We start from the raw sequence: 42,516 nt of genomic DNA on the forward strand, positions 1-42,516 counted from the left end.
CAGTTGGGGCGACTCCAGCACTTCGGTGAGCGTGTGGACCTCACCGACGAGGTGACCCAGCGTCTGGCAGAGTTCGACCAGCTCGCGCTTCTCCCGTCCGCGGATCAGCTCGCTCAGTACGCGCAGATGGCGGTCACGGTCGGCGTCGTCGATGGGGGCCATTGCGCGCGGGGGGAGGCTGCCGGGCCCGAACACGATGCTCCACAGTTCGTCCCACGCCCGTATCGCCGATGACGCGGCCGCCACGTGACCGTCCGAGGTGGGCAGGACGACCCAGGGCTGACCGGCCGTGTTCGCCCGCCGGGGCCGCTTGCGGCCGGTGTAGGAGTAGGCGACGGTGTCGTAGAGCTGGCTGGTCACGGCCACCTCGAACGCGCGTACGTCGACGACCTGGCCGCGCCCTCCCGCCTCGGCGGCCATCACCGCCGCCACCACGCCGAGGGCGGCGACCTGGCCGGTCAGGTAGGAGATGTAGTCGCCGCCGGCGGCGAGCGGCGGCCGTCCGGCTTCGCCCTGCACGGCCATCCAGCCCGACAGCGCCATGTGGACGAGATCGTCGGCGAGCCAGGACGCGTAGGGGCCCTCCGGCCCGAAGTCGGTGACGCTCGCGAGGACCGTTCCCGGATGGCGGCCCTCGAAGGACTCGCGGTCCAGGCCGAGCCTGTTCCGCTCGGATTCGGGCCGGCACTCCACGACGACGTCCGCCGCGTCGATCAGGTCGTGCAGCAGCCGGACCCCGGCCGCCGAGCCGAGGTCGAGGGTGATCCCTCGCTTTCCGGCGTTGACGTGGAGGTAGGTGACCCCCGCGTCCTCGCCCGCCGTGCCGATGGGGACGGAGGGCAGGCAGGCGCGCGTCCAGTCGGGCGTCGCGCGCTGTTCCAGCTTGACGACGTCCGCGCCGTATCCCGCGAGCAGCCGGGCGCAGTACGGCCCGGCCAGGCCGGCGCTCAGATCCAGGACGCGCAACCCCGCCAGTGGGCCGCGCCGGCCCGTGGTGGCGTCGTCTCCCGCCATGTCGATGTCTTCCAATCGTCCGCGGTCACGGCTCAGGTGTGCAGGGTGACGGTCTCGTCGAAGGTCGCCCGCTCGGTGCGGAAGCCGTTGGCCGGATGACCCGGGTCGGCGTAACCCATGGAGATCGCGCAGACGAGGTGCCGATCCGGCGGCACCGGCAGCACCGCCCGGATCGCCTTCGGGCGGAGCACCACCGCCGCCTGCGCGATCGTCGCCACCCCGTGGCTCTGCGCGGCGTTCTGCACGTTCGCGACGAAGCCGCCGCAGTCGATGTAGCCGTAGGGTCCCAGCGACGCGGGACTGCTGACGATGGCCACGTGGGGCGCCCCGAAGAACCGGTAGTTCTCCAGCATCTGCTCGCGGCGCCTGGCCCTGTCCTCGCGGGAGATGCCCAGGCTCGCGTACAGGGCGAATCCGGCGGCTCGCCGGCGCGCCAGGTATTCCCCCTGGTACTCCGGCGGGGGCGGGATGTCGCTTCCGCCCGGTGAGCCGGACGTCACGTCGGCCAGCAGGGCCCTGGAGAGCTCGCCGAGCTTCGCGCCGGACACGAGATCGACCTTCCAGGACTGGGCGTTGCACCATGAGGCGGTCCGCTGCGCGGTCTCGAAGATCTGGCGGATCACGCCCTCGGGCACGGGTTCGCCGAGAAAGGCCCGGCAACTGTAGCGCTCACGCACGAGCGCGTCGAAGGCCGCGGCCGTCATGGCCGGCTTCTTGTCCGTGGCAGTCACGGGATAGTTATATGCATGCATGCAACTTTTCTGCAAGGGCGCGCGTTCTCCGGGCGCTATCGTCCTCAGCGTGAACGAGGCCGTGAACGAGGCATGGAACGGACGGGAGCATCCTGTCGTCGCGCTCCTCCTGTTCCTGGAGGCGCGCGGCCGCAGCCGGGCGCAGATCGACCGGATGCAGGCCGCCATGGGACTTCCGGTGACCCCGCTGGACAACCTCACCCTGGTCGCGGTGTCGGCCGCCGCCCCCATGACCGTGGGCGACGTGGCCTCCCGGCTCTCGGTGGACCTGCCCCGGGCGAGCCGCCAGATCGCGCGGCTGCACCGCATGGGGCTCGTCGTACGCGAGCCCGACCCGCGCGACCGGCGGTCCATCCGCATCCGGCCCACTCCCGAGGGCGAGGCGGCCCGCACCCGCTGGCGCGGCGTATGGCTGTCCGACTACGTCAAGGCCGTCGGCGACTGGCCCGCGGACGACATCGCCTCGTTCGGGGCACATCTGCAAGCGCTCCAGGCGTCGCTGATGAGGCAGCCGGGCTTCACTTCGCCGATCTTCGACGCCCCGGCCGCCACTCCCTCGCCGGCGGCGGATCCCCGCAGCCCCATCGACCGCTTCCAGGACGTCGTCGCCGGCTTCGTGCAGTGGGCCGCCACCACGGTCACCAGCCCGCACTACATCCGCACGATCCTGGCCCGCGCCGAATCGCCCGTGCCGCGACTGGCCACCACGGTTCTGCGCGAGATCGCCGCCCGCGGTCCGATCGACATCACCGACCTGGCCCACGCGCTGAACCTGGACGGGTCGGTGGCCAGCCGGCAGTGCACCGAGCTCGCCACGCATCGCCTGGTCCAACGCCATCAGCACCCGCAGGACGGCCGGCGGTCGGTGCTCACCGCCACGTTCGCCGGGGAGCGGCTGCTCAGCGCGATCGATCTCGCCCAGTCGGAGCCGGTCCACGCCGCGCTGAGGACCTGGGACGCCGAGACTCTGAACGAGTGCCTGACCTATGTCGCCCGCTTCCTGAAGAACCTCACGAGATAGTTGTCTGCTAGCAGATAACTAATTATGCTCCCCCCACCACCAGTGGAGGAGGAGCGGCCCCATGGGTTTTGTCGAATTCGAGCGTGACGGCGAGGTGGGCGTGATCGTACTGAACCGCCCGGAGCGGATGAACGCCCTCGGCAGCGCCATGCTCGGCGAGCTGAGAGCGGCCTACCGCGAGCTGGAGGGCGACCCCGGGCTCAAGGCCGGGATCGTGACCGGAAGAGGACGGGCGTTCTGCGCCGGGCGCGACATCAAAGAGGGCGCCGCCGGCGACACCGGCCTCCGCGACCAGGCCACGACCCTCAACACCGACCTCTTCATGAACTGCAACGTGGCCAAACCGCTCGTCGCCGCGGTCAACGGCTACGCCGGCGGGGCCGGCTTCTACCTGGCGACACGGGCGGTGGACTTCGTGGTGGCGGCCCGCTCGGCGTCCTTCCAGATCGCCGAGGTGCCCCGCGGCATCCTGCACGGCTGGCAGACCGGCTACTGGGCGAACCTGCCGCGGGCGGCCGCGCGCGAGCTGGCCTTCGGGTTCCGGATCAGCGGCCGGCGCGCCTACGACATGGGATTGGCGAACGCGTACGCGGAGGACGACGAGCAACTGATGCCGTCGGCCCTGGCGGCGGCCCGCCACATCGGCGCGATGCCGCAGTCGGTCATCCTGACCAACCGGGAGCTGCTGAAGCGGCTCGAAAACGAGCTTCCGCCGGACGTCGCCGCCGACGGCCGCGCGGCCTACCTGTCACTTCTGGAACGCGCGGGCGCGGGCGACCGTGAGTTCCTGGAGCGCCGCGGCACCTCCGCACCGGCCTGACCCATCCCCCCGAGACCGGGGGCTCGGGGACGGCTCCGCCTTCCCGGGCACGACCACCGCCGCGCGGGTCTGTTCTGATCAGAAATCAAAAGATATCGTGACTGTCACCACGGTCCGCCCTCCCGCGGACCACGAGGAGGAGCGATGAACAGGCTCGAACCTGCCGGCCTTCGTGCCGGCGAGCACACGGGTGAGTGATCGAATGGGCACGCGCTCCCAGGACGACATGCCCGTGGCGGAGATGCCCCGCACCCTCGACGAGATGGCGGATCTGCGCGCCCGTGGCCCGGTCGCCAGGGTGCGGTTCGCGGTGGGCGGCGAGGCGTGGGTCGTGCTGTCGCACCAGCACGCGAGGGAACTGCTGGCCGACGCCCGTCTCGGCCGGGCGCCGCTGGTGCGGCAGGACGTACCCCATCGGGCGGCCTTCCCCAAGTTTCTGAAGAACACCCTCATGTTCACCGATCAGCCGCAGCACGCCCGTCTGCGGCGCCTGGTGGCGAAGTGGTTCACGGCACGCCGGGTCGAGTCGTACCGCGACAGGACGACCGCCGTCGCCCATCGATTGATCGACGACCTGGAAGGCGCCGGAGCGCCGGCGGACCTCATCGCGGGCTTCGCCGCCCCGCTGCCGCTGGACGTCCTGACCAACCTGCTCGGCGTCCCGATGGAGCACAAGCACCGGTTCGAGGAATGGGTCCGGGTGCTGCTGTCGATCGACGCTCGAACGGCGCAGCAGGCGGACGCGGCCATGGACGAGATGGCGGCCTATCTGACCGAGGCCATCGGCCGCAAGCGGGCGCACCCCGAGGAAGACCTGCTCAGCGGGCTGGCATCGGTGCGCGACAAGGACGACTCGCTGACCGGCGAGGAGATCCTCTGGATCGCCATGCTCGTGCTCACCGGCGGGTTCGACAACACCGCCAACGCGATCGGCACGGGCGTGTACGCCCTGCTCCGTCACGCGGAGCAGCGAGCGGTGTTCCAGTCGGACCCCGACCGGTTCGTCACCACGTTGACGGAGGAGGTGCTCCGGCACGGCCGCCAGTCGGTGGGCGAAGGGCATCAGGTCGCCGGTGTCCCTTTCCTGGCACTGGAGCCGATCGAGTTCGCCGGAATCCGGATCGAACCCGGCGAGTTCGTCGTCGTACACCGCACCTCGGCGAACCATGACGAGACGGTCTTCGATGAGCCCGGCCGGTTCGACGTGACCCGATCGCCCAATCCTCACCTGGGGTTCAGCCACGGTGCGCATCACTGCCTGGGAGCGCCCCTGGCCCGGATGGAGCTTCAGGTGGCGTTCACCACGCTGTTCGCGCGGCTGCCGGACCTGGCGCCGGCCGGCGAGCCGCGTTTCCTGCGCGAGATGCTGAGCGCCCCGATGGCCGAGCTGCCGGTGCGGTGGTAGCGCGCACCTTCAGCATGATCAATATCTGAAAGCATGGGAGTCACGCAATGAGTGAGCCGGCCGCCGACGACCGTCCCATCCCCCACCGGCCCCGCGGCCTGCCGCCGTCCGCGTTCCGGCTCGACGGCCGCAGGGCGGTCGTCACCGGAGGCTCCAAGAACATCGGACTGGAGATCGCGGCCGCCTTCCTCCAGGCGGGCGCGGAGGTGCTGATCGCCGGCCGGAAACCGGAGCAACTGGAGTCGGCGCTCGCCGGTCTCGGCGCCCTGGTGCCCGGTGGCCGGGTCGAGGCCGTGCGGGCCGACATCGGCGCCTCCGACGGAGCCGACGCCATCGCGGACGCCGCCGAGGGCCTCTTCGGCGGCGTCGACATCCTCGTCAACAACGCTCACCTCGTCGGCGCCACCCCGGGCGTGCCCGTCTTCGACATCCCGGAGAAGACCTGGTACGAGGTCTTCGAGACCAACCTGTTCGGCCCGATCCGCCTGATCAACCGGTTGATGAAGCCCGTGGTCGAGGAGGGTCGCACCGCGTCGGTCATCAACGTGCTCTCCGGCGCCGCGTTCAAGGCGACGCCTGGCCGCCCGGCGTACTCGGCGAGCAAAGCGGCGCTGTGGATGCTGACCCGCTGCCTGGCCGAGCAGGCCGGCCCCGCCATCAGGGTCAACGCCGTCTGCCCCGGCGTGGTCACCGAGTACGGCGAGCCTCGGTTCGAGCTCGGCCGCAAGTTCCTCAAGGACGGCATGATCCCGCTCGGCCGCCTCGGGTTGCCCGAGGAGGTGTCGGCCGCGGCCCTCTACCTCGCGTCGGACGCGGCGAGCTACACCACCGGGAGCGTGATCCACTGCAACGGCGGGCGTCCCTGGTAGGCGCCGGCGCGTGCCGGTCGCCGGCCGTGCCCGCCCAGGCGCGGCCGGCCCGGTCCCGGATCCCGGCCCGGTCATCCCCGGGTCATCGGCCCAGCCTCACATTGATCTGCTTGATCTGGGTGAGGCCCTCCAGCATGCCCTCCAGGGACGCCTCCCGGCCCATGCCGCTGTCCTTGTAGCCGCCGAAGGACTGCCCGGCCACCTGGCCGCCGCCCTGGTTGACCTGCACCCAGCCCGCCTGGAGGCGGTGCGCCACGGACAGCACCTGCGACATCTGGTCCCCGAAGACGAAGGCGGCCAGCCCGTAGTGCGTGTCGTTGGCCATGGCGACCACGTCCTCGACGTCGGTCCAGGGGATGGCCGCGAGCACCGGGCCGAAGATCTCCTCGCGGGCGATCCGCCAGCCGTTGTCCACGCCCGCGATGAGGGCGGGGCGCAGGTAGTAGCCGCCGCTCAGCTCCGGCTCGGACGGCGGGCCGGGCTCGCCGTGCACGAACCGCGCCCCCGGCTCGTCCGCGGCGGAGCGCAGATAGCCGCAGACGCGGTCGAACTGGGCCTGGTTGATCAGGGACCCGATGTCGCTCGCCAGGGAGAGCGGGTCACCCACGCGAAGCGCGGCCAGGCGTGCGGCGACCCGCTCCAACAGCTCGTCGTGGATCTCGCGGTGCGCGAACAGGCGCGACCCGGCGGTGCAGCTCTGCCCCTGCCGGGTGATGCGCATCGCCAGGATGATCTGGTCGGCCAGCTCGTCGGTCACCTCCTGCGGGAAGACCACGGTGGGGCTCTTGCCGCCGAGTTCGAGCGAGCAGCGCACCAGGCGCTCGGCCGCGGTCGCCGCCACGCCCCTGCCCACCGCCGTGGAGCCGGTGAACGTCACCTTGTCCACGCCCGGGTGCGCGGCCAGCGGGGCGCCGCATTCGGCGCCGTAGCCGGTGACGACGTTGAGGGTCCCGGGCGGCAGGTGCGGCTGGACCAGCTCGGCCATCATCAGCACCGCCAGCGGGGCGTCCTCGGCGGCCTTGACCACGACCGTGTTGCCCGCAGCGAGCGCCGCGGGGATCTTCAGCCCGGCGATGAGCAGCGGGCTGTTCCACGGCATGATCGCGCCGACGACGCCGAGCGGTTCGCGCCGGGTGTACTGCAACTGGCCGTCGCCGGCGGGCAGCACGGTTCCCTTCGCCTCGCCGGCGACCCCGGCGAAGTAGCGGAACAGCGACACCAGGGAGGCGACCTCCACGCTCGCCTGCGTACGCAGGGCGTTGCCGGTCTCCAGCGCCATGACCCGGGCCAGATCGGCCGCCCTGGCCTCGATCGCGTCCGCGGCCTCCAGCAGGGCCCGCTGCCGTACCGTGAAGTGGTGCGAGGACCAGTCCGGGAAGGCCGACCTCGCCGCGGCGACGGCCGTCGCCACGTCCTCGGCGCGGCCCCGGGGCACCCGCGCGATCATCGCGCCCCGATGCGAGGGGGCGAGCACGTCCAGCCACTCCCCCGCCTCGGCCGCGGCCTCCCGGCCGCCGATCCACATTCCCCGGCTCGCCGGACCGGGCGCGAGCGCGGCGACGGCGGCGTCGGCGGAGTCGAACACGAGCGCGCGCCAGGCGTCCGAACGGACGGTGCCAGTAGCCACGGTGCTGATCTCCTTACTCGGCCGCTTCGGGCCGGGGGCGGGTCCAGGCCGGTTCGCGGCGCTCGGCGAAGGCCCGGGGCCCCTCCGCCGCGTCGTCGCTGCCCCGGAGCACGAAGTTGAACATCTCGGCGAAGCGCCACTGCTGCTGGACGCTCAGTTCGCGTCCCTCGCGCACGATGCGCTTGATGAACTGCACGGCCAGCGGTGAGCCGCGCAGGATCTGCGCGGCGACCTCGCCGGTCAGCCGCGTCAGAGACTCCGCGTCGTCGGCGAGCGCCTGCACCAGCCCGATCTGGTAGGCGCGGTCGGCGCTCATCCGCCCGCCGGTCAGGTGCAGCCACAGCGCCTCGCCCAGCGGGATCGACCGGGACAGGTGGGCCAGTCCGGCGCCGCCGAGCATGCCGCGATGCGGCTCGGGAAGCCCGAAGCTGGAGCCGCGGGTGGCGATCCGCAGGTCGCACAGCAACGCCAGCTCCAGCCCTCCGCCCAGGCAGTATCCGTCGATGGCGGCCACGACCGGAGTGGCGCAGCGTTCCAGGGCGTCGAATCCGGGCAGCTCGCCCTGACGGGTGACGTCGGGGTAGGCGTGCGGGACCGGTCTCCGCCCGCGCGCCGAGGGGTCGCGCAGGTCGAAGCCGGAGGAGAAGGCCCGCCCGCCTTCCCCGACGAGCACGATCACGCCGACGTCGTCGTCGGCGTCCAGTTCGCGGAGCGTACGGTCCAGCTCCGCCAGCAGCGCCAGGCTCAGCGCGTTGTGGACTTCGGGGCGGCGCAGGACCACCCGCGCGCACCCCGCCTCGCGCTCCACGTCGAGGCCGCCGCTCATCGGATGCCGCCGTACGTCACCCGCTCCGCCTCGCGCGCGGCCTCCACCAGCCGTCCCGCCACGTCCTCGATGCGGCCGCCGGCCTGGGGCGAGGACATGCCCGACACCGACAGTGACATGACCACCGAACCGTCGGGCGCGAAGATCGGCGCGCTGAGGTTGCGCGCGTCGATGCCCCGTGTGCCGAGTGTGCCGGCGGCCGGGTGGAACCTTCCCAGCCCGATCTCGTCGAGACGGTCGTTGGCCTCGATCATCCGGCTGATCGCGTGCTCGGGAGGGTCCGGCCGTACGGAGATCGCCCAGCCGCGTTCGCGGGTGGCGTCCAGAATGTCCTCCAGCCGCTTGCGCTGGTCCGGTTCCAGCGCCGGGCCGGCGTTGGCGAGCCACTCCTCGCGTTGCTCCCGGGTGCCCCAGGCGGCGATGGGCACGGCGAGCGGCGGGCGGAAGGGCACCCGGTCGCCGGCGCGCACCGCTGCCCGGTCGCTGAAGGGGGACCACGTGCTCGCGACGAGCACGGGCCGCCCGCCCACGATGCCGGTCGCGCTGGCCTCGACGCCCAGTTCGGCCGAGAGCATCTGCATCTGGTCGCGTACCGCGTTGACCAGGCGCAGCATTCCGGAGTTCTGCACCGACTCGGCCACCAGTGGCCCGGGGCTGAACCGTCCGTAGCCGCCGCGGAAGAACACCAGGGGCAGCGACGGGCTGCCGAGCTGGAGGTCCACCACATCGCCCAGGACGATGAAGTGGTCCCCCGCCTCCACGACCGAGCGGATGCGGCAGTCGATCCAGGCCAGTACGCCCTCCAGGACCGGTGAGCCGGTCGGGCCCGGCCGCCAGCCCAGCCCGGCGAACTTGTCCTCGACCTTGGCCGACAGGGCGCGGCACACATGCTCCTGGTCATAGGCCAGCACGTTGACGCAGAACGCGCCGGTCGCCCGGACCTTCGGCCAGCTTGTGGACGACTTCGCCGGGAGGAAGCCCACGATCGGCGGGTCCATCGAGACCGAGGTGAACGACCCGACCGTCAGGCCGAAGGGGGTGCCGTCGGCCCCTCGCGCGGTGACGGCGCTCACCCCGGTCGGATACTGCCCCAGCACCTGCCGGTAGTGGTTCTTCATGCCAGCCATTGGCTCCCTGCCTCGTCGTCGGTGGTCTCGTCACTTCAGAACAGGCCGGTCAGGGCGCCGCCATCGACGTACAGGTTCGCGCCCGTGATGTACTCGCCCTCGTCGCTGATCAGGAAGGAGACCACCTTCGCGACGTCCTCCCCGGTCGGCAGGCGGCCGCGCAGCACCTTGCGCGGCACCTTGGTGCGCACCTCGGTGGAGGCGTTGTTGCGCATCGTGGTGGCCATCATCCCAGGGCCGACGTTGTTGACCCTGATGTCGTACGGCGCGAGGTCGGCCGCCATGCCCATCACCATCTGGCGCAGCCCGCCCTTGCTCGCCCCATAGGGGACGTGGTTGAGCACGCCGCGCTCGGCGTTGGTCGAGGTGATCGTGACGATGCTGCCGCCGGTCCCCTGCTCGGCCATGACCCGGGCGCCCGCCTGGGCGAGCATGAAGGCGCCCTTGAGGTTGACGTCGTGGATGCGGTCCCAGTGCTCCTCGGTGACCTCCAGCATGGGCGCGGACGCGCTGACCCCGGTGGAGTTGATCAGCGAGTCGAGCCCGCCCAGCCACTCCACGGACTCCGCGAGCGCCGCCTTGATCGAATCGGCGCGGGTGACGTCGAGGTGTACCGGGCGCGCCTCGAACCCGTCGGCGGCGATCTGCTTGGCCACGTCGCGGGCGTACTCCAGCGCGACGTCGGCGACCACCACCCGGGCGCCCTGCGCCGCCAGCGCGGCGGACAGGGCCGAGCCCACCGAGCCCCCGCCCCCCGCCACGATGACCCGCTGTCCCGCCAACCGGCCGGTGCGGTCCTCGGTCATTTGCCCATCCTCCCTGTCGTTCTCCCGTGCTCGCGGCCGAGCCGGGTGATGCGTGAAACGCCGCGCTAGATGAGCGCGACGGCGTTGCCCGTCGAACCGGCTCCGCCCGGCAGGTTGAGCGGCACGGCGACGAAGAGGAAGTCGTTGTGCCCGGCCTCGCCCAGCCTGCGGTGGAGCGTCTCGAAGTCGAACAGCTCGCCGAACGGCATGCCGAGCAGCGCCAGGAGCCTGCGATGCAGGCTGCCGGCCGCGCGGCTGCCGGGCGAGCACTCGACGCCCGGGTTGTCGGCGGCCACGGCGGCCACTCCCCAGTCCCACAGCAGCTCCGCGACCTCGGCGGAGCCGGACAGGCCGGGCCAGGTGGCGCGCCGGGCCACCCGCTCGCGCTCCGCGGCGTCCGCTTCCAGGTAGTGCGCCATCCAGCCGGTGCGCACGCACAGCAGGTCTCCCGGAGCCGGTTCGACGCCGCTCGCCGCCACGGCCGCCCGCAGCTCCTCCGCCTCGACGGGGGCCACCGGCTCGTCCGGCGCGGCGTCGAGCGCGGGCCGGATGCGCGCCGAGACGTCCACGAGCACGCCGCGGGTGATGATTCCCCGCTCCGCCCAGTGGTGGACGCTGATCGTGTCCAGGTCGCGGCCGGGCTCGACGTCGACACCGCCGAAGAAGCCGTGGCCGGGCACGTGCAGGTGCCGGAACCCGTCCCACTGGGTGGACCGCTGCGGGAACAGGCCGTCCACCTTCTCGTCCACGAAGTTCCGCTTGCTGGGCGGGAAGACGGTGTGGGTGTACGCCCCGCGCCCGAACAGCGGCGGGTCGGGCAGCGTCAGCGGCAACGTCACGTTGACGACCTCCGAGGCGCGCACGGCGGCCAGCCCTCTGGCCCGCGCCTGGGGTGTGATGTCGTTCAGGCAGCCCAGGGGATCGCCCTTGCCCCAGAACTCCCAGGCATGCCGGTAGTCGGATCCCTCGTCCAGGAGCGGCAGGTCCCGATAGGCGGGACGGGCCGACACGGCTTCACTCACGTTTCGCAACCTTCCCTTGACGCGTCGCCCGACGGGACGAGCCCGGTGCCCGTCCATCGTGTCAAGATTTTCGATATAATGTCAATTATCAAAAATGTGCCCCGCTAAGACGCGATCTGGATGAACAACCCCGTGGCACGGGCCACCACCTCGCCCTCGACCGAGATGGTCGACCACATGGACGTCTTCCGCCCCTCGATGCGGTCGTGGCCCGCTCGGACCTCCAACGGGGCGCCGAGCGGCGTGGCTTTCAGATAGCCGATGTTCAAGGTCGCGGTGAAGCTCGACCGTCCGATCTCGAACAGGTAGGCGCCCATGGCGTGATCGAGCAGTGTCGCGACCACTCCGCCGTGCACGCGTCCCGGAGGCCCGGCGAAGGCCGGCCCCACCTCGACCGTGCCGACGACCTCGTCATCGACCCGCGAGAAGACGATCGGCGGCGCTTGGGGATTGAATCTCGCCCACAGGGCGCCGGCGGTGGACGCGCCCGCGCCCCCGGCCGGCAGGGCCGGGCGGTCCCCCGGCCTGACGCCGTGGAACCACGGGCCGTCTCCCGCGTGGGACTCGATGCGATCGGCGATGCCGCGCAGCTCCGCGGCGAACCGGGCGCTGTCGCGCACGGGCGGGACGCGCACCGCCAGGTCGACAAGCCGGCGCACCTGTGCCACGAACTGGGACTGCGCCTGCATCTCGGCCCCGCTCACGTACACGCTCCTTCACCGGCGATCTCTGCGTGGGAAACGCTCACCGCAGCGACATGTTCTCGGTGTAGTAGACCGAGCCGCCCCGGTAGTCCTCGGCGAACCGCAGTCTGGACGAGGAGATCATCCGGGTCGGGTACGGGCTGTACCAGACCGCCATGGCCTGCTCGTTGAGGATCGACTGCACTTTCCGCCATCCCTTGTTCCGCTCGTCCGCGGTGAGCGCGTCGCGCCCCTGATCGAGGGCGGCGTCGAGCGCGGCGTTGGACTGCTTCAGCAGGTTGCGGCCTTTCGCGGCGAAGTAGTTGTAGCCGCGCGGATAGAAGGACGCGAAGGCCGACACGGCGCTCCACCCGAACTCGAAGTCGCCCTTCGCCTGAGCCGTGGCCATCTCGGCCGCGGGCAGGCCGCGGATCGTGACGTCGATGCCGATCTGCCGCAAGGTCGCCTGGATGTACTCGGCGTCCTTGACCTTGGTGTCATTGATGGTCAGGGTGAGCCGGGGCTTGCCGCCGTCCGCCACGTACTCCGCCACCAGCCGCTTGGCCTCGGCGATGTCCTGAGCCGGCGCGTCGCCCTTGAGACAGGCCGGCGACTCCTTCGTCCACGGCAGGCAGTCGACGTCGCCGTCCCACGGGCTGTTCGCGCCGAAGATCACGGAGTTGGCGGTCTTGGGGTCGAACGCGAGCTGGATCGCCCGGCGGAGCCGGACGTCCCTGCCCGCTTCGGTGGACTGGTTGAGGAAGACGAACTGCCCGCCCGAGCCTTCGTGGACGACGAACCGGCCGTCCGCGGCGAGAGGGCGGTAGTTGTCGGGATCGGCCTGCGTGAGCTGGACGGCGTCGCTCCGCAAGGCGTCGGCGCGCGTCTGCCCATCGGGGATGATCTTGAACTCGATGCCGTCCAGGTGCGGCAGTCCGCGCTGCCAGTACTGCGGGTTCTTCACCAGGGTGAGGTGATCGTCCTTCACCCATTCCTTGAACATGAAGGGGCCCGCCCCGACCGGCTTGTCGCGAAAACCCTCCGGGTCGGCCTTGATCGCGGCCGGCGAGCCGATGAACCCGACGGACGACTCGGCGGTGAAGACGTTGGGGAACGATCCGGAGGGGTGCGCGAGGGTGAAGCGGATCGTGAGATCGTCGACGACCTCGACCTCCTCCACGCTCGACAGCAGGGCCTTGCCGGGTGAGAGGCTGCCGGGGGCGCGGTGCCGCTCGACGTTGTAGGCGACCGCCTCGGCGTCCAGGGGCGTGCCGTCGGTGAACCTCACGCCGGGCCGGAGCTTCATCGTCCAGACCTTGGCGTCGCCGGAGGTCATGGACTCGGCGAGCTGCGGCTTGACCTCGCCTGACGCGTCGAGCCGCAGCAAGGAGTCGAAGACGGGCAGCCCTCGTTCCATTCCCGTGGCCGGGGTGGTGAGAAGCACGGGGTCGAGTCCCGGCATCTCGGTCACCGAGCCGATGTGCAGCACTCCCCCCGAGCCGGAGGTCCCGTCAGGGGCGGGTGCGGATCCGCAACCGCTCAGTACGGCGAATGTCAGCATCACGGCCGCCGACTCGCGCAGTCGCACTCGTCTTGCCATCACACACTCTCCGATGCAGTGCCGGAAGTGACGGCAAGTTTGACATATGATCAAAGATATTACAACGTGGATGCGATCGGAGCCGCGCTACGAAAGGCGCGGCGCAGGGACGACTTCAAAGGAGACCTGTGCACACTGACGCGCCCGACCATGATGCCGTCGATCGATTCTGGACGGGCTTACGCACCCGCGACCTCGGCCTGATCCGTTCCGCGCTCGCCGACGACGTCGAACGCATCGGTCTGTGGTACGGAGGTCCGGACACCGTGATCGGCCGAGACCTCTACCTGTCGATGTTCGAGCGGGTCTTCCGCGACTACGCGCACTGGAGCATCGAACCCAGCACGGTCATCAGATCGGCCGACGGCCGTACCGCGGTCGCCCACTGCCGGGAGGAGCTCCGGCGTACCGCGGACGCCGAGCTGACGGAGCTTCACGAGCTCATCGAGACGACGCTCGACGACAGCGGCCTCATCCGCCGCGTCGACATCTTCTTCAAGATCGCGCCCGGCTACGCTCGCGTGATCGCGGACCGCTACCCGTCTTGACGCCGCAGCGCAGGCCGTTACTACGAGGCCCGCCGTTACTGCGAGCCGAGGAGGGTGCAGCCGAGCAGGCTCGCCCCCTGGGTGAAGTGCTCTTCGACCAGACGGCGGGCCCGCTCGCTGTCGCGGGCCTCGATGGCCTCGATGATGGCCGGATGGTCCTGGAGGGCGCCCTCGACCACGCCGGGAACGGACTCGAACAGATCCTGACGTACGAACCGGTTGGCGAGGCGCAGGAACCACCTGACCCGGTCGCCCGGCGGCAGCTTGTTGATCTGCCGGTGGAACTCGGTGTTCAGTCTGCCCAGTTCCGCGGACCGCTCCCTGCTGGGCGGTTCCTCGGAGAGGGCCGCGAAGCGTTCGTGGATGTCGCGCAGCCGGGCGATGTCCTCCTCGGTGGCCACCTTCGCCGCCCGCGCGGCCAGGATCCCGGCCAGGTGGGCCTGGATCTCGAAGATGTCGTCGATGTCCTGCTGCTCCGGCGGGGAGGCACGGAAGCCCCGCCGGGGCTCGGCGACGACAAGCCCTTCATTGGCCAGGGCGATGAGCGCCTCGCGCACCGGCATGATGCTGACGCCCAGCTCCTCCGCCAGCTCCTCCAGGCCGAGCTTCGCGCCATGCGGGTAGGCACCGCTGAGAATCGCCTGACGGAGGGTCTCGATGACCTCATCCGACAGCTTCGGGCGAGCCGGCATGCGCCTCAGCTTCGCCGACCCCGTACCGGCCATGTGTCCGTCCAATCCGCCTGCGCCGCTCGATATTCGATCCCTGATCGAATTTACCCGACCACGATAGCCGCGGTTCACCGATGCGGTCATCACACCCGTGCGCTCTCCGGTCATCGTCCCTCCGACCGGGGGTCAGCCGAGGGAGCGGTATGTCTCGCTCATCCGCTCCATCGTCGCGACGTACTCCTCGATGATCTCCAGCAGCACATCGCCGGCGGAGCGGACCTTGTTCATGCGGCTGACCACCTGGCCGACCGGCCCGCCGACCAGCTCGTACTTCCCGGCCCGGCGGGCCCGGTCGGTGTACTCGGAGTAGAGAATCTGCTGGAGCGGCATCGGCAGGTTGCCCGGACTCTCCGGGCCGTCCCACGCCTCGGTCCAGGCCGTGCGGATCTGCCGGTTGGGCTTACCGGTCTGGGAGCGCGAGCGCACCGTGTCGGTCGACTTCATGGTCAGCATGTGCTGGACGACCCGCGGATCGGTGGAGGACTCCCTGGTGGTGAGCCAGATCGAGCCGGTCCACACCCCCTGGGCGCCCAACGCCATGGCCGCCGCCATCTGACGCCCGCTGCCGATGCCGCCCGCCGCCAGCACCGGGACGTCGCCGACCACGTCGACGACGTCGGGCACCAGGACCATGCTGCCGATCTCGCCGGTGTGGGCCGCGGCCTCGTAGGACTGGCAGATGTACACGTCCACCCCGTCGCCGAGGCTCTTCAGCGCGTGCTCGGGCTTGCCCACCATGGCGCCCACCCGGGCGCCCTCGGCGTGGGCGCGGTCGATGACCTCCTTCGGCGGGGCTCCCAGCGCACTGACCAGGAAGGTGTTGCGGTGAGTGAACACCGCCTCCAACTGCGCCTTGCCGTAGGCGGCGGTCAGGCCCGGCGCACCGTGGCCATGCCCGAAACGGTACGGCTCGGAGCCGTCCGAGCGCGGCACGCCGTGCTTTTCCATCAGCCTCTCGGCGAACTCGCGATGCCCCGGCGGGATCAGGGCGGTGAGATCCTCGATGACGGAAGCGGAGTCTCCCAGGCCCTGCTCCCTGTCCACGGTCTTGGCGGGCATGACCACGTCCACCCCGAAGGGCGCGCCCCCGCAATGCTCCTCCAGCCAGGTCAGCTCGATGTCGATCTCCTCGGGGGACATCGCGACGACGCCGAGGACGCCCATCCCGCCACCTCGTGACACCGCCGCGACGACATCCCGGCAGTGGCTGAACGCGAACACGGGATACTCGATGCCGAAATCGCGGCAGAGCTGGTTCATGCTGTTCCTTTCTACGGATGTCATGGATCAGGGCCCGGTCATGATGGAGGCGACGAAGCCGCCGTCCGCCACGAGGTTGTGCCCGTTGATCAACCGCGCCTCCGGGGAGAGCAGGAAGGACATCACCGAGGCGATCTCCCGCGGCTCCGCCGGCCCGCCCACCTCGCGAACGCGCTCGATGGACCGGGGGGTCATCGCCCCCTGGAACGCCGGGAGAAGCCGGGTGCGGACGAGGCCGGGGCAGACGGAGTTCATCCGGACGCCCCGCGCGAGACCCGTCGCCGCCCCGTGGAAGGTGAACATCCACACCGCCTCTTTCGAGAACCGATACGCGCCGATGCCCCGGGCGCGACCGGAGGCGTACCAGGCGGCTCCCTCGTCGAAGTCCTCGGTGCGCAGCAGGTCGGTGTGCAGGCCGATGTTCTCGTGGAAGCGGTGCCCCGCGATCGAGGCGATGTTCAGGACGCTGCCGCCGTCCGCCACCCGCGGGCGCAGCAGATCGGTCAGATGGCGCAGGCCCAGGAAGTTGACGGCGAAGACCTGCTCGTCGGGAAGGTCGCCTTCGGGCACACCGGCGCAGTTCACCAGGGCGTCGAGCCCGCCGATCCGCCCGGCCGCCGCCTCGATGCTCTCCTTGGACGACATGTCGGTGCGGTGGAACGTGTCGACCGTGATCCCGGGCTCGGCGATGTCGAGCGCAGTGATCCGGGCTCCCAGGGCACGCGCCTGCTCGGCGAACGCGGCCCCGATGCCCGACGACGCTCCTGTCACGACGTAGTGCTTGCCTTCGTGCATGCGGGTCCTCCGTGATCCGGGCAGGTGCCGGCTAGAGCTGGACGGACTTGATCTCGCAGAACTCCTCCAGCCCGTAACGCCCCATCTCGCGGCCGATGCCGGACTGCTTGTATCCACCGAAGGGCGCCAGGGGGTTGTAGGCGCCGCCGTTGACGGTGATGGTGCCCGTCCTGACCCGGCGGGCGAAGTTCAGCGCGCGATCCGGGTCGGCCGACCAGACCGCCCCGGACAGGCCGTAGCGGGAGTTGTTGGCGATCCGCAGCGCCTCGTCGTCGTCGCGGAACGGGATCACCGACAGCACCGGCCCGAAGATCTCCTCCTGGGCCACCGTGGCGTCGGGATCGACGTCCGCCAGCACGGTGGGGGCGATGTAGTGGCCGCGGTCGAACCCGGCCGGCCTGGCCGGCCCTCCGGTGACCAGGCGGGCCCCCTCGGCCAGGCCGGTCTCGATGTAGCCGCGGACCCGGTCGAGCTGAACCGCCGACACCAGTGGCCCCAGCTTCGTGGCCGGGTCGAGCGGGTCGCCGGGGCGGTAGCCCTCGGCGATCCGCTTCGCCAGCTCCACCGCCTGCTCGTACCGGTCGGCGTGGACGAGCAGGCGAGACCAGGCGACGCACGCCTGACCGGTGTTGAGGAACGCGTGCGCCACGCCGACCTTGACCGCGGTCTCCAGGTCGGCGTCGTCGAGGACCACGTTGGCGGACTTTCCGCCCAGTTCCAGGGCGACCTTCTTGATGGCGGCCCCGGCGAGCCGGGCGACGCGCGAGCCCGCCCGCACCGAGCCGGTGAAGGACACCATGTCGACCTCGGGATGGGCGGCCAGCGCCTCGCCGGCCACGGGGCCGTACCCGGGCACCATGTTCACCACGCCCGGGGGGAACCCGGCCTCGTGCACGGCGTCCATCAGCAGGTAAGCCGCCAGGGGCGCGACCTCGCTGGGCTTGATCACCACGGTGCAGCCCGCCGCCAGGGCGGGAGCCAGCTTGCAGGTGATCTGGTGCAGCGGGAAATTCCACGGGGTGATCGCGGCGACGACGCCCACCGGCTCACGCAGCACCAGGGAGTTGCCGATCCTCTCCTCGGCGATGCCTGCGGCGATCATCTCGGCGTACCCGCCCACCACGGTCCGCGGCAACCTGGCCTGGCTGCGCAGGGACGCGGTCAGCGGCGTCCCGACCTCGCTGGTGACGGTCCGCGCGATGACGTCCTCCCGGCTCGCCAGCGCGTCGTGCAGGCGCCGCAGCCCGTCCGCCCGGGTCGCGAAGGACGTCGCGGACCAGGCGGGGAACGCGGCACGGGCCGCCCGCACCGCGAGGTCCACGTCCTCGGCCGTGCCCGCGGGGACGGCGCCGATCCTCTCCTCGGTCGCGGGGTTCTCCACCTCGATGACGCCGTCCCCGCGCGGGGCCGTCCACTCCCCCGCGATGTACAGGGCCTTGCGCTCCTCCATGCCTGCTTCCTCCAGATTCCGCCGCCGAACAGGTCAGCCGGCCTGCGGGCCGCCGCGCCCCGCCTCGTGCTCGGCGCGCAGGACCCTGCGCAGCACCTTGCCCAGGTCGTTGCGCGGCAGGGTCTCGCGGAACGTGACGTGCGCGGGCACCCGGCTGGAGCGCAGATGGGCCGCGACCCACTCCTTGAGCTCCTTCTCGCCGACCTGCCGGCCGGGACGCGGGACCACCGCCGCCGCCACCGCCTCCCCCCACTGCTCGTCCGGCACGGCGTACACGACGGCCTCGGCCACGCCGGGGTGCTCCATGAGGACGTCCTCGATCTCCCCGGGCGACAGGTTCTCGCCGCCGCGGACGATGACGTCGTCGAGCCGTCCCTCGACGAACACGTAGCCCGCGTCATCGATCCAGGCCGCGTCGCGCGTGCGGAACCAGCCCTCGCCGTCGAGCAGCGACGCCCGGGCGTACTCGCCGGAGACCTGCGGGCCGCGCACCCACAGCTCGCCCCGGACTCCGGCGGGCAGGTCCCGGCCGTCGGCGTCGCGCACCACCATCTCCACGGCGGGCAGTGGCCGGCCCACCGAGTGCAGACGCCTCCGGACGGCGGGATCGCCGGAGGCCAGCGCCGCGCGGTGTTCCTCCGGCCCCAGCACCGCGATGGAGGAAGTGGTCTCGGTCAGGCCGTAGCCGTTGACGAAGTCCACGTGCGGCAGCAGTTCCAGCGCGGTCCTGATCAGGCCCGCGGGCATCGGGCCGCCGCCGTAGGACAGGTGGCGCAGGCTGGGCAGGCCCCCGCCGTCGGCCTGCAGCACCTTGACGATCCGAGCCAGCATCGTCGGCACCACCATCGCGTGGGTGACGTCCTGCTCGCGCACCAGGTCCACCCAGGCGCGCTCGTCGAAGTCGGGGAGCTGGACGATGCGGCGTCCGCTGTAGAGGTTGGTCAGAACGCCGGCGATGCCGGCGATGTGGTACGGCGGGACGCTCATCAGCGCGGCCTCGTCCGGCCCCGCGGACAGGAGATCCGTGGCGTTGAGCACATACGAAGTGAGATGCCGGTGCCGCAGCACGGCGACCTTCGGGTCTCCCGTCGTGCCGCTGGTGTGCAGGAACACGGCGGCTGCCTCGGGGTCGCCGGGGGCGGCGTACGCCGGGGCGCCGCCGGATGCCGCCAGGCCGATCAGGTCCTCGACGGGCGTGGCGCGGACGCCCTCGTCCGCGCCCACCAGGTCGCAGGTGACCTTGGGTCCGACGAGGTCGGCGGGGAGCTGCCCGCGTATCTGGCGCTCCAGGCGGTCGGCGGCCAGCCGGTAGCTGAGCGGCGCGAACGGCCGTCCGGCCCGGGCGGCGGCGAACAGCGCCACCGGGAAGACCTCCGTCGCGGTGCCGGTATACAGAACCGGCCGGTCGCCGCCGCCGAGCCGCGCCGCCGCGCCGTCGGCGAGTTCCAGCAGCCGCGCGTACGTCAGGCCCTCGGCCCGGTCGCCGATGGCCACCCGGTCACCGTCGGCGGTCGCGACGATCTCAAGCAGCGTGAGGATGTTCATGCGCGCCCTAGTCCGAGGAGGGCAGCGCCTTGGCCGCCTTGACGGTCAGCTCGGACTCGCCCAGGCTCAGCCGGCCCGCTCCGCTCCTGGTGCACAGCACTTCCAGCCGGCCGCTCTCGTCGGTGTAGCGCTTGCCGATCGCGACTGTGCCGTCCGGCACCTCCCCGGCGAGGTCAGGACGATCCGGGACGGGCGCGTCGGCCGCGACCACGGCCACACCCCCGCACCTCAGGTCCACGTCACCGGCGAGCGCGCGGATGACGATGAACTCGGCTTCCGACACCGCGCTCCTGAGCCTCAGCCCTGGTCGTAGCTCCATCTCCCACCCCTTCCATGAGTACCGATGCGGCGGCACTCCGCCCGTCACGCGGTGACCCCGTCGGCCCGCAACCGGGCGATGGCCGCCTCGTCCAGGCCGAGTTCGGCGAGGATCTCGGCGGTGTGCTCACCGGGGACCGGCGCGCGATCCGGTACGGGAGCGGCGGTCCTGCCGAACCGGGGCGCCGGCGCGGGCTGGCGCACACCGTCCACGTCCACGAAGGTGCCGCGGGCCGCCAGGTGCGGATGTGACGGGGCCTCCGTCAGGCTGAGCACCGGCGCGAAGCACACGTCGGTGCCCTCCAAGGTCTCGCACCACTCGGCGCGGGTCCGCGTGGCGAACACCTCCGCGAACCGCTTTCGCAGGCTCTCCCAGCGGGTCCGGTCATGCTGGGGCGCCTCGGCGGGGTCCAGGCCCAGCGCCTCCACCAGCCGTGCGTAGAAGCGCGGCTCGATGGCGCCGACGGAGATGTACTCGCCATCGGCGGTCTCGTACACGCCGTAGAAGTGCGCGCCGGAGTCCAGCAGGTTGGTGCCGCGTTCCGTGGACCACCTGCCCTGCTGCGCAAGTGAGTAGAAGAGGCCGGTGAGCATCGCGACCCCGTCGGCCATGGCCGCGTCGATGACCTGTCCGCGGCCCGACGCGCGAGCCTCCAGCACGGCACAGACGATCCCGAAGGCGAGGAACATTCCGCCGCCGCCGTAGTCGGCCAGCAGGTTCAGCGGAGGGACCGGTGGTCCGCCCCGCGCGCCTATCGCGTGCAACGCCCCGGTGGGGGCGAGGTAGTTGATGTCGTGACCGGCCATGGCCGCGTACGGGCCCTCCTGCCCCCACCCGGTCATCCGCCCGTAGACGAGGGCGGGGTTGCGCGCCATGCACTCCCCAGGGCCGACGCCCAGCCTTTCGACCACCCCCGGACGGAAGCCCTCCAACAGGGCGTCCGCACCCTCGGCCAGGTCGAGGACGATGCCGGCCGCCCGAGGGTCCTTCAGGTCGAGCGCGATCGAGCGGCGGCTGCGGCCGAAGACGTCAGTCGCCGGGTTGTCCCGGCGAGGACCCGTGCCGGTCACCCGATCCACCCGGATGACGTCGGCCCCCATGTCCGCGAGCATCGTGGCCGCGAACGGCACCGGTCCCTGCGCGGAGAGCTCGATGACCTTCAGCCCGGCCAGCGGGCCGCCCTGTCGGAGCGTCACGGCCGCATGACTCCTGTCTTCGCGTATATGATCGGAAATAAAATATCAAAGACGCGCGATCAACGGCAATACGGGACGCATCCTGGAGACGTCACGGCTCTTCGATTCCCGTGCCCTGTCTGGCAGTCCTGCCCACCGGGACTGGCGATCAGATGCCCGCGCACGCGTCCTAGCTTCAGCAATGGCAGAAGGCGCATGCCGAACGCCGTATCCGAGGATCGGCGAAGGACGACAGGCATGATCGAGAGAGGCGTGTACGGGCCGTGGGCCGTCATCGCCGGCGGGTCGGAGGGAGTGGAGGCGTCGTTCGCGCTCCTGCTCGCCGACGCCGGAATCGACCTCGTGCTGATCGCGCGCAAGCCGGCACCGCTCGCCGAGACGGCCGCGCGGGTGCGGGCGAAGGGCGTCGAGGTCCGCACCGGGGAGCTCGACCTGACCGAGCCCGGCGCGCTCAAGGCCGTCCGCTCGGCGACCGACGACGCCGAGGTAGGTCTGTTGATCTTCAACGCGGGTGCCAACAGCTACGGCCACGAGTTACGAGCGCGTGCGGCACCAGCCGCGAGCCCCGGAGATCGGCTCCGCTCCGGGGCCCGCCACGGATTACGGGCGCCGATCAGCCTGTTACCGGCCGGTCACCCGCATCCGAGATCAACTGAAGTCCCACTTGTGGCCCCAGTAGCTGTCGGCGGTGATCTCCTCGGCGGTGTAGGAGGTCTCGTCGACCAGCATCCCGTCGCAGCCGACCTCCAGGTCCCACCCACCGGGAGTGCGGACGTAAAAGGAGATCATCTTGTCGTTGGTGTGCCGGCCCAGCGTCGAGGAGATGTGGTAGCCCCCTGTCGTCACGCGGTCCAGCGCCCTGCCGACCTCGTCCAGGGTCTCGCACTCCACCATGATGTGCACCAGCGCCGGTGACTTGAGGTCGGGCGTCGGCATGATGGCCAGGCTGTGATGGCGGGGGTTGACGCCCATGAACCGCAGCCGGACGGGGCCGTACTCGGGCGGCGCCGGAAGGCGGAAGGCGCCTCGGGGGAGGAAGCCGAGCACTTCGGCGTAGAAGCGGTAGGCGCCGTCCAGGTCGGCCACGGGCACGACGACGTGGCCGAGGCCGAGTTCGCCGGTCACGAAGCGGTTGCCGAACTTCGTCGCGATCGGGCTGTGGTCCAGCGCGGGGCCGTAGAAGATTTCCACCGGCGTACCGCCGGGGGCCTCGAAGGCGATGCCCGCCTCGACCCGGCGGGTGTCGGCGTCCTCCTGTGACAGCGGCTTGGTCGCGATGCCGGCGGCCTCGACGGCCGACTGCACGCGCCGTAGCGCCAGGTGGTCCCGCACCTCCCACCCCACGCACTCCACGCGGTCCTCATCGCCCGGCAGGATCACGATCCTGGCGTGCCGCTCGTCCATGCGCAGGTGCAGGGCCTCGGCCTCGGGGCCGGTCCCCTCGGCGAACCCGATCGTGTCGAAGGCGAACGTGCGCCACGCGTCGAGGTCGGTGGCCCGGACGCGTACGTAGCCCAGCGAACTGATGTCGGTCATGGCCTTCTTCCTTGCTTGTAGGGGGTCGTCTTCGTTCGTACGGCGTCCCAGGGCGTCAGATGAGCAGGCGCAGCGTGCCCTGCGGCTCCACGCCCATCTGGGTCAGCGCCGTGGAGTGGTAGATGGCGCCGGGGATGTGGATCGCGTGCTGCAGACCGACGTGCGCGTCGCGCCAGAAGCGCTGCATCCGGTTGTTGCGGCGTACGGCGTTGCCGCCCGAACGGGCGAAGATCTCGTCCACCGCCGACACCGCGCGCCAGGCGCAGCGCACCTGGTTACGCCGGACGACGGACCGGTCCTCGAAGCTGATCGGCTTGCCCGCGTCGGCCAGGTCGTAGAGCCTGCTGATGCCGTCGAGCAACTGGACCCGGGACGCGGCGATCTCCGACGCCGCCTCGGAGATCGCGTACATCGTGTACGGGTCGTCCTTGACCTTCGTGCCGATGGCCATCACGCGGTCGCGCTGGTAGTCCAGATGGGCGGCGAGCGCGCCCTCCGCGATGCCGATCACCGCGGCGGTGATGCCCAGGGGGAACATCGCCCAGAACGGCAGCTTGTACACCGTCTCGGTCCGGCCGGCCCGCTCGGCGGCGACCTCTCCGGCGGCGACCTCCTCGGCGTCGATCGTGCGGTAGTCGGGGATGAACGCGCCGTCGACGATGATGTCCTTGCTGCCGGTGCCGCTCAGCCCGATGACGTCCCAGGAGTCGTCCACGATCGTGTAGTCGGCGCGCGGCAGCACCACGTGCATGGACCTGACGGGCTGCGCGGGCTTGCCGTCGGCGTCGCCGACCAGCGCCCCGAGGAAGATCCAGTCGCAGTGGTCGGTGCCCGAGGAGAACTGCCAGCGCCCGTTGAGGACGTATCCCCCATCGACCGGGGTCGCCACCCCGCCGGGCATGTACGGCGAGGCGATCCACGTGTTCGGGTCCTCGCCCCACACCTCCTGCTGGAGGCGCCGGTCGCACAACGCCATCTCCCACGGGTGGACCCCGCCCACGCCGCACACCCAGCCCGTCGAGCCGCACGCCTGCGCCACCGCCATCACGGCCTCGGCGAAGTCGCGGGGATGCGCGGCATATCCCCCGAAGTCGCGCGGCTGAAGCAACCGCATCACCCCGGCCTCGCGGACCAGTTTGACGCTCTCGTCCGCCAGCTTGCCCAGGCGCTCGGTCTCGTCCGCGACCGCGGCCAACCGCCCGGCGATCTCCTCTACCCGGGTAACGACTTCGTGCGCCACAAGGCACCTCCGGACTGAATCGAGTGGAGCGCAGGCCGCCACCGTCCATGGCGGCTCGCTGACGCTAAGCCGCGTCGACCAGCCGATTCCACGCACATCCCGCTGATCGGGACTCCCCGGCCGGGCCCATCCGTCGCCCCTCGGGCTCCGAGGCCGGATGACCTTCGATGTGCCCTGGAGGCGCTACTACCACGTGTAAGTAGCCGCCTTACACACCCGCCCTCACCCTGCGCAGCCGGCGCACGCTGCTCGGCGGCCTGATCGTCCTGCGCATCAAGTCCGTCCGCGAACTGGGAGCCCGAATTCGTGAACAAGCCAAGCCGTCTGAGAGTCGACCATCTCAGTGAAGTGCTGGGGACGGACGTCGCCCGTCCGTGCCTGTCCTGGTGGCTGCCGCCCAGGTCGAAGCGGCAGGTCGCCTATCGGATCCGGGCTCAGGACCGGGACTCCGGCCGGGTCGAGAGCGACCAGAGCGTGCTCGTGCCCTACGCCGGGCCGGAACCCGCCGCCGGTCAGCGGGTGACCTGGCGAGTCAAGGTATGGACGGACCTCGGCGAGAGCGACTGGTCGGAGCCGTCGTTCTGGGAACGGACGATCGGCGCCTGGACGGCTCGCTGGATCGAACCGGCCGAGGAGAAGACACCCGAACCCGGCAGGCGTCCCGCCTACCTGCTGCGGCACGAGTTCACCCTCGGCGGCGTCCCGGACAGGGCGCGGCTCTACGCCACGGCGCACGGCATCTACGAAGTGTTCGTCAACGGCGTCCGCGTCGGCGACCACGAACTCGCGCCGGGTTTCACCGCCTACCGCTCCCGGCTGCACGTGCAGACCTACGATGTCGGCCCGCTGCTGCGGCCGGGGCCCAACGTCATCGGCGCGGTCCTGTCGGACGGCTGGTTCCGTGGCCGGACCGGCTACGAGCGGATTCCCGACGGGTACGGCTCACGCACCGCCTTCCTGGCCGAACTGCACGCCGGCGACACAGTGGCCGGCACCGGCCCGGACTGGAGGTCCAATGGACGGCCAGGACGTCGACTTCACCCGCGCGATCCCGGGCTGGTCGCAGCCGGGCCTGGACGTCAGCGGCTGGGCACGGGTGGGCCTGCCGGACCTCACGGCCGAGGGCAGGCTGACCACCAGCCCCGCCCCGCCCGTCCGCCGGGTGCAGACGCTCGCGCCGGTAGCGATCACCAACCCGCGGCCCGGCGTCCAGGTGGTCGACTTCGGGCAGATCATCAATGGCCGGGTGCGCCTGACCGCGCCCGCTGGGCAGGTCACCCTGACGCACGGCGAGGCGCTGGGGCCGGACGGCGACGTCACCATGGAACACCTGGCCGCCCATGACCACGCCACCGGAACGAGGTTGGACACCGGGCAGCGGGACCGGGTCACCGGCGACGGCGGCGAGGTGTTCGAGCCACGCCACACCACCCACGGATTCCGCTACGTGCGCGTCGAGGGGCACGACGGCCCGCTGGAGATCGAGGCGGTGGTCGTCCACACCGACCTGCGCCGCACCGGCTGGTTCCGCTGCGGCGACGTGCGGATCAACCGGCTGCACGAGGCGGCGGTGTGGAGCTTCCGCGGCAACGCCTGCGACTCCCCACCGACTGCCCGCAGCGGGAGCGCGCCGGCTTCACCGGCGACTGGCAGATCTTTCTGCCCACCGCGGCCTACCTCTACGACGTCGCCGGCTTCTCGGTGAAGTGGCTGCGCGACCTGGCGGCCGATCAGTGGCCGGACGGCCGCGTGCCCAACTGGGTGCCAGACCCTCACCACGCCCGCCGTTCGGAGGAACTGTACGCCCACATGCAGGGTTCGGCCGGGTGGGGCGACGCTGCGGTGATCGTGCCCTGGGAGACCTATCTGGCCTACGGCGACACCCGGATCCTGGCCGAGCAGTACGACTCGATGAAGGCGTGGGTCGCCTACGCCGCGACGATGGCGGGCAGCGGCGAGGGCCACCGGCGCTTCCTGTGGGACAGCGGCTTCCACTGGGGCGAGTGGACCGAGCCGGACGAGGAGACGCCCTCCTACCTCACCGACCAGACGGTGGTCGCCACCGCCTACCTCTACCTGTCGTCCCACCTGCTCGCCCGCATCGCCCGGATCCTCGGCGAAAACGCCGACGCGCAGCACTACGAGACCTATGCCGCCGGCGTGCTCAGCGCCTGGAGGACCGAGTTCATCGCCGCCGATGGCTCCCTGACCGTGGACACGCAGGCCACCCACGTGCGCGCGCTCGCCTTCGGCCTGGTCCCCGACCACCTGCGGGCGCGGACCGCCGAACGTCTCGTCGCCCTCATCCGCGAGGCCGGCACCCACGTCGGCACCGGTTTCCTCGCGACGCCGTACCTGCTTCCCGTACTGGCGGACACCGGGCACCTCGACGTGGCCTACGATCTGCTGTTCCAGGACACACAACCGCAGGGCATGTCCGTCTTCGAGCTGCTGGACCTGTCGGGGGCTGCCGGGGATCGAGGCGCTCCAGGAGGAGGACGCCCGCCGCCGGCGCCCCGAGGCCCGCTCCGTGCTCGACGCCCTGTGGGACCTGAACCCGGACATCCGGCACGTCGCGCTCGCCCCGGACGCGCCGCCCTTGGGTGCCGGCCCGGGGTGAGGCTACGTCACCTCGCCGCGCCAGGCCGGGAGAAGTACGGGGCGAGGATCAGGCGGGCGCCCAGGCGGACGTCGGCCTCGGCGCCGGATGCGGTCATCTGGCCGTTGAGGGTGGCCACCAGGCAGCCCCACCAGCAGTACAGGAGCAACCGCGCGACGCTGACATCGCGGTCGGTGGGGTGCTCGACGCCGAGGGTGCGCAGGACGATGCCGCCGAGCAGGGAGCGGGACAGCTCGGCCTCGGCGATCGTGGCGGCGTTGTGGGTGGCGGTGGCGGCCTGCAGCATCGCGGCGGCCAGGGACGGGCGGAGCAGGAGGTGGCCGCTCAGGCCGACCAGGAAGTCGGCGGTCTCCTCGACGGGGTCGCCCCCCTCGGCGGGGCGGCGCGTCTCGGAGTAGGCGCGGATCTCGGCGTGGAAGACCGCGGTGAACAGGTGGGTCTTGGAGGGGAAATAGCGGTACAGGGTGGCGATGGCCACGCCGGCGTCCTTGGCGACGTCGTGCATCTGCACCGCGTCGAATCCGTGGCGGGCGCCCAGTTCGGCCGCGGCGGCGATGATGCGCTCGCGGCGGGCGATCTGGTTACGGGAGGACGGCGCCGCCGCGGCTCGCGCTTCGGCGATTCTCGGCACGGATCCCCCTGTCCTCGCCGCTGGCTTCCGGGTCCTTCATCGTATCGCCGGGGGCCGTCACATGTCGGCGACGGGGACGAGGCCGCGGCGCACGCCGGTCTCGATGCTGTCGCGCAGCCGGGTGCAGGTCGGGACGGTGCCGCGGTCGCTGTGGCCGCTCAGCTCGACGCACCGCCCGGTGTCGGTCGTCCACTGGACGAGGGTGTGGGCGAGGGTGTTCTTCTTGACCAGGACGCACGAGCCGCAGGCGTGGCAGGACACCGGGTGCATGGAATTCTCCTCCGAAGACGGGTGCGGGGTGGTGGCGCGCGGGCGCCACCACCCCGTGATGGCGGGTGTCAGGCGGACGCGGGGGTCAGGCCCACCGTCTTGCCGCTGGCGAGGTTCTCCTCGACCTCCCGCTGCCAGAACGTGTTGGCGCGGTCGGTGTCGATCTCGAACTCGAAACGCTGGACCATCTCCGGCGTCACGTCCTCGACGTCCACGTAGAACTGCTCGTACCAGCGGCGGAGCTGGTAGACCGGGCCGTCCTCCTCGCACAGCAGCGGGTTGTCGATCTTGGCCTTGTTCCGCCAGATCTCGACGTCCTGCATGAAGCCGGTCTCCACGCCCTTGGCGAAGCTCTGCGCCATCGCCTGGGCGGTCTCGTCGGAGACACCCTCGGGCTTCTTGACCATCGCGCCCCACTGGAGCACGAAGCTGGTCGGGGTGACCGGGTAGTGGCAGTTGATCAGCACGGTCTCGATGGTCCTGCCGCCCGCGGTGTTCCACAGGTAGTCGATCATGTACGACGGCCCGTAGTACGCCGCTTCGGAGCGCCCCTGGCTCTCCCCGGAGGAGGAGTAGTTGGTGCCGAGGTTGACGTCCGGGCGGGGCTTGCTGTTCATGTACTGGCCGGCGATGTGGCCCTCGAAGACGTTCTTGAAGTAGGTCGGGAACGCGTAGTGGATGTAGAAGAAGTGGGCCATGTCCACCACGTTGTCGACGATCTCCCGGCAGTTCGAGCCCTCGATGAGCACCCGGTTCCAGGTCCAGTGCGTCCATTCGGGCGAGCCGACGCCGGCGATCTCCGGGATCGTCACCTCCGGCGGGGGCGGGTTGCCCTGGGGGTCGTGCCAGACGAAGAGCTGGGCGTTGCGCTCCAGCGTCGTCCAGACCTTGGTGCGCGCACGCGGCGGCACGCGGCGGGCGTACGGGATGTTGACGCACCGGCCGTTGCCCGCCCAGCGCCAGTCGTGGAAGGGGCAGGCGATCTCGTCGCCCTTGATCTCGCCGCGGCTCAGGTCGCCGCCCATGTGCGGGCAGTAGGCGTTGAGCACGTTCAGCTTGCCGGTGCTGTCGGCGAAGACCACCAGCTTGGTGCCGAAGGCCTCGACGGAGTGGGGCTTGCCGTCCCGGAACTCCTCCGCGAGCCCCAGGCAGTGCCAGCCCCGGGCGTAGCGGGCCGGGGGTGCGGCCGCCTCGATCACGCGAACTTCGTCACCGGCCGTCTGCGCTGACGTCATGGAATCTCCTTTGCCGTCCGATGGGTCCGGGCCGGCCTCGCTGCCCTCAGGTCCTTCATGTTGCGAGGCCGGCCGTGGGCGGTGGTCTGGTCTCCCGCTGACCGGGACCCCAGCGCTCAGGACGCCGCGGTGGTGGTCGCGGGGGGCTCGGGCAGGGTGTCGGGGACCGCGGCGAGGGTGGAGTCCTGCCTTCGGGTGCGCAGGACCGTCACCGCGAGCAGCAGCCCGGCGAGCACCAGGCCCGCCATGAACAGGCCGCCGGCCTGGAAGCCGGCCGTGCTGTAGACGACGAGGCCGTCGGGGGTGCGGGTGGCGAACTGCGCCAGGATGACGAACAGGACCACGGGCGTGACGCTGGAGAAGCCGCTGTAGCCCACCTGCACCATGCCGGCGATGGAGCCTTGCTTGTCGGCCGGGGCTCCCGCGATGACCAGGCCCGGGATTGAGCCGTAGCACAGGCCGGAGCCGGCGCCGAACAGCAGGGCCGCGATGAGGACCTGGACGAAGGTGTCGTGGTTGAAGGCGATCTGCAGCCCGCCCAGGAGCAGGCAGCCGAGGCCGATCTTCATCAGCGTCGCGCCGCCGGCCCGGTTGAGCAGCCGGCCGACGACGACGCCCATCACGACCATGGTCAGCGCCTGCGGGGCGGAGATGGCGGCGTACTCGGTGGCGGTCATCCCGAGGCCGTAGTCGCCGCCGAGGGCCCTGGGGGTCAGCGCGACCAGCGGGGCGATCGAGGCGGACACGGCGGTCGCGCCGTAGGCCGTGGCGGCGGTCACCGCGGCGAGCAGGATCGGCCGGCGGGTGAATATCCGCAGGTCCACCAGCGGCGCGGAGAACGTGAGCGAGCGCACGGCGAACCCGGTGAGCAGCAGGGCCCCGGCGGCGAAGGCGCCCAGCGTGCTCGCCGAGACCCAGCCCCACGTGCTGCCGAAACTGACGCCGACGAGCACGACGCCCAGGCCGGAGCCCAGCAGGCCCGCGCCGGCGAAGTCGACCCTGGACGGGACGCGCAGCGGACTCTCCGGCGTGGTCAGGAGCAGCAGCGGCGTGAGGATCGCCATCCAGGCCACGTCGAAGGCGAACAGGCCGCGGAACCCCCAGGTGTCGATCAGCCAGCCGATGAGGAACGGCGTGCCGACGGAGAAGACGCCGATGCCGGTCATCGAGACCGCGGTGGCCAGCGGCAGGATCGACCGCGGATACACGTCGCGCATCAGCGAGTAGGTCAGGAACATCGTGGGCAGCACCGCGCCCTGGAGCAGGCGGCCCAGGACGAGCACCCAGAAGGCGGGCGCGACCGTGGCGGCGAACGCGCCGGCGAGGCTGACCAGCAGGCAGACGACCATCATGCGGCGCTTGCCGTGAATGTCGGCCAGCTTGCCGACCAGGGGGCACAGCACGGCCCCCGACAGGATGAAGCCGGTCAGCAGCCAGCCTCCCTGGTCGGTCTTGAAGTGCGTGGTGATCGCGGGCAGCGCGGTGTTCACCAGGCCGTACCCCAGCGCGGTCCCTTCCATGATCATGACCATGGTCACCGTGGACAAGACGAGCCTCGGGGTCCACCCGCCCGCTTCTGCCGCCGTGTTCGTCGTACTCATTGCCGTGCCTTTCCGGACAACGTGGCGATGGAGGGGGTCGGGCGCGGGCCGCTCCCCCGGCGTCGCGTGGACGACCGCGGTGCCGCGCGTGTTCGTCAGTGCGTGATGAGCGCCGCCGCCCTCCCGGCGCGGCGGCCGAAGAAGGTCGCGTCGCCCAGGGAGGTGCCGCTGCAGTAGCCCCAGGAGGGGATGCCGCTGGTGGTTCTGCCGGCGGCGTACAGCCCGGGGATCGGCTCGCCCTCGACGTCGAGGACCTCGCCGTGCGGGGTGGTGTGCAGGCCGCCGACGGTGAAGACTCCGGACGGGGTGTCGCGGAGGTCGAGCACGCCGTACGGCGGGACGAGCGGCTTGAGCCAGCGGGCCGACTTGTGGCAGACGGGGTCGCGGCCCTGTTCGGCATTGGCGTTGTAGACCGCGACGGTGTGCGCGAGCACGCCGGGGGCGAGACCCATGTGGCCCTCCAACTCGGCGAGGTCGTCGCTGACCCAGGTGGCCTCGGCGATGTGGCCGGAAGACGCGCGCACTGCCTCGTCGATCTCGCCGTCGTAGAGCAGGAAGACCTGGCGGCCCTGCCCGAACAGCGCCGCCTGCCCGACCCGTCCGGGGTAGGTGTCCTCGTTGATGAAGCGGTGCCCGCGGGCGTCCAGGAGCAGCGACCGGCACAACAGCGCGGGGTCGGCGGGGAAGGACGCCTGCCCGGCCTCCATGTGCCGGACCGCCGCCCCGGCGGCCTGGGCCATGCGGATCGCGCGCCCGTCGTCGTGGTCGGTGCCGACCAGGAAGTTGCCGACCAGCCGGGGCGCGTGCTGGGCCAGCATCGGCGCGTTCGCGGCGAAGCCGCCGGCGGCGAGCACGACGCCGCGCCGGGCGCGCAGGAAGTGGCGCTCGCCGAAGGCGGTGACCTCGATCCCGGCGATCCGGCCGCCGTCGGTGACCAGTCGTTCGGTCCGGGTGTCGTAGCGCACCTCGGCGCCGGAGCCGCGCGCCGCCGCCGCGAGGCGGTCCATGAGCATCCACCCCGCCGATCGCTCGCCCGGCTTCTTTCCCTCCATGTGCACGATGTGGCCACGCGGCGCGGGTGGCACCAGGCCGGCGTACGGGTGGGCGTTCTCGCCGCCGGTGTACATCAGGGCGTACCCGGTCGGAGCCTCCCAGGAGGGCTCGGTCCACAGCCCGCCCTCGAACCGCACGCCGCAGCGGACCAGCCAGTCGAAGTGCTCCAGGCTGCCCTCGCAGTAGGCGGCCAGCTTGTCCTCGGCGGGGTCGGGTCCGGTGGCCAGCTTCAGGAAGGCGTACATCGCCTCGGGGGTGTCCTCGACGCCGCACGCCTTCTGCACCGGGGTGCCGCCCCCGAGGTAGATCTCGCCGCCGGACATCGCCGTGGCTCCGCCCCAGCCGCCGGCCGCGTCCACGGCCAGGACGTCCGCGCCCGCCCTGGCCGCCTCGATCGCGGCGCTCGCCCCGGCGCAGCCGAAGCCCGCGACGATCACATCGGCCTCCGCCGCCCAGCTCGTGACCCGCTCCGCGGGCATCGGGGCCGCGGGCCCGTTCACGCTGTGTCCTTTCGCCGATCGAGCACGACCTGCACCTCCGAAACGGGTCTCTGCACTGGCGGCAGACACTACGAGTGAGGTGGCCCATCTCACACCGGGGTCCCGGTGAATGGGACCCACGGCGGAACGGCGCCGGCCGGTCGGCGCGGGGTCCTGCTGAGCGGGATCGGCGCCCTGCCGGGCGCGCGGCGGTGTCTACCGTCCGCGTACCCGAGTCATCGTTCACGTCCGGACGGAGTGCCCATGGAGCCACCCTCACAGCGGTGCGGCCGCCGCCCGGTCCTCGACCCGTTCGGCGCGGTCATCCCCGGTCTGTACGCCGCGGGCTCGGTGAGCTCCCCCCATAGCCGGGCGAAGGACGGCGGGTTCCACATCGCCGACGCCCTCGCCTTCGGACGGGTCGCCGGCCGCTCGGCCGCCGCGGCCTCCGCCACGTCGACCAACCTGGAGGACATCAGTGCCAGTGCAGCCGGAACAGTGGGATGAGACGGCCGACGTCGTCGTCGTGGGCTCCGGTGGAGCCGCGCTGACGGCGGCGTACACCGCCGCGGCGGGCGGGTTGCGCACCCTCGTGCTGGAGAAGACGGAGTTCTTCGGCGGCACCAGCGCCTATTCGGGCTCGGGGCTGTGGCTGCCCGGCAACCAGGCCCTGCGCCGGGCCGGCGTGGAGGACAGCGTGGAGCTGGGCCTGGAGTACTTCCGGGCCGTGGTCGGCGACCGCACGCCGGCCACGCTCCAGGAGGCGTACGTCTCGACGGCGCCGGAGCTGGTGGAGTTCCTGGAGCGCGACCCGGCGATCGAGTTCGAGTTCGTCCCGTTCCCGGACTACTACGCCGCCCCGGGACGCAGCGGCAACGGCCGGGCGATCTTCCCCAAGGCGCTGCCCGCCGCCGGCCTCGGGGCCAGGCTGGGCGAGCTTCGCCCGCCGATCTCCATCGACCAGTTCGACGTGCCGCAGGACCGGGAGACGCTGATCGGCGGTCAGGCGCTGGTCGCCAGGCTGCTGCTCGCCCTCGACGGCACCGGCAGGGCGGAGCTGCGGACCTCAACCAGGCTGCGCTCCCTGCTGGCCGAGGACGGCCGGGTCGTCGGCCTGCTCGCCGAACGTGACGGCCGGGAGCTGCGCGTACGCGCCCTACGCGGCGTGATCGTGGCAGCCGGGGGGTTCGAGAACAACGCGGAGCTGCGGCGGCGGCTGCAGGGCCTGCCCACGGCGGACTGGACGTCCGCGGCGCCCGGGTCGAACACCGGCGACGCGCTGGCCGCCCTCCAGGCCGTGGGCGCCGCGACGGACCTGTTCGACGAGGCGTGGTGGTGCCCGGCCCTGCTGTTCCCCAACGGCCGCGCCGCGTTCACCCTCGGCGTGTCCGGGGGGATCTTCGTCAACGCGGCGGGCGAGCGGTTCGCCAACGAGTCGCTGCCGTACGACCGGATGGGGCACGAGATCCGGGCCGGTCACGCCACCGGCGTCTCGCACCTGCCGACGTGGTGGATCTTCGACGGGCGGTTCGAGAACGCGCCGGGCCTGTCGCAGCCGGCGCCCGACCCGGACGCGTTCCGCGCCGCGGGCCTGTGGCACACCGCCGGGACGCTCGCGGACCTGGCGGAGCGGATCGGGGTGCCCGCGGACGTGCTGGGCAAGACCGTGAGCCGGTTCAACGGCTTCGCCGCCTCCGGCGTGGACGCGGACTTCCACCGGGGCGAGGACCCCTACGACCGGTTCTTCGCCGGGGGCACAGGCCCGAACCCGTGCCTGGTCCCGATCGAGCGGGCGCCGTTCCACGCGGTGCAGATCGTGCTCGGCGACCTGGGCACCAAGGGCGGCGCGCGCATCGGCGTGGACGGCCAGGTGCTCGGCGAGGACGGGAACCCGATCCCCGGCCTGTACGCGACCGGCAACTCGGCCGCGTCGGTCGCCGGGCACGTCTACCCAGGGCCGGGCGTGCCGCTGGGCTCCGGCATGGTCTTCGGCTACCGGGCCGCCCTCCGGCTCCGGGAGACGGCGGCGACGGCCGGATGAGAGGCGTGCGGCCCCGGGCCGTTCCGGCCGGGCCCGGGGCCGCACGCTCGGACGCGTTTCAGATGAGGTCGTCCTCGACGGTCAGGCCGAACGCGTCCCGGCCGTACATGCCCAGGGCGCGTTCGACCTCGTTGGCGACGTGGACGCTGCCGGCGTGCGCGTCCCGCCAGGCCCGCTCGATCGGGTTGCCACGGCCCAGCGAGTTGCCGCCGGCGGTCTTGAACAGGATGTCGATCGCCTCCAGCGCCCGCTCGGTGCCGCGGACCTGGTCGCGGCGGGCGCGCAGCCGCAGCTCCATCGGGATCGGCTCGCCCCGAACCGCGTGCTCGTACGCCTCGCGCACGTTGCGGTCGGTCTGCAGGACGGCGGCGTCGATCTCCGAGGCGGCGCGGGCCACCGCGACCTGGGCGAACTGGTCCTCGGCGAACCGGCCCCCGCCCAGGCTCAGGCGTACGCGGTCGCGCATGGCGCGCACGTAGGACCGGTAGCAGCCCGCGGCCATGCCGATGACCGGGGCGGTGATCGCGGTGGTGAAGACGGTGCCGAACGGCATCCGGTACAGGGGGCCGGGGTTCACCTTCTGGCCGGGGCCGCGGAGCTGCGCCTGCTCGTAGTTGCGCATGACGCGGTGGCGGGGCACGACCGCCCGCTCCACGACGATGTCGTTGCTGGCGGTGCCGCGCAGCCCGATCACGTCCCAGACGTCCTCGACGGTGTAGTCGGCGCGGGGGACGAGGGCGGTCATGAAGTCCACCGGCCGGCCCTGCTCCCCCACCACCAGGCCGCCGAGCAGAGCCCAGGACGCGTGGTCGCAGCCGGAGGAGAAACGCCACCGGCCGGACAGCTCGTAGCCGCCCTCGACGGGGGTGAGCCGCCCGACCGGGGCGTAGGAGGAGGACACCAGCACGTCCGGGTCCTCTCCCCAGACCTCCCGCTGCGCCGCGTCGTCGAACAGGCCGAGCTGCCAGGGGTGCACCCCGAGCACGGAGACGACCCAGCCGGTGGACCCGCAGGCCGCGGAGATCTCCCGGACGACCTCGAAGAACCGCACCGGGTCGCTCTCCACGCCGCCGTACCTCCTGGGCTGGAGCATCCGGAAGACCCCGGCCCGGACCAGCTCGCGGATCGTCTCCTCCGGCACCCGCCGCTCGGCGTCGGCCCGCGCCGCCCGCTCGGCGATGCCCGGCAGCAGCGGGCGGACGGCGTCCAGGACGTCGGCGCTCATGCGGGCCTCTCCGATCAGGGAGGTCACCGCTTGGCGGCGAGGGCGACCGCGATCTCGATGAGCTGGTCCTCCTGGCCGCCGACGAGCTTGCGCCGCCCGGCCTCGATCAGGATCTCCGCGCCGGACACGCCGTACTTCCTGGCCTGGATGTCGGCGTGCTTGAGGAAGCTGGAGTAGACGCCGGCGTAGCCCATCGTCAGCGTGAGCCGGTCGAGCAGGCACTCGCCGTCCATGATCGGGCGGACCACGTCCTCGGCGGCGTCGATGATCTTCAGGGTGTCGATGCCGGTGCGGATGCCCAGCTTCTCCGCGACCGCGACGAACGCCTCGACCGGGGTGTTGCCCGCCCCCGCGCCGAACCTGCGGGTGGAGCCGTCGATCTGCAGGGCGCCGGCGCGCACCGCGATGACCGAGTTGGCCACGCCCAGGCCCAGGTTCTCGTGGCCGTGGAAGCCCACCTGGGCGTCGGAGCCCAGCTCGGCCACGAGGGCGGCGATCCGGTCGCCGGTCTGCTCCATGATCAGCGCGCCGGCCGAGTCCACGACGTACACGCACTGACAGCCCGCGTCGGCCATTATGCGCGCCTGCCTGGCCAGCACCTCCGGCGGCTGGCTGTGCGCCATCATCAGGAAGCCGACCGTCTCCAGGCCCAGGTCCCGGGCCAGGCCGAAGTGCTGGACGGAGATGTCGGCCTCGGTGCAGTGGGTGGCGATGCGGCAGATGGACGCGCCGTTGTCGGCGGCCTCCCGGATGTCGTCCTGGAGGCCCACGCCGGGCAGCATCAGGAACGCGATCTTCGCGTTGCGCGCGGTCTTCACCGCGGCCTTGATCAGCTCCTGTTCCGGGGTGTGGCTGAAGCCGTAGTTGAACGACGAGCCGCCGAGCCCGTCGCCGTGGGTCACCTCGATCACGGGCACGCCCGCGTCGTCGAGCGCGGCGACGATGGACTGGACGTGCTCGACGGTGAACTGGTGCCGTTTGGCGTGCGAGCCGTCGCGCAGCGAGGAGTCGGTGACCCGGATGTCGAGGCCGGCGCTGTATGGCATTCGATCCCCCTGTGACTAGGAGCGCTCGGAGAGGATGCGCCGCGCGAAGCCCTCACCGACCTTGGTCGCGGCGGCGGTCATGATGTCGAGGTTGCCGGAGTACGGCGGCAGGAAGTCGCCCGCGCCCTCCACCTCGATGAACACCGCGACGCGGGCGAGGCCGCCGCTCACCTGGGTGGGGTCGTCGAACTGCGGCTCGGCGCGCAGCCGGTAGCCCGGCACGTACGCCGCCACCTGGGCGGCGACCTCCTTGATCGAGACCGCGATGGCGTCGCGGTCGGCGCCGGGCGGGATCGAGCAGAACACGGTGTCCTGCATGAGCATCGGCGGCTCGGCGGGGTTCAGGATGATGATCGCCTTGCCCCTGCGGGCGCCGCCTATGGTCTCGATCCCGCGCGCGGTGGTGCGGGTGAACTCGTCGATGTTCGCCCGGGTCCCCGGGCCCGCCGACGGTGAGGCCACGCTGGCGACGATCTCGGCGTACTCCACCTCGGCGATCCTGGAGACGGCGTGCACGATCGGGATCGTGGCCTGCCCGCCGCAGGTGATCAGGCTGACGTTGGGCGCGTCGAGGTGGGCGCCGAGGTTGACCGCGGGCACCACCGCCGGGCCCAGCGCGGCCGGGGTGAGGTCCACGGCCTGGATGCCCAGCTCCCGGTACTTCGGGGCGTTCTCCTTGTGCACGTACGCCGAGGTCGCCTCGAAGACGATGTCCGGCCGGGCGGCGCCGAGCAGCCGGCCGACCCCCTCGGAGGAGGCGGTCAGGCCCGCTTCCTCCGCCCGCTTCAGCCCGGGGCTGCCGGGGTCGATGCCGACCATCCAGCGCGGTTCGATGACGTCGGAGCGCAGCAGCTTGTACATCAGGTCGGTGCCGATGTTGCCCGAGCCGACGATGGCGGCGGTCGCCTTGGTCACGGTTTCCCTCTCTTCTCGCGGGGCGCTCATTCGAAGCGGGCGGTCACGGAGCCCAGCCCGGCGAACTCGGCCCGGAAGGCGTCGCCGGGGCGCGCGTCCACGGCCCTGGTGCAGGAGCCGGGGAGGATGAGGTGCCCGGCCTCGAGCTTCACGCCGAAGGAGGCCACCTTCCTGGCCAGCCACGCCACCGCGGTCGTCGGGTCGCCGAGGACGGCGCCGGTGTCGCCCCGGGCGATCTCCTCCTCGGCGCCGCCGGGGCCGGTGGCGTACAGCACGGCCTCGATGGCGGCCAGGTCGATGCCGGCCGCCGCCAGCTCGGCGGGGGTCTTCCGGGCCTCGCCCAGGATCACCCCTGCCGAAGAGGCGTTGTCGGCGATGGTGTCGGCCAGGCGGATGCGCCAGTCCGCGATCCGGCTGTCGATCAGCTCCAGGCTCGGCACGATGTAGGCGGTGGCGGCGAGGACGTCCTCCTCGGTGCACCCCTCTCCGGGCAGACTCGCCCCGAGCACGTACCCGATCTCCACCTCGACGCGCGGGTAGCAGTAGCGGTCCGCCTTGATCGGCGTGTCCTGGGCGAGCACCATCGTGTCGAGCAGGTGGCCGTAGTCGGGCTCGTCCACGCCCATCATCCGCTGCATCACCGGTGAGGAGAGCCCCACCTTGTGCCCGTGCACCCGGGCCCCGGCGGCGAGGCGGCGGCGGATGTTGACGAGCTGGATCTCGTAGGCGTCCACCACGTCGATGTCCGGGTACGCCTCGGTCAGCGGCTCGATCGGCGCCCGGTCGCGCTCGGCGGCCCACAGCCGCTCGGCCGCGGACGCGCGCTGCGCCCCATCCAGCATCCGGTTCCTCCCGGGTCGATGTCGGTCGATGCGAACGACGGCCAGGTTCTCCCACCTGGCCGGCGCGCGGTGGCGCGTCTCCCGCTCAGTGGGAGCCGGGGTCAGCCGTCGTAGGTGACCCGGACGCGCTCGGTGAGCGGGAGCGCCTGGCAGGACAGGATCAGGCCGTCGGCGAGGTCCTGCCGGTCGAGGACCGTGTTGCGCTCCAGGGTGACCTCGCCCTCAAGGAGGGTGCAGGCGCAGGCGCTGCACGAGCCCTCGCGGCAGGAGTACGGCGCCTCCATGCCGGCTTCCAGCAGCACGTCGAGCAGCTTGTTCGCCCGCGGCCAGGCGAGCGTGCGCTTCTCACCGTCCAGCTCGACCTCGACCGTGCTCACCGGGCCGGAGTCGTCCAGCACGGTTCCGGGCCCGGCGAACGGGTCGGCGGCCAGCGACTCGAAGCGCTCGACGTGGACCCTGCGCTCGGGCACGCCCAGCCCGGCCAGGGCCCCGGTCGCCAGGTCCATGAACGGGCCGGGGCCGCACACGAACGCGTCACGGCCGGCGTACGGGCGGGACAGGGCGGCCAGTCCCGGAGCGGTGGGCAGCCCCTGCACGGACTCCAGCCAGTGCACGACGGTCAGCCGGTCGCCGTACTCGGCGGACAGGGCCACCAGCTCGTCACGGAAGATCACCGAGTCCTCGTCACGGTTGGCGTAGATCAGGGTGACGGCTGCGCTGCCGCCGCGCAGGCAGGACTTGAGTATCGACATCACCGGCGTGATGCCGCTGCCGGCGGCGAGCAGCAGCAGGTCGTCGTCGAGCGAGGCGGGGGTGAACGTCCCGGCCGGACGCAGCACCTCCAGCACGTCCCCTTCCGCGACGTTGTCGCAGATCCAGTTGGAGCCGTAGCCGTCGCGGGTGCGCTTGACCGTGACCTTGAGCTTCTCGTCGCACACCGGCGAGCTGCTCAGGGAGTAGCAGCGGGCCGCGCCCTCCGGGCGGGAGGTGGGGACCCGGATGGTGAGGAACTGACCGGGCCGGTAGGCGAAGCGGGCCGGATCGCCGCCGGCGGGTTCGAGCACGAGGGAGTGCGCGTCGCGGGTTTCCCGGACGACCTCGACGACGCGCACCTTCAACGGTCCGGGCCGGGTCATGCCGCGCCTTCGCCGGAGCCCGAGTCGTCCTTCCTGGTCAGGAAGGCCAGTACGACGCTCTCCCAGGCGGTCTTCTGCTCGATCATCACCCAGTGGCCGCAGTCGGGGAAGACGTGCAGTTCGACGTCGGGGATGGCCCGCATCGGCAGGATCGCCATGTCGACCGGGCTGACCCGGTCGTCGCGGCCCCACGTGATCAGGGTCTTGGCCTTCAGCCTGTGCAGCATGGCCCAGTACGGCGGCGTGTCCGCGGCCTGGGCGGCCTTCATGGCGGCGGTGAAGGCCGCCTTGCCGTACATGCGGCGGGCGCTCTCCAGGGTGGCGGGTTCGGTGGCCAGCGCCCACCGCTCCTCGATCAGCTCCTCGGTGACCAGCGCCGGGTCGTACACCATGGACTCCAGCCACCGGACCAGCCGCTCCCGGGTGGGCTCGTCGGTGAACTCCATCAGGAGCCTGATCCCCTCGCCGGGGGCCGGGCTGAACAGGTTGCGGCCCAGGCCGCCGATGGTGACCAGCCGGCGTACGCGGCCGGGGTGGGCGATGGCCACCTGGGCCGCCACGATGCCGCCCATGGAGTTGCCGATCACGTCGACCTCCCGCAGGCCGAGGCCGTCGAGGAAGCGGATCACCGCGGCGTTCGCCGCGAGCATGGGATGCTCGCCCGTCGGGTCGCTCACTCCGAACCCGGGGAACTCCAGGACCAGGCAGCGGAAGTGCTCGGCGAGGACCGGGAGGTTGCCGCGGTAGTTCCGCCAGCCGGTGACCCCGGGCCCCGAGCCGTGCAGCAGGAGCAGCGGCGGCCCCTCGCCGGCCTCGTGGTAGCGCAGCACACCCTGGTCGGTCGCGAGTTCCCGCGCCGTCGAGTCATAGGTCAGCTCGGTGGGCATTCATCCGTCCCGTTCATCGCAGTGTCGGCTCCGGGGGAAGGTAGCCCGCGCACCGGACGGGCAGGGCGATCCTCCCGATGAGCGAGACCGGGTCCTGCCCCGCCGGGTGGCGGCCGGACCGCCCGGCCGCGTACCGCTCCCCTTCCGCTGAGCGGGACCGCCCCTCCCGGGCACCGGCCGGATGTCCGTAGCGTCATAGCCCGAGGCCGCCGCCGGGGCGGCGTCGCGACGGGTATCCGAGGTGAGCACATGACAGCCGAGACCGCCGAGACCGCGCTCCCGCCTGGCCCCGCCGAGCTGCGGCGGGCCATGGGGTTGTTCGCGAGCGGCGTGACCGTCATCACCGGCCTCGACGACGGCGAGCCGGTCGGCTTCGCCTGCCAGGCGTTCGCGTCGGTGTCCCTGGAGCCGCCGCTGATCCTGTTCTGCGCCGACCACGGCGGGCGTACCTGGCCCCGGATCAGGAGGTCCGGGCGGTTCTGTGTGAACGTGCTGGCCGAGGACCAGACGGACCTGTGCGGCCGGTTCGGCTCCAGGACGGGCAGAAAGTTCGACGGCCTGGACTGGGAGCCTTCCCGGTGGGGGGCGCCGATGCTGCCCGGAGTGCTGCTGCGGGTGCACGCCGAGGTGGGTGACGTACACGTGGCCGGGGACCACGACGTGGTGATCGGCCGGGTGCTGGAGGTCGAGCCGGGGACCGAGCGGCGTCCCATGGTGTTCTTCCGCGGCGGGTTCGGCATCGACGGCTGCCGGGAGGTGGACGCGCCTCAGGCCGTGCCGGACCCCGGCCTGTGGGCCTGGGCGGACCACTGGGGGTAGCGCCGCGGCGGGTCACAGCCAGTCGTCGTCCTGGCCCAGGGCGAGCCACCGGTTCATGGTCTCCGGCGACCACGTGCCGCCGGGCACCCGGGCGGCGTGCCGGGACCGGCCGCGGGGGTTGTCCAGGCCGGGGAAGAGGGCGAGTGACGCCTGCCGCGCCGCGTCCACCACGAGCGGCGCGACCTTCTCCAGCGGCGTACGGGCGTCGCCGACGAGGGAGATGCCGGCCACCGGGCCCTCGTGGCCCCGGATCGCCGCGGCGACGCAGGAGATGCCGGGAAAACTCTCTCCCCGCTCGAAGGCGAGCCCTTGCCTGCGCCGGATGCGGTTGAGTTCCTGGTGCAGGGTCGCGATGTCGCCGATCGTCCGGCTGGTGAGCCGGACGATCTTGCCGTCGACCAGTTCCTCGACGCGTTCCGGCTCCAGCCAGGCGAGGATCGCCTTGCCGACGGCGGTGGCGTGCGCGGGCGCCCGGCCGCCGACTCGGGAGGGCACCGACAGGGCGAACCTCCCGCCGACCTTGTCGAGGTAGAAGACCTCCGGGCCGTCCAGGACCGCCAGGTGGACGACCAGCCCGGTCCTCATCTGCAGGTTGTGCAGCAGCGGGGCGGCGGCGGCGCGGATCTCGCCATGGCTTCCGTCGCCGCGCCCGAGCGCCCGCCTGCCGAGGCTGTAGCCGAGGGAGGAGTGCTCCAGCCAGTTCAGCCGGACGAGCTGGTCCAGGATGCGGTGGGCGGTGGAGCGCGGCAGGTGGGTGCAGCGGGCCACGTCCTCCAGCGTGAGATGGGTGAAGCGGCCGTCGAACGCGTCGATGATCAAAGTCATCCGCTCGACCATCGAGGGCGGGAGCTCTCGCCGCGCGGGCGCGGCCTGGCCGGGCTCAGCAGAGAGAGCGCTCATCACATCTCCCCAAAACTGAAATGAATTCTTGTTGCGAATCTAGCAACGGGATGGGCCACTGGGAAGGGACGAACCTCGCTAACCTGGGACGATTTACACAGAGCATGCGAAGGCCGGGGGAGGACGGATCGCCGCGCGCGGCCGCCGGGCCGGATCGGCGCCCTGACACCCGTCGCCGTTCGCGCGGCCGATGCCGAGGAGTGTGGGAAGGATCCATGCTCGCACTCCCGGCAGCCAACGCCCGCCACATCCCAGACAGGCGGCAACTGAATCCGATTCACGGCATGTGTAACATGGCGCCGAGAAGTGCGTCAACGGACACGATGCCGTCACATTGCCGCAACAGCCGAGACGGCCGGCACCTCTGCCCCTTGACCGCCTACGAGCAGCGTGTTTGGCTGAGCAGGAGTCCGACGCACCGCTCCGGCCGCACCCGGCCGGCCCGGCCGCCCGCCATCCGTGGCACAGTGAACCACGTTCAGATGGACAGGCCATCGGATCGGACAAAGGAGGACCCGTGCTCTGGGTTGCGATCATCGGGCTGGTGATGACCGTCGCGGCCGTGGCCGTGGCGGCACGTCGCGTGGTGTGGCTCTACAAACTGGCCACCGTCGGCCAGCCCGC

At 71.7% G+C, this 42,516-nt stretch carries 39 protein-coding genes and 3 pseudogenes (1 of these 42 cut by a window edge); 12 read left to right on the forward strand and 30 right to left on the reverse strand.

The window, feature by feature from the left end; genetic code table 11:
* Together HNP84_RS32185 and HNP84_RS32190 are read right to left on the reverse strand one after the other, a co-directional pair.
* A protein-coding gene (locus HNP84_RS32185) for a CaiB/BaiF CoA transferase family protein (protein WP_221337009.1) crosses the window boundary here: on the reverse strand, positions 1-1,029 show its 5' end (the start). It extends 1,446 nt beyond the left edge of the window; the window shows 1,029 of its 2,475 coding nt (coding positions 1-1,029); it begins with the start codon at positions 1,027-1,029; its stop codon lies off the left edge, out of view.
* A gap of 17 nt (positions 1,030-1,046) precedes the next feature.
* Positions 1,047-1,745 (reverse strand): nitroreductase, encoded by a 699-nt coding sequence (locus HNP84_RS32190; RefSeq protein WP_221337010.1) that lies wholly within the window; start codon positions 1,743-1,745, stop codon positions 1,047-1,049.
* A 70-nt stretch (positions 1,746-1,815) separates the two neighbouring features.
* On the opposite strand from HNP84_RS32190, the gene HNP84_RS32195 reads away from it, so the two are divergent.
* From HNP84_RS32195 to HNP84_RS32210, 4 genes are all read left to right on the forward strand, one after another.
* The gene (locus HNP84_RS32195) at positions 1,816-2,787 is read left to right on the forward strand and encodes a MarR family winged helix-turn-helix transcriptional regulator (protein ID WP_185053702.1); all 972 of its coding nucleotides are present in this window, start codon (positions 1,816-1,818) and stop codon (positions 2,785-2,787) included.
* A gap of 61 nt (positions 2,788-2,848) precedes the next feature.
* Positions 2,849-3,607 carry an enoyl-CoA hydratase/isomerase family protein gene (locus HNP84_RS32200; RefSeq protein ID WP_185053703.1) on the forward strand — a complete coding sequence of 253 codons (759 nt, stop codon included), beginning with the start codon at positions 2,849-2,851 and terminating at the stop codon, positions 3,605-3,607.
* 202 nt (positions 3,608-3,809) lie between these two features.
* Complete coding sequence (locus HNP84_RS32205) at positions 3,810-5,012, forward strand: cytochrome P450 (RefSeq protein ID WP_185053704.1); 1,203 nt, start codon at positions 3,810-3,812, stop codon at positions 5,010-5,012.
* Positions 5,013-5,059: 47 nt separating this feature from the next.
* Positions 5,060-5,881: an SDR family NAD(P)-dependent oxidoreductase gene (locus HNP84_RS32210; protein ID WP_185053705.1), complete on the forward strand. Its 822-nt coding sequence runs from the start codon at positions 5,060-5,062 to the stop codon at positions 5,879-5,881.
* Between the two features lie 82 nt (positions 5,882-5,963).
* Here HNP84_RS32210 and HNP84_RS32215 read toward each other — a convergent pair whose 3' ends face one another.
* The 7 genes from HNP84_RS32215 to HNP84_RS32245 all read right to left on the reverse strand — a co-directional run bounded on the left by HNP84_RS32215 (position 5,964) and on the right by HNP84_RS32245 (position 13,572).
* Positions 5,964-7,508, reverse strand: coding sequence for an aldehyde dehydrogenase family protein (locus HNP84_RS32215; RefSeq protein WP_221337011.1), 1,545 nt, complete (start codon positions 7,506-7,508; stop codon positions 5,964-5,966).
* Positions 7,509-7,521: 13 nt separating this feature from the next.
* Positions 7,522-8,334 carry an enoyl-CoA hydratase/isomerase family protein gene (locus HNP84_RS32220; RefSeq protein ID WP_185053706.1) on the reverse strand — a complete coding sequence of 271 codons (813 nt, stop codon included), beginning with the start codon at positions 8,332-8,334 and terminating at the stop codon, positions 7,522-7,524.
* Complete coding sequence (locus HNP84_RS32225) at positions 8,331-9,461, reverse strand: flavin reductase (RefSeq protein ID WP_221337012.1); 1,131 nt, start codon at positions 9,459-9,461, stop codon at positions 8,331-8,333. The genes HNP84_RS32220 and HNP84_RS32225 overlap by 4 nt, the downstream gene beginning before the upstream one ends.
* A gap of 35 nt (positions 9,462-9,496) precedes the next feature.
* Positions 9,497-10,267 carry an SDR family NAD(P)-dependent oxidoreductase gene (locus tag HNP84_RS32230; RefSeq protein WP_185053708.1) on the reverse strand — a complete coding sequence of 257 codons (771 nt, stop codon included), beginning with the start codon at positions 10,265-10,267 and terminating at the stop codon, positions 9,497-9,499.
* A gap of 65 nt (positions 10,268-10,332) precedes the next feature.
* Positions 10,333-11,289 carry a cyclase family protein gene (locus tag HNP84_RS32235; RefSeq protein WP_185053709.1) on the reverse strand — a complete coding sequence of 319 codons (957 nt, stop codon included), beginning with the start codon at positions 11,287-11,289 and terminating at the stop codon, positions 10,333-10,335.
* A 104-nt stretch (positions 11,290-11,393) separates the two neighbouring features.
* Entirely contained in the window at positions 11,394-11,993 is a 600-nt protein-coding gene (locus tag HNP84_RS55390) for a PaaI family thioesterase (RefSeq protein ID WP_185053710.1), read from the reverse strand.
* Positions 11,994-12,033: 40 nt separating this feature from the next.
* Positions 12,034-13,572, reverse strand: coding sequence for an ABC transporter substrate-binding protein (locus HNP84_RS32245; protein ID WP_185053711.1), 1,539 nt, complete (start codon positions 13,570-13,572; stop codon positions 12,034-12,036).
* A 128-nt stretch (positions 13,573-13,700) separates the two neighbouring features.
* Between HNP84_RS32245 and HNP84_RS32250 the strand changes: the two genes are divergently transcribed.
* The gene (locus HNP84_RS32250; protein ID WP_185053712.1) at positions 13,701-14,120 is read left to right on the forward strand and encodes a nuclear transport factor 2 family protein; all 420 of its coding nucleotides are present in this window, start codon (positions 13,701-13,703) and stop codon (positions 14,118-14,120) included.
* A 35-nt stretch (positions 14,121-14,155) separates the two neighbouring features.
* Here the strand turns inward: HNP84_RS32250 and HNP84_RS32255 are convergent, their stop codons facing one another.
* The 7 genes from HNP84_RS32255 to HNP84_RS32285 all read right to left on the reverse strand — a co-directional run bounded on the left by HNP84_RS32255 (position 14,156) and on the right by HNP84_RS32285 (position 21,416).
* Positions 14,156-14,812: a GntR family transcriptional regulator gene (locus HNP84_RS32255; RefSeq protein ID WP_185053713.1), complete on the reverse strand. Its 657-nt coding sequence runs from the start codon at positions 14,810-14,812 to the stop codon at positions 14,156-14,158.
* Between the two features lie 165 nt (positions 14,813-14,977).
* A complete protein-coding gene (locus tag HNP84_RS32260; protein ID WP_185053714.1) occupies positions 14,978-16,111 on the reverse strand; it encodes an NAD(P)H-dependent flavin oxidoreductase in 1,134 nt (377 codons plus the stop codon).
* A 27-nt stretch (positions 16,112-16,138) separates the two neighbouring features.
* Positions 16,139-16,906 carry an SDR family oxidoreductase gene (locus tag HNP84_RS32265; protein ID WP_185053715.1) on the reverse strand — a complete coding sequence of 256 codons (768 nt, stop codon included), beginning with the start codon at positions 16,904-16,906 and terminating at the stop codon, positions 16,139-16,141.
* Positions 16,907-16,937: 31 nt separating this feature from the next.
* Positions 16,938-18,356: an aldehyde dehydrogenase family protein gene (locus tag HNP84_RS32270; RefSeq protein ID WP_185053716.1), complete on the reverse strand. Its 1,419-nt coding sequence runs from the start codon at positions 18,354-18,356 to the stop codon at positions 16,938-16,940.
* Between the two features lie 33 nt (positions 18,357-18,389).
* A complete protein-coding gene (locus tag HNP84_RS32275; protein WP_185053717.1) occupies positions 18,390-19,901 on the reverse strand; it encodes a class I adenylate-forming enzyme family protein in 1,512 nt (503 codons plus the stop codon).
* A 7-nt stretch (positions 19,902-19,908) separates the two neighbouring features.
* A complete protein-coding gene (locus tag HNP84_RS32280; RefSeq protein ID WP_185053718.1) occupies positions 19,909-20,220 on the reverse strand; it encodes a hypothetical protein in 312 nt (103 codons plus the stop codon).
* A gap of 44 nt (positions 20,221-20,264) precedes the next feature.
* Positions 20,265-21,416 (reverse strand): CaiB/BaiF CoA transferase family protein, encoded by a 1,152-nt coding sequence (locus tag HNP84_RS32285; protein WP_185053719.1) that lies wholly within the window; start codon positions 21,414-21,416, stop codon positions 20,265-20,267.
* A 237-nt stretch (positions 21,417-21,653) separates the two neighbouring features.
* Between HNP84_RS32285 and HNP84_RS32290 the strand changes: the two are divergent.
* A pseudogene (locus HNP84_RS32290) lies at positions 21,654-21,926 on the forward strand (SDR family NAD(P)-dependent oxidoreductase); the annotation flags it as partial.
* Positions 21,927-22,064: 138 nt separating this feature from the next.
* On the opposite strand, the gene HNP84_RS32295 reads toward HNP84_RS32290, so the two are convergent.
* Positions 22,065-22,952, reverse strand: coding sequence for a VOC family protein (locus HNP84_RS32295; RefSeq protein WP_185053720.1), 888 nt, complete (start codon positions 22,950-22,952; stop codon positions 22,065-22,067).
* 55 nt (positions 22,953-23,007) lie between these two features.
* Positions 23,008-24,192, reverse strand: coding sequence for an acyl-CoA dehydrogenase family protein (locus HNP84_RS32300; RefSeq protein WP_185053721.1), 1,185 nt, complete (start codon positions 24,190-24,192; stop codon positions 23,008-23,010).
* 306 nt (positions 24,193-24,498) lie between these two features.
* Between HNP84_RS32300 and HNP84_RS56850 the strand changes: the two are divergent.
* From HNP84_RS56850 to HNP84_RS56855, 3 genes and pseudogenes are all read left to right on the forward strand, one after another.
* Positions 24,499-25,191: pseudogene (locus tag HNP84_RS56850) on the forward strand (alpha-L-rhamnosidase N-terminal domain-containing protein); the annotation flags it as partial.
* A gap of 16 nt (positions 25,192-25,207) precedes the next feature.
* Positions 25,208-25,897 carry a family 78 glycoside hydrolase catalytic domain gene (locus HNP84_RS53770; RefSeq protein ID WP_246518978.1) on the forward strand — a complete coding sequence of 230 codons (690 nt, stop codon included), beginning with the start codon at positions 25,208-25,210 and terminating at the stop codon, positions 25,895-25,897.
* Positions 25,852-26,559 (forward strand): annotated as a pseudogene (locus HNP84_RS56855) (alpha-L-rhamnosidase-related protein); the annotation flags it as partial. The gene HNP84_RS53770 and the pseudogene HNP84_RS56855, both read left to right, overlap by 46 nt.
* 260 nt (positions 26,560-26,819) lie before the next feature.
* On the opposite strand, the gene HNP84_RS32310 reads toward HNP84_RS56855, so the two are convergent.
* From HNP84_RS32310 to HNP84_RS32330, 5 genes are all read right to left on the reverse strand, one after another.
* The gene (locus HNP84_RS32310) at positions 26,820-27,443 is read right to left on the reverse strand and encodes a TetR/AcrR family transcriptional regulator (RefSeq protein ID WP_185053723.1); all 624 of its coding nucleotides are present in this window, start codon (positions 27,441-27,443) and stop codon (positions 26,820-26,822) included.
* Positions 27,444-27,500: 57 nt separating this feature from the next.
* Positions 27,501-27,713 carry a hypothetical protein gene (locus HNP84_RS32315; protein ID WP_185053724.1) on the reverse strand — a complete coding sequence of 71 codons (213 nt, stop codon included), beginning with the start codon at positions 27,711-27,713 and terminating at the stop codon, positions 27,501-27,503.
* Positions 27,714-27,781: 68 nt separating this feature from the next.
* Positions 27,782-28,948 carry a 3-ketosteroid-9-alpha-monooxygenase, oxygenase component gene (locus tag HNP84_RS32320; protein WP_185053725.1) on the reverse strand — a complete coding sequence of 389 codons (1,167 nt, stop codon included), beginning with the start codon at positions 28,946-28,948 and terminating at the stop codon, positions 27,782-27,784.
* Positions 28,949-29,064: 116 nt separating this feature from the next.
* Positions 29,065-30,549, reverse strand: a complete 1,485-nt coding sequence (locus tag HNP84_RS32325) for an MFS transporter (RefSeq protein WP_185053726.1) — start codon at positions 30,547-30,549, stop codon at positions 29,065-29,067.
* A 95-nt stretch (positions 30,550-30,644) separates the two neighbouring features.
* Positions 30,645-32,102 (reverse strand): FAD-dependent oxidoreductase, encoded by a 1,458-nt coding sequence (locus tag HNP84_RS32330; protein WP_221337013.1) that lies wholly within the window; start codon positions 32,100-32,102, stop codon positions 30,645-30,647.
* Between the two features lie 243 nt (positions 32,103-32,345).
* Here HNP84_RS32330 and HNP84_RS32335 point away from each other — a divergent pair, with 243 nt between their 5' ends.
* Positions 32,346-32,588 (forward strand): hypothetical protein, encoded by a 243-nt coding sequence (locus tag HNP84_RS32335; protein ID WP_221337014.1) that lies wholly within the window; start codon positions 32,346-32,348, stop codon positions 32,586-32,588.
* A complete protein-coding gene (locus HNP84_RS32340) occupies positions 32,560-34,122 on the forward strand; it encodes an FAD-dependent oxidoreductase (protein ID WP_185053727.1) in 1,563 nt (520 codons plus the stop codon). The genes HNP84_RS32335 and HNP84_RS32340 overlap by 29 nt, the downstream gene beginning before the upstream one ends.
* 58 nt (positions 34,123-34,180) lie before the next feature.
* Here the strand turns inward: HNP84_RS32340 and hsaA are convergent, their stop codons facing one another.
* The 6 genes from hsaA to HNP84_RS32370 all read right to left on the reverse strand — a co-directional run bounded on the left by hsaA (position 34,181) and on the right by HNP84_RS32370 (position 40,173).
* Positions 34,181-35,347, reverse strand: a complete 1,167-nt coding sequence (gene hsaA, locus HNP84_RS32345) for a 3-hydroxy-9,10-secoandrosta-1,3,5(10)-triene-9,17-dione monooxygenase oxygenase subunit (protein WP_185053728.1) — start codon at positions 35,345-35,347, stop codon at positions 34,181-34,183.
* 23 nt (positions 35,348-35,370) lie between these two features.
* On the reverse strand, positions 35,371-36,393 hold the full coding sequence (dmpG, locus tag HNP84_RS32350) for a 4-hydroxy-2-oxovalerate aldolase (protein ID WP_185053729.1): 1,023 nt from the start codon (positions 36,391-36,393) through the stop codon (positions 35,371-35,373).
* Between the two features lie 15 nt (positions 36,394-36,408).
* Positions 36,409-37,308, reverse strand: a complete 900-nt coding sequence (locus HNP84_RS32355; protein ID WP_185053730.1) for an acetaldehyde dehydrogenase (acetylating) — start codon at positions 37,306-37,308, stop codon at positions 36,409-36,411.
* Positions 37,309-37,334: 26 nt separating this feature from the next.
* On the reverse strand, positions 37,335-38,150 hold the full coding sequence (locus HNP84_RS32360) for a 2-keto-4-pentenoate hydratase (protein WP_185053731.1): 816 nt from the start codon (positions 38,148-38,150) through the stop codon (positions 37,335-37,337).
* A 101-nt stretch (positions 38,151-38,251) separates the two neighbouring features.
* Entirely contained in the window at positions 38,252-39,286 is a 1,035-nt protein-coding gene (locus tag HNP84_RS32365; protein ID WP_185053732.1) for a ferredoxin--NADP reductase, read from the reverse strand.
* Positions 39,283-40,173 (reverse strand): alpha/beta fold hydrolase, encoded by an 891-nt coding sequence (locus HNP84_RS32370; protein ID WP_185053733.1) that lies wholly within the window; start codon positions 40,171-40,173, stop codon positions 39,283-39,285. The genes HNP84_RS32365 and HNP84_RS32370 overlap by 4 nt, the downstream gene beginning before the upstream one ends.
* A 249-nt stretch (positions 40,174-40,422) precedes the next feature.
* Between HNP84_RS32370 and HNP84_RS32375 the strand changes: the two genes are divergently transcribed.
* Positions 40,423-40,992, forward strand: coding sequence for a flavin reductase family protein (locus HNP84_RS32375; protein WP_185053734.1), 570 nt, complete (start codon positions 40,423-40,425; stop codon positions 40,990-40,992).
* Between the two features lie 12 nt (positions 40,993-41,004).
* Here HNP84_RS32375 and HNP84_RS32380 read toward each other — a convergent pair whose 3' ends face one another.
* Positions 41,005-41,892, reverse strand: coding sequence for an IclR family transcriptional regulator (locus HNP84_RS32380; RefSeq protein ID WP_185053735.1), 888 nt, complete (start codon positions 41,890-41,892; stop codon positions 41,005-41,007).
* Positions 41,893-42,516: the final 624 nt, after the last annotated feature.

It is taken from the genome of Thermocatellispora tengchongensis (assembly GCF_014202315.1).
In the GTDB taxonomy this organism is placed as follows: Bacteria; Actinomycetota; Actinomycetes; order Streptosporangiales; family Streptosporangiaceae; genus Thermocatellispora; species Thermocatellispora tengchongensis.

Coding starts and splice junctions, on each gene's coding strand:
- HNP84_RS32375 (WP_185053734.1), top strand. CDS start 40,423: ATGACAGCCGAGACCGCCGAGACCGCGCTCCCGCCTGGCCCCGCCGAG.
- HNP84_RS32270 (WP_185053716.1), bottom strand. CDS start 18,356: ATGGAGGAGCGCAAGGCCCTGTACATCGCGGGGGAGTGGACGGCCCCG.
- HNP84_RS32275 (WP_185053717.1), bottom strand. CDS start 19,901: ATGAACATCCTCACGCTGCTTGAGATCGTCGCGACCGCCGACGGTGAC.
- HNP84_RS32220 (WP_185053706.1), bottom strand. CDS start 8,334: ATGAGCGGCGGCCTCGACGTGGAGCGCGAGGCGGGGTGCGCGCGGGTG.
- HNP84_RS32280 (WP_185053718.1), bottom strand. CDS start 20,220: ATGGAGCTACGACCAGGGCTGAGGCTCAGGAGCGCGGTGTCGGAAGCC.
- HNP84_RS32200 (WP_185053703.1), top strand. CDS start 2,849: ATGGGTTTTGTCGAATTCGAGCGTGACGGCGAGGTGGGCGTGATCGTA.
- HNP84_RS32315 (WP_185053724.1), bottom strand. CDS start 27,713: ATGCACCCGGTGTCCTGCCACGCCTGCGGCTCGTGCGTCCTGGTCAAG.
- HNP84_RS32265 (WP_185053715.1), bottom strand. CDS start 16,906: ATGCACGAAGGCAAGCACTACGTCGTGACAGGAGCGTCGTCGGGCATC.
- HNP84_RS32205 (WP_185053704.1), top strand. CDS start 3,810: ATGGGCACGCGCTCCCAGGACGACATGCCCGTGGCGGAGATGCCCCGC.
- HNP84_RS32255 (WP_185053713.1), bottom strand. CDS start 14,812: ATGCCGGCTCGCCCGAAGCTGTCGGATGAGGTCATCGAGACCCTCCGT.
- HNP84_RS32360 (WP_185053731.1), bottom strand. CDS start 38,150: ATGCTGGATGGGGCGCAGCGCGCGTCCGCGGCCGAGCGGCTGTGGGCC.
- HNP84_RS53770 (WP_246518978.1), top strand. CDS start 25,208: ATGGACGGCCAGGACGTCGACTTCACCCGCGCGATCCCGGGCTGGTCG.
- HNP84_RS32335 (WP_221337014.1), top strand. CDS start 32,346: ATGGAGCCACCCTCACAGCGGTGCGGCCGCCGCCCGGTCCTCGACCCG.
- HNP84_RS32295 (WP_185053720.1), bottom strand. CDS start 22,952: ATGACCGACATCAGTTCGCTGGGCTACGTACGCGTCCGGGCCACCGAC.
- HNP84_RS32245 (WP_185053711.1), bottom strand. CDS start 13,572: ATGGCAAGACGAGTGCGACTGCGCGAGTCGGCGGCCGTGATGCTGACA.
- HNP84_RS32260 (WP_185053714.1), bottom strand. CDS start 16,111: ATGAACCAGCTCTGCCGCGATTTCGGCATCGAGTATCCCGTGTTCGCG.
- hsaA (WP_185053728.1), bottom strand. CDS start 35,347: ATGAGCGCCGACGTCCTGGACGCCGTCCGCCCGCTGCTGCCGGGCATC.
- HNP84_RS32325 (WP_185053726.1), bottom strand. CDS start 30,549: ATGAGTACGACGAACACGGCGGCAGAAGCGGGCGGGTGGACCCCGAGG.
- HNP84_RS32225 (WP_221337012.1), bottom strand. CDS start 9,461: ATGGCTGGCATGAAGAACCACTACCGGCAGGTGCTGGGGCAGTATCCG.
- HNP84_RS32230 (WP_185053708.1), bottom strand. CDS start 10,267: ATGACCGAGGACCGCACCGGCCGGTTGGCGGGACAGCGGGTCATCGTG.
- HNP84_RS32210 (WP_185053705.1), top strand. CDS start 5,060: ATGAGTGAGCCGGCCGCCGACGACCGTCCCATCCCCCACCGGCCCCGC.
- HNP84_RS32365 (WP_185053732.1), bottom strand. CDS start 39,286: ATGACCCGGCCCGGACCGTTGAAGGTGCGCGTCGTCGAGGTCGTCCGG.
- dmpG (WP_185053729.1), bottom strand. CDS start 36,393: ATGCCATACAGCGCCGGCCTCGACATCCGGGTCACCGACTCCTCGCTG.
- HNP84_RS32380 (WP_185053735.1), bottom strand. CDS start 41,892: ATGAGCGCTCTCTCTGCTGAGCCCGGCCAGGCCGCGCCCGCGCGGCGA.
- HNP84_RS32320 (WP_185053725.1), bottom strand. CDS start 28,948: ATGACGTCAGCGCAGACGGCCGGTGACGAAGTTCGCGTGATCGAGGCG.
- HNP84_RS32370 (WP_185053733.1), bottom strand. CDS start 40,173: ATGCCCACCGAGCTGACCTATGACTCGACGGCGCGGGAACTCGCGACC.